Origin of the sequence: Kitasatospora sp. NPDC004669 (assembly GCF_040609455.1) — a bacterium.
Lineage (GTDB): Bacteria > Actinomycetota > Actinomycetes > Streptomycetales > Streptomycetaceae > Kitasatospora.
On record NZ_JBEXKB010000022.1, the window covers coordinates 1 to 57,671 of the forward strand.

General features: G+C 72.2%; 48 protein-coding genes, 2 tRNA genes, 1 pseudogene and 1 riboswitch (1 of these 52 running past the window's edge). Of the genes and pseudogenes, 20 read left to right on the forward strand and 31 right to left on the reverse strand.

Translation table 11 applies throughout. The features are described 5' to 3' along the window. Positions 1–97 precede the first annotated feature (97 nt). The 5 genes from ABZW30_RS19805 to ABZW30_RS19825 form a co-directional block, all read right to left on the reverse strand. The gene (locus tag ABZW30_RS19805; protein WP_355672426.1) at positions 98–1,156 is read right to left on the reverse strand and encodes an SIS domain-containing protein; all 1,059 of its coding nucleotides are present in this window, start codon (positions 1,154–1,156) and stop codon (positions 98–100) included. A gap of 329 nt (positions 1,157–1,485) precedes the next feature. Then, positions 1,486–3,039 (reverse strand): glycoside hydrolase family 3 protein, encoded by a 1,554-nt coding sequence (locus tag ABZW30_RS19810; RefSeq protein WP_355672427.1) that lies wholly within the window; start codon positions 3,037–3,039, stop codon positions 1,486–1,488. A gap of 6 nt (positions 3,040–3,045) precedes the next feature. Next, complete coding sequence (locus tag ABZW30_RS19815; RefSeq protein ID WP_355672428.1) at positions 3,046–3,873, reverse strand: carbohydrate ABC transporter permease; 828 nt, start codon at positions 3,871–3,873, stop codon at positions 3,046–3,048. Further along, the gene (locus ABZW30_RS19820) at positions 3,870–4,895 is read right to left on the reverse strand and encodes a sugar ABC transporter permease (RefSeq protein ID WP_355672429.1); all 1,026 of its coding nucleotides are present in this window, start codon (positions 4,893–4,895) and stop codon (positions 3,870–3,872) included. The genes ABZW30_RS19815 and ABZW30_RS19820 overlap by 4 nt, the downstream gene beginning before the upstream one ends. An 89-nt stretch (positions 4,896–4,984) precedes the next feature. Further along, positions 4,985–6,271 carry an extracellular solute-binding protein gene (locus ABZW30_RS19825; RefSeq protein WP_355672430.1) on the reverse strand — a complete coding sequence of 429 codons (1,287 nt, stop codon included), beginning with the start codon at positions 6,269–6,271 and terminating at the stop codon, positions 4,985–4,987. 336 nt (positions 6,272–6,607) lie between these two features. Here ABZW30_RS19825 and ABZW30_RS19830 point away from each other — a divergent pair, with 336 nt between their 5' ends. The 6 genes from ABZW30_RS19830 (at position 6,608) to ABZW30_RS19855 (ending at position 13,600) form a co-directional block, all read left to right on the forward strand. Beyond that, positions 6,608–7,399, forward strand: a complete 792-nt coding sequence (locus ABZW30_RS19830; protein ID WP_355672431.1) for a GntR family transcriptional regulator — start codon at positions 6,608–6,610, stop codon at positions 7,397–7,399. A gap of 348 nt (positions 7,400–7,747) precedes the next feature. Then, entirely contained in the window at positions 7,748–8,068 is a 321-nt protein-coding gene (locus ABZW30_RS19835; protein ID WP_355672432.1) for a DUF3311 domain-containing protein, read from the forward strand. Beyond that, positions 8,065–9,675 carry a monocarboxylate uptake permease MctP gene (mctP, locus tag ABZW30_RS19840; RefSeq protein ID WP_355672433.1) on the forward strand — a complete coding sequence of 537 codons (1,611 nt, stop codon included), beginning with the start codon at positions 8,065–8,067 and terminating at the stop codon, positions 9,673–9,675. The genes ABZW30_RS19835 and mctP overlap by 4 nt, the downstream gene beginning before the upstream one ends. A 155-nt stretch (positions 9,676–9,830) precedes the next feature. Beyond that, on the forward strand, positions 9,831–10,628 hold the full coding sequence (locus ABZW30_RS19845) for a histidine phosphatase family protein (RefSeq protein ID WP_355672434.1): 798 nt from the start codon (positions 9,831–9,833) through the stop codon (positions 10,626–10,628). 134 nt (positions 10,629–10,762) lie between these two features. Continuing rightward, positions 10,763–11,257 (forward strand): N-acetyltransferase, encoded by a 495-nt coding sequence (locus ABZW30_RS19850; RefSeq protein WP_355672435.1) that lies wholly within the window; start codon positions 10,763–10,765, stop codon positions 11,255–11,257. Positions 11,258–11,395: 138 nt separating this feature from the next. Beyond that, the gene (locus ABZW30_RS19855; protein WP_355672436.1) at positions 11,396–13,600 is read left to right on the forward strand and encodes an acyltransferase family protein; all 2,205 of its coding nucleotides are present in this window, start codon (positions 11,396–11,398) and stop codon (positions 13,598–13,600) included. Between the two features lie 73 nt (positions 13,601–13,673). Here ABZW30_RS19855 and ABZW30_RS19860 read toward each other — a convergent pair whose 3' ends face one another. From ABZW30_RS19860 to ABZW30_RS19880, 5 genes are all read right to left on the reverse strand, one after another. Beyond that, entirely contained in the window at positions 13,674–14,870 is a 1,197-nt protein-coding gene (locus ABZW30_RS19860; RefSeq protein WP_355672437.1) for a hypothetical protein, read from the reverse strand. A gap of 15 nt (positions 14,871–14,885) precedes the next feature. Next, positions 14,886–16,337, reverse strand: coding sequence for a glycosyltransferase family 2 protein (locus ABZW30_RS19865; RefSeq protein ID WP_355672438.1), 1,452 nt, complete (start codon positions 16,335–16,337; stop codon positions 14,886–14,888). 67 nt (positions 16,338–16,404) lie between these two features. Continuing rightward, a complete protein-coding gene (locus ABZW30_RS19870; RefSeq protein WP_355672439.1) occupies positions 16,405–17,331 on the reverse strand; it encodes a hypothetical protein in 927 nt (308 codons plus the stop codon). Positions 17,332–17,485: 154 nt separating this feature from the next. Continuing rightward, complete coding sequence (locus ABZW30_RS19875; RefSeq protein ID WP_355672440.1) at positions 17,486–18,940, reverse strand: glycosyl hydrolase; 1,455 nt, start codon at positions 18,938–18,940, stop codon at positions 17,486–17,488. A gap of 139 nt (positions 18,941–19,079) precedes the next feature. Next, complete coding sequence (locus ABZW30_RS19880; protein WP_355672441.1) at positions 19,080–20,180, reverse strand: hypothetical protein; 1,101 nt, start codon at positions 20,178–20,180, stop codon at positions 19,080–19,082. Between the two features lie 321 nt (positions 20,181–20,501). After that, a riboswitch (cobalamin riboswitch) is annotated at positions 20,502–20,635 on the forward strand. 192 nt (positions 20,636–20,827) lie between these two features. Here ABZW30_RS19880 and ABZW30_RS19885 point away from each other — a divergent pair. The 3 genes from ABZW30_RS19885 to ABZW30_RS19895 all read left to right on the forward strand — a co-directional run bounded on the left by ABZW30_RS19885 (position 20,828) and on the right by ABZW30_RS19895 (position 24,871). Beyond that, entirely contained in the window at positions 20,828–23,233 is a 2,406-nt protein-coding gene (locus ABZW30_RS19885) for a ribonucleoside-diphosphate reductase subunit alpha (RefSeq protein WP_355672523.1), read from the forward strand. A gap of 23 nt (positions 23,234–23,256) precedes the next feature. Continuing rightward, on the forward strand, positions 23,257–24,252 hold the full coding sequence (locus ABZW30_RS19890; protein ID WP_355672524.1) for a ribonucleotide-diphosphate reductase subunit beta: 996 nt from the start codon (positions 23,257–23,259) through the stop codon (positions 24,250–24,252). A 100-nt stretch (positions 24,253–24,352) separates the two neighbouring features. Next, a complete protein-coding gene (locus ABZW30_RS19895) occupies positions 24,353–24,871 on the forward strand; it encodes a hypothetical protein (protein ID WP_355672442.1) in 519 nt (172 codons plus the stop codon). A gap of 3 nt (positions 24,872–24,874) precedes the next feature. Here the strand turns inward: ABZW30_RS19895 and ABZW30_RS19900 are convergent, their stop codons facing one another. Further along, on the reverse strand, positions 24,875–25,975 hold the full coding sequence (locus ABZW30_RS19900) for a methyltransferase domain-containing protein (protein WP_355672443.1): 1,101 nt from the start codon (positions 25,973–25,975) through the stop codon (positions 24,875–24,877). Between the two features lie 41 nt (positions 25,976–26,016). Then, positions 26,017–26,766, reverse strand: coding sequence for a hypothetical protein (locus ABZW30_RS19905; protein ID WP_355672444.1), 750 nt, complete (start codon positions 26,764–26,766; stop codon positions 26,017–26,019). A gap of 213 nt (positions 26,767–26,979) precedes the next feature. Between ABZW30_RS19905 and ABZW30_RS19910 the strand changes: the two genes are divergently transcribed. After that, positions 26,980–28,023: a ferritin-like protein gene (locus ABZW30_RS19910; protein WP_355672445.1), complete on the forward strand. Its 1,044-nt coding sequence runs from the start codon at positions 26,980–26,982 to the stop codon at positions 28,021–28,023. A 64-nt stretch (positions 28,024–28,087) separates the two neighbouring features. Here the strand turns inward: ABZW30_RS19910 and def are convergent. The 8 genes and pseudogenes from def to ABZW30_RS19950 all read right to left on the reverse strand — a co-directional run. Beyond that, positions 28,088–28,630, reverse strand: a pseudogene (def, locus tag ABZW30_RS19915) (peptide deformylase); the annotation flags it as partial. Positions 28,631–28,768: 138 nt separating this feature from the next. Then, the gene (locus ABZW30_RS19920) at positions 28,769–29,755 is read right to left on the reverse strand and encodes a hypothetical protein (RefSeq protein WP_355672446.1); all 987 of its coding nucleotides are present in this window, start codon (positions 29,753–29,755) and stop codon (positions 28,769–28,771) included. 296 nt (positions 29,756–30,051) lie between these two features. Continuing rightward, a complete protein-coding gene (locus tag ABZW30_RS19925; RefSeq protein ID WP_355672447.1) occupies positions 30,052–31,350 on the reverse strand; it encodes an HD domain-containing protein in 1,299 nt (432 codons plus the stop codon). A gap of 101 nt (positions 31,351–31,451) precedes the next feature. Continuing rightward, entirely contained in the window at positions 31,452–32,885 is a 1,434-nt protein-coding gene (locus tag ABZW30_RS19930; RefSeq protein WP_355672448.1) for an HD-GYP domain-containing protein, read from the reverse strand. Positions 32,886–33,247: 362 nt separating this feature from the next. Then, positions 33,248–33,661: a mycothiol system anti-sigma-R factor gene (gene rsrA, locus ABZW30_RS19935; RefSeq protein WP_355672449.1), complete on the reverse strand. Its 414-nt coding sequence runs from the start codon at positions 33,659–33,661 to the stop codon at positions 33,248–33,250. Next, entirely contained in the window at positions 33,658–34,296 is a 639-nt protein-coding gene (locus tag ABZW30_RS19940) for a sigma-70 family RNA polymerase sigma factor (protein WP_030392891.1), read from the reverse strand. Before ABZW30_RS19940 ends, rsrA begins: the two co-directional genes overlap by 4 nt. A 412-nt stretch (positions 34,297–34,708) precedes the next feature. Beyond that, complete coding sequence (locus tag ABZW30_RS19945) at positions 34,709–35,347, reverse strand: alpha/beta family hydrolase (RefSeq protein WP_355672450.1); 639 nt, start codon at positions 35,345–35,347, stop codon at positions 34,709–34,711. Between the two features lie 55 nt (positions 35,348–35,402). Continuing rightward, positions 35,403–36,155, reverse strand: coding sequence for an SOS response-associated peptidase (locus ABZW30_RS19950; RefSeq protein ID WP_355672451.1), 753 nt, complete (start codon positions 36,153–36,155; stop codon positions 35,403–35,405). 138 nt (positions 36,156–36,293) lie between these two features. Here ABZW30_RS19950 and ABZW30_RS19955 point away from each other — a divergent pair, with 138 nt between their 5' ends. The 5 genes from ABZW30_RS19955 (at position 36,294) to hisN (ending at position 40,835) form a co-directional block, all read left to right on the forward strand. Beyond that, positions 36,294–37,016: a M50 family metallopeptidase gene (locus ABZW30_RS19955; protein ID WP_355672452.1), complete on the forward strand. Its 723-nt coding sequence runs from the start codon at positions 36,294–36,296 to the stop codon at positions 37,014–37,016. Positions 37,017–37,098: 82 nt separating this feature from the next. After that, positions 37,099–38,430 carry a 3-phosphoshikimate 1-carboxyvinyltransferase gene (gene aroA / locus ABZW30_RS19960; RefSeq protein WP_355672453.1) on the forward strand — a complete coding sequence of 444 codons (1,332 nt, stop codon included), beginning with the start codon at positions 37,099–37,101 and terminating at the stop codon, positions 38,428–38,430. Positions 38,431–38,445: 15 nt separating this feature from the next. Beyond that, on the forward strand, positions 38,446–39,501 hold the full coding sequence (gene rsgA, locus ABZW30_RS19965; protein WP_355672454.1) for a ribosome small subunit-dependent GTPase A: 1,056 nt from the start codon (positions 38,446–38,448) through the stop codon (positions 39,499–39,501). Positions 39,502–39,621: 120 nt separating this feature from the next. Then, positions 39,622–39,945, forward strand: a complete 324-nt coding sequence (locus ABZW30_RS19970) for a multidrug efflux SMR transporter (RefSeq protein ID WP_355672455.1) — start codon at positions 39,622–39,624, stop codon at positions 39,943–39,945. Positions 39,946–40,037: 92 nt separating this feature from the next. Then, positions 40,038–40,835, forward strand: coding sequence for a histidinol-phosphatase (gene hisN, locus ABZW30_RS19975; RefSeq protein WP_355672456.1), 798 nt, complete (start codon positions 40,038–40,040; stop codon positions 40,833–40,835). An 86-nt stretch (positions 40,836–40,921) separates the two neighbouring features. Here hisN and ABZW30_RS19980 read toward each other — a convergent pair whose 3' ends face one another. Next, a complete protein-coding gene (locus tag ABZW30_RS19980; protein ID WP_355672457.1) occupies positions 40,922–42,397 on the reverse strand; it encodes a catalase in 1,476 nt (491 codons plus the stop codon). Between the two features lie 104 nt (positions 42,398–42,501). Here ABZW30_RS19980 and ABZW30_RS19985 point away from each other — a divergent pair, with 104 nt between their 5' ends. Next, positions 42,502–42,933: a Fur family transcriptional regulator gene (locus ABZW30_RS19985; protein WP_355672458.1), complete on the forward strand. Its 432-nt coding sequence runs from the start codon at positions 42,502–42,504 to the stop codon at positions 42,931–42,933. Positions 42,934–42,984: 51 nt separating this feature from the next. Here ABZW30_RS19985 and ABZW30_RS19990 read toward each other — a convergent pair whose 3' ends face one another. The 4 genes from ABZW30_RS19990 to ABZW30_RS20005 form a co-directional block, all read right to left on the reverse strand. After that, on the reverse strand, positions 42,985–44,961 hold the full coding sequence (locus ABZW30_RS19990; protein WP_355672459.1) for a tetratricopeptide repeat protein: 1,977 nt from the start codon (positions 44,959–44,961) through the stop codon (positions 42,985–42,987). 374 nt (positions 44,962–45,335) lie between these two features. Beyond that, positions 45,336–45,409: transfer RNA gene (locus ABZW30_RS19995), tRNA-Met, on the reverse strand. Positions 45,410–45,492: 83 nt separating this feature from the next. Continuing rightward, positions 45,493–45,566 (reverse strand) — tRNA-Met (locus tag ABZW30_RS20000). 65 nt (positions 45,567–45,631) lie between these two features. Beyond that, positions 45,632–48,604: a UPF0182 family protein gene (locus ABZW30_RS20005; protein WP_355672460.1), complete on the reverse strand. Its 2,973-nt coding sequence runs from the start codon at positions 48,602–48,604 to the stop codon at positions 45,632–45,634. Between the two features lie 185 nt (positions 48,605–48,789). Between ABZW30_RS20005 and ABZW30_RS20010 the strand changes: the two genes are divergently transcribed. After that, positions 48,790–49,371 (forward strand): PPA1309 family protein, encoded by a 582-nt coding sequence (locus ABZW30_RS20010; protein ID WP_355672461.1) that lies wholly within the window; start codon positions 48,790–48,792, stop codon positions 49,369–49,371. A 17-nt stretch (positions 49,372–49,388) separates the two neighbouring features. Here the strand turns inward: ABZW30_RS20010 and ABZW30_RS20015 are convergent, their stop codons facing one another. The 4 genes from ABZW30_RS20015 to ABZW30_RS20030 all read right to left on the reverse strand — a co-directional run bounded on the left by ABZW30_RS20015 (position 49,389) and on the right by ABZW30_RS20030 (position 52,584). Next, positions 49,389–50,501: a PDZ domain-containing protein gene (locus ABZW30_RS20015; protein WP_355672462.1), complete on the reverse strand. Its 1,113-nt coding sequence runs from the start codon at positions 50,499–50,501 to the stop codon at positions 49,389–49,391. A 42-nt stretch (positions 50,502–50,543) separates the two neighbouring features. Continuing rightward, entirely contained in the window at positions 50,544–50,735 is a 192-nt protein-coding gene (locus tag ABZW30_RS20020) for a hypothetical protein (RefSeq protein WP_355672463.1), read from the reverse strand. A gap of 228 nt (positions 50,736–50,963) precedes the next feature. Then, positions 50,964–51,404 carry a molybdenum cofactor biosynthesis protein MoaE gene (locus ABZW30_RS20025; protein WP_355672464.1) on the reverse strand — a complete coding sequence of 147 codons (441 nt, stop codon included), beginning with the start codon at positions 51,402–51,404 and terminating at the stop codon, positions 50,964–50,966. A 136-nt stretch (positions 51,405–51,540) separates the two neighbouring features. Continuing rightward, on the reverse strand, positions 51,541–52,584 hold the full coding sequence (locus tag ABZW30_RS20030; protein WP_355672465.1) for an NAD-dependent epimerase/dehydratase family protein: 1,044 nt from the start codon (positions 52,582–52,584) through the stop codon (positions 51,541–51,543). Positions 52,585–52,889: 305 nt separating this feature from the next. Here ABZW30_RS20030 and ABZW30_RS20035 point away from each other — a divergent pair, with 305 nt between their 5' ends. Together ABZW30_RS20035 and ABZW30_RS20040 are read left to right on the forward strand one after the other, a co-directional pair. Next, entirely contained in the window at positions 52,890–54,431 is a 1,542-nt protein-coding gene (locus ABZW30_RS20035) for a zinc-dependent metalloprotease (protein ID WP_355672466.1), read from the forward strand. After that, positions 54,428–55,015, forward strand: coding sequence for an NUDIX hydrolase (locus ABZW30_RS20040; RefSeq protein WP_355672467.1), 588 nt, complete (start codon positions 54,428–54,430; stop codon positions 55,013–55,015). Before ABZW30_RS20035 ends, ABZW30_RS20040 begins: the two co-directional genes overlap by 4 nt. 60 nt (positions 55,016–55,075) lie before the next feature. Here the strand turns inward: ABZW30_RS20040 and ABZW30_RS20045 are convergent, their stop codons facing one another. After that, on the reverse strand, positions 55,076–55,651 hold the full coding sequence (locus tag ABZW30_RS20045) for a SprT-like domain-containing protein (RefSeq protein WP_355672468.1): 576 nt from the start codon (positions 55,649–55,651) through the stop codon (positions 55,076–55,078). 423 nt (positions 55,652–56,074) lie between these two features. On the opposite strand from ABZW30_RS20045, the gene ABZW30_RS20050 reads away from it, so the two are divergent. Further along, the gene (locus ABZW30_RS20050; RefSeq protein WP_355672469.1) at positions 56,075–57,163 is read left to right on the forward strand and encodes a TOMM precursor leader peptide-binding protein; all 1,089 of its coding nucleotides are present in this window, start codon (positions 56,075–56,077) and stop codon (positions 57,161–57,163) included. Between the two features lie 216 nt (positions 57,164–57,379). Here the strand turns inward: ABZW30_RS20050 and ABZW30_RS20055 are convergent, their stop codons facing one another. Beyond that, positions 57,380–57,671, reverse strand: the 3' end of a protein-coding gene (locus tag ABZW30_RS20055; RefSeq protein ID WP_355672470.1) for an MFS transporter. 1,241 nt of this gene lie beyond the right edge of the window; the window shows 292 of its 1,533 coding nt (coding positions 1,242–1,533); its start codon lies beyond the right edge, outside the window; its stop codon occupies positions 57,380–57,382.

Consider the following 57,671-nt stretch of genomic DNA (forward strand, 5'->3'; position numbering starts at 1 on the left):
CCGGGCTCCGCACCGACACCGTGGCCCGCGGGTCGCCCGGGCCCCCTGTCCACAGGCTGTGGACAGGGGGCCGGTTCGAGCGGGCGAGTCACCCCCCTCAGCGGGTCTCGGTGACCTTGGCCAGGGCGCGCGGGGCGTCCGGGTCCTGGCCGCGGGCGATGGTGACCTCGTAGGCCAGCTGCTGCAGCGGCAGGATCTCCAGGATCGGCTGGACCTCTTCGGGCACGCCGGCCGGCAGCCCGAATCCCGCCGAGGCGGCGTCCACCTGGGCCTGCTGGCCGATCACCACGAGGTCCGCGCCGCGCCCGCGCAGGCGGTCCAGCACCGGCTGCAGTGCCTCGCCGCCCCTGCCGTCCGGGACGATAGCGATCACCGGCGAGACGTTGTCCACCATGGCCAGCGGGCCGTGCAGCAGGTCGGCGCCGGAGAACGGGGTGGCCGGGATGTACGTGGTCTCCATCAGCTTGAGCGCCGCCTCGCGGGCGGTCGGGTAGCCGTACCCGCGCGAGGTGATGACCAGGCGCTGGGCGAAGCGGTAGCGCTCGGCCAGCGTCTTCACCTCGGACTGGCGGGCCAGCACGCCGGCGGCCAGGGCCGGCAGCTCCCTGGCTGCCGAGCCGTCCCCGCCGCGCAGGCCCTCGACCAGCAGGTAGAGCGCCAGCAGCTCGGCGGTGTAGGTCTTGGTGGCCGGCAGCGCCTTCTCCGGTCCGGCCAGCACGTCGATGTGGAACTCGGAGACCTCGGCCAGCGGGGAGTCGGGGTTGTTGGTGACGGCGAGGGTGATCGCCCCGGCCTCGCGGGCGGCCTTGGTGGAGGCCACCAGGTCGGGCGAGCCGCCGGACTGGCTGACGGTGACGACCAGGACGTCGGTGAGGTCCGGCTTGGCACCGTACGCGGTGGTGGTGGACATCGAGGTCAGGCCGGCCGGCTTGCCGAGCAGGATCTCGATCAGGTACTTGGCGTAGAGCGCGGCGTTGTCGGACGTGCCGCGCGCGGTCAGCAGGACGAAGCGGGGGCTGCGGGCGGCGATCTCGGCCGCGATCTCGCGGATCTTCGGGGCGCCCTCGTCGAGGATGCGCTGGAGGACGGCCGGCTGCTCGGCCATCTCCGCCGCCATGATCCGGCCGGGAACGGGATCGGTCTGCGGGTCGGACATCTGGATCTGCCTCCGATGAGATGGGTCCACCCCGCCCGGACGGCTGCCCGACGGGGACCTCTACGGCGGCGAGTCCGCACACTCGCTGCGGTTTTCCTGGATTCCTGGCGCAATCCTACGAGGGCGCCCACCGCCGGGCACCCCCGAACCGAACCGCCCGCACGCCCCTCCCGGCGGCGGGCGGTGGCGCGCGGGCGCGGGCGCTGGTTGAGGTTGTTCGGCAGGACGTCCTCGTCGGCCGGCGCCTGTTCGAACTTGGTGCCGATGAACATCCGGACCCAGTCGGTGGCCGCCTCCCGGACCGGGCCGGTGACGTCTCGTCGACCGTTTCAGCCGATCGCTCCCGGCTGCCCGGTGAGCACCTCCACGGCCGCCAGCCCGCAGACCCGGGCGGCGCCGTGGGTGGCGATGTGGAGCGCGCCGACCGGCTCGGACTGGGGCAGCCCCATCTCCACCACCGCGGCGTCCGGCCGGGCCGCCACCAGGCGGGTCAGCGCGGCGGACATCCACGCGTACCGGTGCGCGTCGCGGACCACCAGCACCAGGCGGCGGCCCTCGGCGCCGGCCACCAGCTCGGCGACCAGGGCGTCCAACAGCTCCGGGGCGGCCTCGGCGGCCGACACCTCCCGGGTGCGGGTACCGGGGAAGCGGTCGGCCAGCATGCCGGCCACGCCCCACGGGGTGACGTCGCCGACCGCGATGTTCGGCTCGTCCGAGAACGAGGCCACGTACGGGCGCTCGCTCACCGGCAGCGCCTCGCGGCCCGGTGCCCGGACCACCCTCAGCGCCCGGCGGGCGGCCCGCAGGCCGACCGCGAGGTCCGGCTCCGGCCGCTCGCCCTGGGCCGAGATCCGGCCCCAACTGCCCAGCGCCCGAACCCGGTCGGCGGCGTCCGCCAGCCGCTCCTCGGCGAGCCCGCCGGAGCGCACGCCCGCCACGATGGCGTCGCGCAGCATCAGCACGGTCTCCTCGTCGGCCAGCCCGCCGCCGACGCAGATCGCGTCCGCACCGGCCGCCAGCGCCAGCACGGTGCCCTCGCCCATGCCGAAGGTGTCGGCGATGGCGCCCATCTCGATCGCGTCGCTGACGATCAGGCCCTGGTAGCCGAGGCCGCCGTCGGCCGGGGCGGCGCGCAGCAGGTCGCGCAACACCGTCGGGCTCAGCGTGGCCGGCAGCTTCGGGTCCAGCGCCGGGATCATGATGTGGGCGGTCATCACGGCCTTGGTACCGGCCGCGATCGCGGCCTGGAACGGCACCAGGTCGCGGGCGCGCAGGACGTCCAGGTCGACGTCGATGACCGGCAGGCCGTGGTGCGAGTCCACCGCGGTGTCGCCGTGGCCGGGGAAGTGCTTGGAGCAGGCGGCCACGCCCGCCGACTGCAGGCCCTCGACCCAGGCGGCGGTGTGCCGGGCGCACAGCTCCGGGTCGGCGCCGAAGGAGCGGACGCCGATGACCGGGTTGCGCGGGTTGGAGTTGACGTCCGCGGTGGGCGCCCAGTTGTAGTTGACACCGGCTGCGGCCAGCGCCCGGCCCAGCTCGCGGGCGACGTCCCGGGTCAGCGCCGGGTCGTCGATCGCGCCGAGCGCCAGGTTGCCGGGCCAGGACGAGCCGGAGCCCGCCTCCAGCCGGGTGACGTCGCCGCTCTCCTCGTCGATGGCGATCAGGAGGTCGGGGTTCTCCGAGCGCAGTGCCCGGGTGAGCTCGGAGAGCTGGTCGAGGTCGACCACGTTGCGGTCGAACAGGGCGACCGAGCCGAGCCCGGCGGCCAGGTGGCGGCTCAGCCAGGCCGGCGGCTCGGTGCCGACGAAGCCGGGCTGCAGGACGGCCAGGGCGTCGCGGTGCAGCTGGTCGCTGTCCGGGGCGGTGGGAACGAGGATGCTCACGTTGGCTCAGCCCTTCACGGCGCCGTCGGTCAGACCGCCGACCGCCTTGCGCTGCAGGAAGATGAACAGGATCAGCACGGGGATGGCGAACATCGTGGAGGCCGCCATGGTGGCACCCCAGTCGTTGCCGAAGGCGGTCTTGAAGGAGGACAGCCACAGCGGGAGGGTCTTGCCGTCCTCCTTGTTCAGCCACAGGACCAGCGGGAACTCGTTCCACGCCGTGATGAAGCCGAACAGCGAGGTCGACATCAGGCCCGGGGCCAGCAGCGGGAAGATCACCTTCACGAAGGCCTGACTGCGGGTGCAGCCGTCCACCATGGCCGACTCCTCCAGTTCCTTCGGCACCGCGGCGATGAAGCCGCGCAGCGTCCAGATGGTGAAGGGCAGGATCATCATCATGTAGAAGAACGTCAGCGGCACCAGGCTGTTCAGCAGGTCGTTGTCGCGGGAGATCATGTAGACGCCGATGGTCATGACCTCCCAGGGCGCCATCTGCGCCGTCATGATGACCAGCACGAAGGTCTTGCGGCCGCGGAACCTCATCCGGGCGATCGCGAAGGACGCCAGGGTCGCGATCGCCAGCGAGATCAGCACCGCGCCGACCGTGACGGTGACGCTGTTGACCACGTACGTCCAGAAGTCGGGCGCGTCGACCGCCGTGGTGAAGTGGTGGAAGGTCCCGTCGAAGGGGATGAAGACCGGCGTCTTGCTGATGATGTCGCGGTCCTGCTTGAACGCGGTCGCGATCATCCAGTAGACGGGGAAGACGAAGAAGACGATGAGGACGACCGCGATCACGTTCGGCCAGGTACGTCCGAAGAGAGAGCGCCTCACAGCTCGTCCTCCTGCTTGATCATGATGCGGAAGTAGTAGGCCATCAGCACGCCCAGCATCAGGATGGTGAGCACCGCGATCGCGGCGCCGACGCCGTAGTGCTGGCTGCCCGAGCCCTCCAGGAAGGCGTGCACGGGCAGGGTCCGGGTGAGCTTCTCCGGGCCGCCGCCGTTGATCGCGTAGACCTGGGTGAAGGACTTGAAGACCCAGATGACCTCGAGGAAGGTCGTGGCCAGGAAGAACGGCTTCAGGTTGGGGAAGATCACCGAGCTGAAGATCTTCAGGGAGCCGGCGCCGTCCATCCGGGCGGCCTCGTAGAGCTCCTTCGGGATGGTGGTCAGCCCGGCGTACATGTTGAACGCCACGAACGGGATCGACATCCAGACGATCAGGAGGATGACGACGAAGAACGTCGAGTACTCGTCGCTCATCCAGTTGTAGTGCGCCATCGAGTGCCAACCCAGCTGGTCCAGGACCCAGTTGACGACGCCCCACTGCTCGTCGAACAGCCAGGTGTAGACGGTGGTCGCGGCGACCACCGGCATGGCCCAGGCCATCAGCAGCGCGATCGACAGCGCCAGCCGCATCCGCTTGCCGAGGTGGTCGAGCAGCAGGCCGATCAGGGTGCCGCCGACCATGATCAGCACCACGTTGACCAGGGTGAAGGCGACGGTGCGCCCGGTGACCGCCCAGAACTCCGGGTCGGTCAGCTGTTCCTTGTAGTTGTCGAAGCCGGTCCACTCGGTCAGATGCATGACCAGCTGGCGCCGGTTGAGGTTCTGGAACGACAGCAGGACGGTCTTCAGCAGCGGCCAGCCCAGCAGGGCGACGGTCGCCACGGTGGCCGGCAGCAGCAGCAGGTACGGGGCGAGGCGGGAGCCGAGGCCCGGTCCGCCCGCGGATCCGGTGCGCTTCGGCGTGGTGCCCTCGGCCCCGCCGGCGGCGCTGGTGTCGATACCGGCCACAGCAGCCTCCCCTGACTCCGGGGACTGCGTCTGCACCCGCTCCGAATGCACAGCCATCGCTCTCACTTCCTCACAACCCGGCCACGACGGACAGGCGCCGCCCACCGCTCCCCCGCCGGGAGCCGGTGAGCGACGCCGCTCATGCACTACTGCTTCTCGTTGAGCCGCTTGGCGATCTCGTCGTCGTACTTCTTGGCGGTGGCCGCGTAGTCGCCACCCTGCAGGACAGCGGTCAGGAAGTCCTTGATCGGGTTCGGCTTGTTCTCGACGCTGGCCCAGCTCGGGGTGTTCGGGGTGATCCCGCCGACCGCGGTGGCCGCCTGGGCGGCCTTCGCGAAGTCACCGCTGAGCCGGCTGTTCAGCGCCGGCTTGTTCGGGATGTTCCCGGCCGCGGCGACCATGCCCTCGTTCTTGTCGTTGAGGGCGATCTTCAGGAAGTCCTTCGCCATCTCGGTGTTCTTGCTCTGCGAGGCGATCGCGAGGTTCGAGCCACCGATGAAGACGCCGGCGGGCTTGTCGGCGGTCTTGCCCGGGATCGGGAAGAAGCCGATCTTGTCCTTGGCCATGGTCTTCTCGTCCGGGAGCTCCCAGCCGAGGGCGATCATGGTGCCGATGTCACCCTTGCCGAAGACGTCCTTCTGCTGCGGGGTGGCCTCGTCCTTGTCCTTCGGACCGGTCACGGAGTAGCCCTGCAGCTTCTTGTAGGTCTCGAAGGCCCTCTGCGCCTCGGGCGAGGACAGGCCGCCGACCCACTTGTCGCCGTCCTTCTTGGCGATCTTGCCGCCCTCGCCGGTGAGCAGACCGAAGTAGGTGTACCACTCCTGGCCCGGCAGGTAGATCGGGTCGGTGACGCCCGGGGTGGCCTTCAGCTTGTCCAGGTCGGCGTAGAACTCGTCCAGGGTCTTCGGCGCGTCGGTCAGGCCGGCCTTGGCCCACAGGTCCTTGTTGTAGGCGACCACGCGGTTGGAGACCCACCACGGGGCGGCGTACTGCTTGCCGTCCAGCATCGCCGCTTCGTTCTGGTTGGCGGCCCAGGCGTCGCCGCCCAGCGCGGACTTGTCCTTGGTGATGTCCAGCAGACCGCCCGAGGCGGCGTAGCCGGCGGTCTGGGTGTTGCCCAGCTCCAGGACGTCGGCCGAACCCTCGGACAGCGCGGCGGTGATCTTCGGGCCGATGTCGGTCCACTCCTGGGCCTGGAAGTCGACCTTCGAACCCGGGTAGGTGGTCTCGAACTCGGTCTTGACCGAATCGGTCCAGCCCTTGGGGGCGGAGCCGGTCATGATCCACACCTTGAGCGTCTTGCCCTTGTACTTGTCGGCGGCCGAGGCGGAGGACGACTTCGAGTCACCGTCCTTCTCGCCGCCCGAGCCGCAAGCCGCCAGACCGACGACCATTGCTGCGACGCCGACCGCCGCGATGAGCTGACGCTTCACGCCATCCTCCTGAGGGATGCCTGGGTTGCCCCCGTCGGGCGGCAGCGGCAGACCCACGCGAAGCGGGAGAACAGGTGCCGCGGACCCCTGCGAACGGGTGGGGGATTCATCGTTGCCGGCCTAGTGGTGTAGACCAGATGCCTGGAGCTTGGCCTAGACCAATGGGCCTGTCAACGGCTGCTCGACCGATCTCGACCACCCGTTATCAAGCCGACACCGCACATCGTTCATCGCGTGATGAGGTATTCGTTGCGCAGCCATACATGCAACGATGTGACCCGTTAACGATGTGGCGGGGCTGTAAAGGGCCCCGCGAGAAGCGGGAGAACAGGTCCGATGAGCAGCGACGGGGGAACCACCGCCCAGGCCGACGACCCCGAGGTGAAGAACGTCCCGACGCAGGCCGGCGCCGACCCGACCGCGCGCGTCCCCAAGTACTACGGCCTCAAGCGCCACCTCCTCCAGCTGACCGAGACCCAGCCCGCCGGCACCCCGGTCCCGCCCGAGCGGGCGCTCGCCGCCCAGTTCGACACCTCGCGCACCACCGTGCGCCAGGCCCTGCAGGAGCTGGTGGTCGAGGGCCGGCTGGAGCGCATCCAGGGCAAGGGCACCTTCGTGGCCAAGCCCAAGGTCGCCCAGGCCCTGCAACTGACCTCCTACACCGAGGACATGCGCGCCCAGGGCCTGGAGCCCACCTCCCGGCTGATCGAGATCGGCTACATCACCGCCGACGACCGGCTCGCCCCGCTGCTGGACATCAAGCCCGGCGGCCGGGTGCTGCGGATCGAGCGGCTGCGGCTGGCCAACGGCGACCCGATGGCCATCGAGGTCGCCCATCTGTCCGCCAAGCGCTTCCCCGCCCTGCGGCGCAACCTGGCCAAGCACAGCTCGCTGTACGCGGCGCTGCGCGAGGTGTACGGGGTCACCGTGGCCGAGGCCGAGGAGACCATCGAGACCACCCTGGCCAACCCGCGCGAGGCCGGACTGCTCGGCTCCGACCTCGGCCTGCCGATGCTCCAGCTGTCCCGGCACTCCTTCGACGCCGAGGGCAACCCGGTCGAGTGGGTCCGCTCGATCTACCGCGGCGACCGCTACAAGTTCATCACCCGGCTGAAGCGCCCGGAGTAACCGACCGGGGTACACCTCCGGGCACTCCTCGGGAGCACTCCTCCGGGGTACACCTCCGGGAGCGATCGCACTCCCTCTTTCGGGCCCCCTTCGCACCACGGGCACCGGCGCACGCGACCCGCGCGCCGGTGCCCGTTCGCGCCACGGCGGCGACGGACTTCGGTCGACTGCGTCCGGCTGGTGGGAAGTTCCGTCATTTCCGGTGACATGGATCACCCCATGCTCTAGATTGCGCAGCCGTACTGACTGCTGATCACCGATGGTGCTGCTCGGCGGGCTCACGGGGGTGCGCGGTGTCTCCAGGGGCTGCGGCGCCGACGGGGATAACCCTCCGGAGCGGAGCCGAAGATGCCGTCTGACCAAGCACCCACCGAAGCCCCTGATCCCGATCGCATCGCCGATGTGGTGCCCGAGCCCGCCGGAACGCCCGTCCCGGCGGTGACCCCCGAGCGGGTGCTGGCCGGGCTCGCCCTGCTCGTGCCGATCGTCGCGATGCTCTGGGTGTCCTCGTACGACAAGACCGCCCCGGCGGTGGCCGGGATGCCCTTCTTCTACTGGTACCAGCTGCTCTGGGTGCCGGTGTCGGCGGTCTTCACCGTCGCCGCCTACCTGCTGATCAACCGGGACGAGAAGGCCCGCAAGGCGGCCCGGACGGGCGGTGCGCGATGAAGGACGTCAACGTGCCGGCCCTCGTGGTCTTCGTCCTCTTCTTCGCCCTGGTCACCGTGATGGGCTTCCTCGCCTCGCGCTGGCGCCGCGCGGACAACGCGGCCCACCTGGACGAGTGGGGCCTGGGCGGTCGCAGCTTCGGGACCTGGGTGACCTGGTTCCTGCTCGGCGGCGACCTCTACACCGCGTACACCTTCGTGGCCGTCCCGGCGGCGGTGTACGCGACCGGCGCGGCGGGCTTCTTCGCGGTGCCGTACACGATCATCGCCTACCCGCTGGTCTTCCTGTTCCTGCCCCGGCTCTGGTCGGTCTCCCGGGTGCACGGCTACGTGACCCCGGCCGACTTCGTCCGCGGCCGGTACGGCTCGCGGCCGCTGTCCCTGGTCGTCGCGCTGACCGGCATCCTGGCCACCATGCCGTACATCGCCCTGCAGCTGGTCGGCATCCAGGCGGTGCTGGACGTGCTCGGCGTCGGCGGCGGGGAGAACGCCAACTGGTTCGTCAAGGACCTGCCGCTGTTCATCGCCTTCGGTGTGCTGGCCGCCTACACCTACTCCTCGGGCCTGCGCGCCCCGGCGCTGATCGCCTTCGTCAAGGACGCCCTGGTCTACATCGTGATCATCGTCGCGGTGATCTACATCCCGATCCGCCTCGGCGGCTACGGGCACATCTTCGACGTGGCCACGGAGCACTTCAAGCAGGTCAAGACCGGCTCGATGACCGTCCCGGGCGGCAAGCAGTGGACGTACGCGACGCTCGGCCTCGGCTCGGCGATGGCGCTGTTCATGTACCCCCACTCCGTGACCGGCGTGCTGGCCTCCAAGTCCCGCAACACCGTGCGCCGCAACATGGCGATCATGCCCGCGTACTCGCTGATGCTCGGCCTGCTGGCGCTGCTCGGCTTCATGGCCGTCGCGGCCGGCGTCGGCAGCGGCGTCAAGGGCTTCAACTCCCAGCTGTCGGTGCCGCAGCTGTTCGCGAACATGTTCCCGGACTGGTTCACCGGCGTGGCCTTCGCCGCGATCGGGATCGGCGCGCTGGTGCCGGCCGCCATCATGTCCATCGCGGCGGCCAACCTGTTCACCCGCAACGTCTACAAGGAGTGGCTCAAGCCGGCCGCCACCCCCGCCGACGAGACCCGCATCGCCAAGCTGGTCTCGCTGCTGGTCAAGGTCGGCGCGCTGGTCTTCGTGCTCGGCATGGACAAGCAGGCCGCGATCAACCTCCAGCTGCTGGGCGGCCTGTGGATCCTGCAGACCTTCGTGGCGATCGTCGGCGGCCTGTTCACCCGCTGGTTCCACCACTGGGCGCTGTTCGCCGGCTGGGCGGCCGGCATGGTCTACGGCACCTGGAAGGCGTACGGGATCGCCAGCCCGGCCACCAAGCACTTCGGCGGCAACGCGGCCGAGATCCCCGGCATCGGCGAGATCGGCTACATCGGCCTGACCGCCTTCGCGCTCAACCTGATCGTGGCGGTGGCGCTCACCCTGGTGCTGCGGGCGGTCAAGGCGCCGGACGGCCCGGACGAGACCAAGCCGTCCGACTACAGCGCCGAGGCCGGCGACGAAGAGCCGAAGAACGCGCCGGAGCCCGTAGCGGCGCACTGATTGCCGCTGTGCGCGCCCTGTGATCGCACCGCCTTCTCCGTGAACACTGGAGAAGGCGGCGCGATCATATGCATGAACAGGCGTGCACGCCGGGCACCACCAGACCGGACCGGCAACCGGCCGGAACCTGATCGACCCACGGGGAGCTCGCGGCCATGGCAGAACTCGGCACCACCCTCAACGGCCAGCACAAGTCCACCCAGCACCAGTCCGCCCTGCCCCTGGTCGGGGCGAACGGCTCGCCGGCCACCCGACTGCCGTCCGTGCTGGTCGCCACCCGGCACGGCGAGTCCACCGCCAACGTCGAGTTCCAGCTCGCCGAGGCCGTCGGCGCGCTCAGCGTCCCGATCAGCTGCCGCGACGCCGACATCCCGCTGTCGCTGCACGGCCAGCAGCAGGCCCAGGCGCTCGGCCGCTGGTGGGCCGCCCTGCCCAGCGCCGACCGCCCGCGCAGCGTCTGGTGCTCGCCGTACGCGCGCACCGCCGAGACCGCCCGGATAGCGCTCGCCCAGGCCGCCGGGCTCGGCGCCGTCCCCGTGACGCTGGCCGTCCGCTACGACGAGCGTCTGCGCGACCGCGAGCTCGGCGTCCTGGAGATGCTGCCGAAGGCCGCCATCGAGACCAAGTACCCGGAGGAGGCGGCCCGGCGGCGCAAGATGGGCGAGCTCTACTACCGCCCGCCCGGCGGCGAGTCCTGGGCCGACGTCGCGCTGCGGGTGCGCAGCCTGCTGCGGGACGTCTGCGAGGAGGAGGCCGGACGGCCCGTCCTGCTGGTCGCCCACGACTGCACGGTGCTGATGCTGCGCTACGCGCTGGACCGGCTCACCGAGCAGCAGCTCATCGCGCTCGGACCGGTGCACAACTGCTCCACCAGCCTCTGGCGGGCCCAGGAGGGGCGGCTGCGGCCGGACCGCTGGAACACCGTCGACCACCTGGCCGCCGACACCGACTGACGGCCGGCCGGCCGGGATCAGCAGGAGTCGGCGAAGCAGCCCATGGAACCCGGCACCCTCCCGGTACCCCTCACCCCGGAACCCCTGAGAACCCCCCGAACCAGTACCCCGCACGACTCCGGCACACTGGCCCGATGGACTTCCTCATCCGCCAGGCCCTCCCGCGCGACCTCGAAGACGCCGGCCGGATCACCGTCGAGGCCTTCGTCGGCGACGGCTACACCAAGCCCACGAGCACCTACGTCGAGCTGCTGCGGGACGCCGAACGCCGCTCCCGGGAGGCCGAACTCCTGGTCGCGGTCGACGCGGCCGACGAACGGGTCCTCGGCTGCGTGACCTTCGCCGTCGGCGGCACCGAGTGGGCCGACATCGCCACCCCCCGGGAGGGCGAGATCCGGATGCTCGCCACCACCGCCGCCTCCCGCGGCCGCGGCGTCGGCGAGGCCCTGGTGCGCGCCGGCATCGCGCGCAGCCGCGAACTCGGCCTGGCCGGCATGGCCTTCTCCACCCGCCCCGAGATGACCGCCGCCCACCGCGTCTACGAGCGCATCGGCTTCCTGCGCACCCCGGAGCGCGACTGGGCGCCCTACCCGGGGATGAACCTGATGGTCTACACCATGGCGTTCTGACGCCCCGTCGCACGTCACCGGCCGCCCCCCGCCCGGTGACCGGCAGACGATCAACAGACGTCTTTTGATATAAACCACAGATCAAGATGTGTCTTGGACACGTCGCGACAGTCGATCGACCCCGGGGGGACGCACCACATGGACGACGGGCCCGGCCTCGGCGCGCCCGGAAGCGGCCCCACGCTCCAGGACATGCGCGAATCCCGGGGCCTCGCGGCCCCGGCCACCAGCCGCTACGCGATCCCCGCGCCGCCCCCCAAGCCGCGCGGCCCTCTGCCGCCCTCGGTCCGCTTCAAGGCGGTCGACGGGCTGCGCGGCCTCGCGATCGCCTCCGTGCTGCTCTACCACACCGACTGGTTCCAGAACGGCCTGTTCGGCGTGGACGTCTTCTTCGTACTCTCCGGCTTCCTGGTCAGCCTGGTGCTGATCCGCGAGCTGGACCGCACCGACGGCATCCGGCTCGGCGTCTTCTACCGCCGCCGCGCCAAGCGGCTGCTGCCCGGCCTGCTCGCCACCATCATCCTGGTCGTCGGACTGTCCGCCCTGGTCAGCCCGCTCCGCGACGTCAAGGACCTGCGCCCGCAGGCACTCGCGGCGCTCGCCCAGGTCGCCAACTGGGCCCAGCTGTCCCGCGGCGACGCCTACTGGCAGCACTTCGCCTCGATCGACCCGCTCGCGGCCATGTGGTCGCTCAGCATCACCGAGCAGTTCTACGCGGTCTGGCCGGTGCTGCTGCTCATGGTCTTCGGCCTGTGCCGCCGCTCGCTGCGCGCCACCGGCATCGCCACCGCCGTCCTGTTCGCCGCGTCCGCCGTCGTCGCCCCGCTGCTGTGGAACGGCGACAACAGCGACCGCCTCTACCTCGGCACCGAGACCCGCGCGGTCGGCTTCGCGGCCGGCGCCACTGCCGCCTTCGGGGTCTACCTGTGGCAGCGCCGCCGGGCCCGCGCGGCCGCCGACGGAGCGGACGGCTCCGGCGCCGGGCGGAGGCTGCCGGGCGGCGCCGCCCTGCCCACCCTGGTCGGCACCGCGGCCCTCGGCGGCCTGGTCTGGGCCAGCCTGTCCGTCAGCTCGTACCACGAACCCCTGCTCTACCAGGGCGGACTGGCCGTGGTCGCGGCGCTCGCCGCCGTCCTGACCGCCTCGCTCTGCTACGACCGCGGCCCCCTGGTGTGGCTGCTGTCGCTGCCCCCGGTACGGCTCACCGGCACCATCTCGTACAGCCTCTACCTGCTCCACCTGCCGGTGTACTGGCTGCTCCAGCACTACGTCGACGACATCTCGCCGCAGAAGCTGCTGCTGATCGGCGGCCCGGTGTCCTGGGTGCTGGCCTGGCTGCTGCACACCGGCACCGAGAAGCTGCGGGTGCTGCGCTGGCGGGCCTTCCCGACCGTCCCGCTGCTGGCCGTCACGACCGCCGTCGCCACCACCGGTGCCTGGTACCTGCCGGCCTGGGTCACCCACGACATGAAGTCCGGGCCGGACAGCAAGCCCGTGGTCCTCGTCCTCGGCGACTCCTTCGCCCAGGACCTGGCCACCGGCCTGTACCGGCACGGCGACCGCTACCGGGTGGTCGACGGCGGCATCAGCGGCTGCGGCGTGTTCGACCCGGACAAGGTGCGCACCACCTCCCAGACCGAGTTCGACACCAGCGCGGACTGCCGGAACCGGACGGCCGAGTGGGACCAGCACCTCGCCTCCGCCGCGCCGAAGGCCGTCGTGCTCCACCTCGGCTGGGACGCCGCCGAGCAGTACCTGGACGGCACCTGGCTCAACCCCTGCGACGACGACTACCGCAGCCGGTACCGCACCCAGCTCATCCAGGCCGTGGAGCAGGTCAAGCGCCGCGCGCCCGGCGCCCGGGTGCTGTTGATGAACGAGCGCGTCGAGAACGGCGCCATCAACAAGACCTGGGGCAACTGCTACAACCAGCAGATCGGCGACTTCGTGAAGTCCGCCGGCGGCACCGTGCGGCTGGTCGACCTCGACACCTTCTACTGCCCGTACGACACCTGCGTGTGGAAGGACAAGGACGGCCACTGGGTCACCCCCGCCAACGACGGGGTGCACCTCACCCCCGCCGGCATGCGGTTCGTCACCCCGTGGCTGGAGAAGCAGATCGCGGACGCGCTGTCCGGGGCCCAGCCGGAGCCGGCCGGCCCGGCACCCACGCCGACGCCCACCGCGACCCCGACGCCGTCGGCCACCGCAACGCCCACGGCCACCCCGACGCCCACCGCGACCGGCAAGCCGACGGGCCGGCCGACGGCCAAGCCGACCAGGACGGCGACCGCCAGGGCGACGTCCGGCTCCGGCGAGCACTCGGCCGAGGCCCAGCCGTAACCGCGGCCGTAGCCGGACCGTGGCAGTAGCCGTGGCCCGGTCGTAGCCGGGGCCGGGGCTGGGACTGGGCCCGCTACTGCTGCGGGATCTCGTAGGTCTGCGCGAAGCAGTCGCGGATCGCCTTCTCGGAGCCCGGGCGCCCGGCGTAGTCCATCCGCGGGGTGTCCGGGGTGGTCGGCAGGTTCGGGTCGATGCCGAAGTACAGCGACCAGAAGTACACCCCGCGCAGCTTGCGCTCCTGCGCCACCTGGCAGACCGCGGTGAACCAGGTGGCCTGGACGGCCTCGTTCAGCTCTGTCTTCTTGTAGTACTCACCGGGCGTCTTGTACGCGCCCTTCTGTGCCGGGATGCCCACCTCGGTGAGCTTGGTGGTCGGCTGCGGGCCCTTGCCGCGCTTGTCGAGCCAGGCGTTCCAGCTGGCCTTCAGGTCGGCGATCGGCGCGTCGTCGTCGGAGTTCTTGGCCGGGGGGTAGGCGTCCGCACCCGTCCCGTCGACCGGTACCGCTATCGGGCCCTTGGACCAGTTGTCGAAGTTCGCGTCGTACAGCAGCTCGCCGTGGAAGGTCTTCCGGGCCTGGTCGATCAGGCCCTGCCAGTGCGGGTCGCCCTCCAGCGAGTTGAACTCGGTGCCGATGGTGAACTCGGCCGCCGAGTGCTCCTGGGCGGTCTTCAGGTACGGGTCCAGGAAGGCGGTGTAGCTGGCGAACCAGGCGTCCCGGTCGGTCGGCGCGATGTTGCCGCGCCACTTGAGGGTGTGGACGTAGTCGAACACGTCCTCGTCCATGATCGGACGCACGGTGGTGCGCAGGCCCGCCCGGTGGGCGGCGTCCAGCAGCAGGGCGAGGCGCTCCGGGCTGGGCGAGGTCGGCCGGGCGGCGACGGCGTTCGACTTGGTGCCCGTGGTGTAGTACGGGAACGTCACCGACAGGGAGTTGGCGTTCAGCCCGACCACGTACTTGACGATGCGGTCGACCTTGCCCTGGACGAAGTTGTCCGGGTCCGCCGGGTCGTCCAGCCAGTACACCTGCACGCCCCACTCGGGGCTGCCCTTGGTCCACGGGCGGGCCACCTTGGGGCCGGTGTCGGCGGTGGGCGGCGCGTCCTTGCCGAAGCCCCAGACCCGGCCCTGATCGGGCGCGGCGCCGGCCCAGTGCACCTCGGTGGGGCGCCGGTGGTCGAACCTGATCGGGTGGTCACCCCAGACCATCGGGACGACGACGGTTATGCCGAGGACCAGGGTCGGCAGGACGAAGATTGCGGGGCGCTTCACAGTCGTGGCTTCCGATCAGGCCGGCTTGGCGATGACGACGAACTTGTTCTCCTCGCGCTTGAGGAACTTGATCAGTCCCCGCAGGCCGCCCCAGCCCTCCAGGAAGGAGAACACCGGGATGCAGGCCACCACGACGATCGGCTCCCACCACTTGCGCCGGTGGTTGGCCGAGGAGACCACGTTCAGCCGCAGCCCCTCCCAGTAGGTCCAGATGACGTAGGCGAAGTTGATCGCCCAGAGCAGCACCACGGACTGGGTCACCGGCGAGGTGTTCCAGGTGCCGGTGAACCAGGCCACCATCAGCACCAGGCCGACGTGCTGCAGCGGGCCGAGCACCCAGCTGACCATGCCCATCCCGATGAACAGGCGGTACCGCAGCGGGATCGTCTTGTTGAAGCAGAGCGCGACCAGGCCCCAGGCCCAGCGCTCGCGCTGCTTGAGGAAGTCCTTGACCCCGGCCGGCGAGGCGCCGTAGCAGCGCCCGTTGAACCAGTCGCTGCGGCCCGGGTAGCGCTGGCAGAAGTTCAGCGCCATCTGGGCGTCCTCGACGATGGTCTTCGGCCCGAAGTCCCAGCCGATGGTGGCCTCCACCGAGGATCGCACGATCAGCAGCTCGCCGTGGACGCCGGCGATCGGGGTGCCGGTGCCGGTCATCGCGCGGAAGCGGGCGATGTCGTCGGCCGGGCGGATCGCGTCGGCGAGCCAGGTGAACATGTTGACGGCGTTCTCCCGCGGGTACGTCAGGATGCCCTGCGCCATGTGCTTGGCGTCGTCCCCGGCCCGGCGCTGCCGGTTGACGAACTGGGCGACCGCGGCGGCGGTGTCCGGCCCGACGCCGGTGTCGTCGTCCATGTGCAGCACCCAGACGTCGTCCTCGGCCTCGCCCTCCTCGATCCGCAGCTCGTGCGAGTAGTGGTTGGCGCGGGCCTTGAACTTGGTGCCGTTGGCCGTCTCGTACGCCTTCGGCACGGTCACCACCCGGATCAGCGGGTGGCGCTCGGCCAGCTCGTCGATCTTCTCCGCGGCCGCGCAGCCCTCCTCGGTGAGGATGTCCACCCGCATCCACGGGAAGTACGGCGGCAGGTGCTCGACGTACGAGAGCACCGAGCGCTCCAGCGCCGGGTAGGTGTCGTGCCGGCCGATGGTCGGCACCAGCACGATCAGGAAGTCGTCCTCGACCGGCGCCGGCGGGGTCATCCGGTCCACCTGGCGCAGCCGCCGACGGACCATCAGTACGCCCTGGAAGCCGATCAGCACGCCGAACACCGGCATGCCCCACAGGATGGTGATCGCCCAGCCGAGCGGGGTCGGGTTGGGCACGTACGACCAGATCGAGAAGGCGAAGATGATCAGGAAGGCGACGTAGAACGGCAGCACCCGGGGTTTCCACGACATCTGTCGCTCGGCGAGCCGGGCGGCCTCGCGGGACGTGGTGATCACCGTCCGCACAGGGGCTGTCGATGTCATGGTGAAAGTCGTTCCTCGTCTGGTGTGGGTCCGGCCCCTGGCGGGGCGCGGGTCGTTCGCGGGTCGGTCAGGTCTGCGGCGGACGGTCGGCGGGCGGCGGCACGACCGGTCCCGGCGCGACCGGTCCCGGGGTCACCGGGCCGGGGGCCGGCTGGCCGGGCGCGGGCGGGGCGGCGGGCCACTGCTGCTGGGCGACGGTCGGCTGGTACGACGGCGCCGTCTGGTTGGGCTGCTGGGCGTACGGAACCGGCTGCGGCGGCACCGGCTGGGCCTGGACCTGCTGCGGCTGAACGTGCTGCGGCTGGACCTGCTGCGGCTGAGGCTGCGCGGGCGGCCAGGCACCGGGCTGGGGCTGCTGGGGCGCGACCGGTTGCTGCCACACGGGCTGGACCGGCGGCTGCTGCGGCCACCCCGGCTGCGGCTGGAACTGCTGCGGCTGCGGCTGGGGCTGCGCGACCGGCTGGGGCTGGGGCTGGGCGTACGCCACGGGCGTCGGCGCGGACGGGACGGTCTGCATGATCGACCAGTGCGCCTCACCTCCCGGCACCCCCGCGCCCTCCTGCTGCTCCCGCCACTTCGAGCGGGCCAGCAGCAGGATCAACGTCGCGGTGACGACCACGCCGACCGCGAAGGTCGCGAGCTTGAGCCCGCCCTCGGTGGTCCCGGTGAACCACTCCCGCTGCGGCTTGTCCAGCAGCGCGCCGGCCAGGCTGCGCACCCGGTTGTAGCCCTCGACCAGCGCCACACCGGCCGCCACCCCGAGCGCCCAGTCGCGCCCGCGCAGCAGCAGGAGACCGGAAAGCAGGTACAGCAGGCCGTAGTTGAGGCTTCCGGTCTCGGCGTCCACCGAGGACCCGCCGTAGTAGAAGATCCCCTTGAAGTACGTGCCGAAGCCGACTTGGCCGAAGCAGTTGTACGCCGCCCAGCCGAGCAGCACCACGCCCCAGCCGACCGCCAGGCCACCCGCCCCGCGCATCGGACGTGTCTGTGTCATCCCCTACCCCCGCCCCTTCGGGCCTTCTCCCGACCGTTCGCCAGCCCCTCGGTTTCGCCGCCACAGGATGCCATACGGCGCAACGGACCCGGAATTCCACCCGTTCAAAGAATCCCGGCGGATCCCGGCCGGCCCTGGACCACCCCGGCGGATCTCACCGGACGTGCAGCCCACCCCAGTCGACGCTCCCGCCGAACGAGCCGGAGCCGCCGGTGATCGCCAGCGGGCTGTGGTAGGTCGCGTTAACGTCCGCACCGGCGTTGCGCGGCTGGTCGGGGGTCAGGTTGTCCGAGGTGAGCGACTGCCCCCAGACCGTCCAGATCGTCCAGGGCGTGCGCCGGAGGGTGTCCGGCTGGCGGGAGTTGACCGGCACCGCGAAGGACTCGGCCAGCATCCGCGGCTTGTTGTAGGCGGCGAGCCCGTCGTAGTAGCGCTTGGTCCACACCTCGCCGGTGCCGATCGGGTGCGCCGGGCTGCCGCTGTAGTCGTCCACCCCGACCACGTCGACGTACTGGGCGCCCGGGTAGTAGTCCCACGGGTCGACGCCCGGGGCACCGTCCCAGGACACCGGCGTCCAGACGAACAGCAGGTTGTGCAGGCCCCGGGTCTCCACCAGGTACTTGTAGGTGATCTTCCACAGCGCCTGGTAGTCGGCCGGCTTCTGGCCCGCCCACCAGAACCGGCGGGAGCAGTCCTGGACGTTCATCTCGTGGTACGGGCGCAGCAGCACCGGCACGTCGTGGGCGGCCAGGTACTCCAGGTGGTCGGCCAGGTACGACAGGTCGGTGATCAGCGCCCGGTACTCGGGGGTGTCGTGCGCGGCGTCCACGACCCGGCCGAACCAGCCCGGGTCCTTGGCCGCCGGGGAGTTCGAACAGAGCACCCGGTCGAAGGACTTGACGTCCGATCCGGGGTAGGGCTGGTGGAAGGACATGCCGACGATCCCGGCCGGGGCGCCGCCGTTGTCCGGCAGTTCGGTGCTGCTGCCGTCGCAGTTCTGCTGGACGCCGGAGCTGCCGTAGGTGCCGTCGTCGGCGCGCGGGTGGCCGGACCAGACGGCGGTCATCAGGTCCACGGCGTCGTCGGTGTACTGCCAGCCGGTGCGGCAGGTGGGCCAGCGGCCGGCCGAGTAGGAACGCGGGTTGCCGGCACCCCAGGCGTTCTGGCCGTAGCCGGGGCCGAGGTCGGTCTCCAGGAAGCCGGGCAGCTTGCCGGTGATGTCGGCGGCCTTCTTGTAGTAGTAGCCGACCTGCTTGGTGCCCCGGTAGTCGCCGTACTCCGGGTTGTTGCGCTCGTTGTGCGCCTCGACGTGCTGGCCGATCACCGTCCCGCCGCTCTGCCCGGTGCGGGCTTGGCTCTCCAGGTCGGCGAGGAACTGCTGGACGGCGCGGGCGTTCGGCGAGGCCTGCGGGTCCCTGGCGAGCAGGTCCCGGCCCACGTCCGGCGGCAGGGTGCGTCCGGGGAGGCCGACCGACACCGGCACCCGCGCGGGCTGCTCGCCGTCGGCCCGGTCGTCACGGCCCAGCAGGACGAAGGCGCCCGCGGCGACCACGATCCCGGCCACGGCCAGGACGGCCGGCTTGCCGCGCAGGGCACTGGGCAGGGCCACGACCGCTCCTCCGGTTGCTCGCCGGTACCGACCCCCACGGACGCAACCGGAACACGCGTACGAATGACTCCACTGAGAGCCTGCCACACTCCCCCGGTCCCGGCGAACGCATCCGCCGGCACCGGGGTGTCACGGCAGGTCAGCCGGCCGGGGTGGGCGCCGGCGTGCCCTGCGAACCGGGCGTGGCGGAGCCCGCCGCCTTGGCCCGCTGGAGCAGCTGGCCCTTCACGTGCTCCGCGAACCCGGAGGCCGCCGCGGTCGCGGTGGCGTCCGGGGCGTTGCCGCCCTTCGCCGAGCCCTCGACGGTGAAGTAGCCGTACCGGCCCAGGCTGCTGTGCGTGCTGGTGCAGCCGGGGTTGGCGCAGAACGCCGGGGCGCCGGGCGCGGGAAGGCCCTTGAGCTGGCCCGCGTAGTTCTTCACCGCGGTCTCGGCCTGGATCTTGTGGTCGAAGACCGCGACGCCGACGGTCACCGCGCTGTCGCCGGAGACGTACGTCGCCCGGAGCACCTTCTGACAGCCCTGGTCGCCGAGGATCTTGCCGAGCCCGCCGGTGGTGGAGTTGCCGTCCCAGCAGGGCTGGTCCAGCGAGACCACGGTCCGGTTCCAGGTCGCGCCGTTGATCGTCACCTGCGTCGCGGAGAACAGCGCCCCCGCGTCCTGCGGCGCCGGGTCGGTGGCGGCCTCCCAGATCGGCTTCGACGAGTCGTCGGACTGGCCGCCCGGGGTCCCGCTCGCGCTCGACGGGCCGGGGGTGGGCTTGGTGGAGGCGGACACGGTGGCGGTCGGACCGCCGCCGGCCTTGTTGGTGTCGCCCTTCTTGCCGAGGAGCAGCGCACCGCCCGCCGCCAGGCCGCCCACCAGGACGACCGCGGCCGCGATGCCGATGACCTTCATCCGGCGCTTGCGCTTGCCGTCGGCCTCGTTGCGGTTCGCCAGTGCCTCCCAGTCCGGCTCGACGCGCTGCGGCGGCGCCGGCTGCTGGGGCGGCACCGGCTGCTGGGGCGGCTGCTGCTGCCACTGCGGCTGAGGGGCCGTCGGCTGCACCGGCTGGGGCTGGGGCTGCGGGGCCGGCTGCGGCACCGGCTGCGGCTGGGGCACCGGCTGGGCCTGCGGCTGCGCGACCGGCTGGGGCTGCGGCCGCGGCACCGGCGGGACGGGCTGCGAGAGCGGCTGCGCGGACGGCACCACCGGCCCGTACGAGGCCGGCGGCGGGCCGAAACCGCCGCTCGGCGGCGGCACCGGACCCGGCACCGCCGGCTGCTGATTCTGTGCGCCCCCCGACCCGGCGGGAGGCGTCCCCTGCGGCCCCTGCCCAGGTACGCCAGTTCCGTCGCTCATGCGCCCAGATCGTAGGGCATCCCCCCGACCACCGATCCGCCCGGTGACCATTCCGTATCGAAACCAGGACGCCCACGCTGCGGATCACGGGCTCCGACCGCGCGGATCCAGGGCCTCCGACGGCCACGAACAGCCACGGACGGCCTCCCGCCCGGTACCGCCGGTCATCGCCCCAACACACCGCGCCGCACAACATGTGGTGCCGCATCAGTGAGACACCACTACATGTATGCTCACTCCTGCTGTCGATGCAGGGGAACCCGGTGGGAGTCCGGGACTGCCCCGCAGCGGTGTGCGGGCGGCTCCAGCAGCCGTACCCGCGAGTCCGAGTACCTGCCGAACAGCGTGCGCCACGGCCCTCCCGCAGAGGCCGCGCCGGCACGAGCAGTACCCCTCCGGGCCTCGCGGGCGGGCCGGGGAGACACCGTCGCGCGGCGCGTTTTGCGTTCGCGCCGTGCTCCCCTGCCCAGATCGGCCCGGCGCCACCCGATCACCGCCGCCGATCGCCGCCAGGAGAGAGCGCCTTGACCACCGCTGCCTCAGCCACCCTGCCCACCCAGGGCTCCGGTACCGCCTTCACCGACTCGACGGTCTCCGACCCCGGAGGCGCGCTGCTGCGGCTGCTCACCGACCGCAGCGCCGACCTCACCGAGGTCGACCCCGGCCATGTCGCCGCCGCCGCGCTGCGCGGCCGCCACGCCGGCTCGGACTTCGCCGAGCTGCGCGGGCTGGCCGTGGACGCCGCCGCGTCGATGATCGCCGAGGACCCCCAGTACTCGAAGCTGGCGGCCCGTCTGCTCGCCCTGGAGATCGTCGACGAGGCGAACAGTCAGGGCTCGGTCTCCTTCTCCGCCTCGATCGCCGTCGGCCACGCCGAGGGCCTGATCGGCGACACCACCGCGGCCTTCGTCGCCAAGCACGCCGCCGCCCTGGACGCGCTGATCGACGCCACCGGCGACGACCGCTTCGAGTACTTCGGCCTGCGCACCGTCCAGTCCCGCTACCTGCTGCGCCACCCGATCACCCGCAAGGTGATCGAGACCCCGCAGCACTTCCTGCTCCGCGTCGCCTGCGGCCTGGCGGTCGGCGACTCCGAGCAGTCGGTGCGCGAGGTGGCCGAGCTGTACGGCCTGATGAGCCGCCTGGAGTACCTGACCTCCTCGCCCACGCTCTTCAACTCCGGCACCCGGCACCCGCAGATGTCGAGCTGCTATCTGCTCGACTCCCCGCTGGACAACCTGGACTCGATCTACAACCGCTACGCGCAGATCGCCCGCCTGTCCAAGCACGCCGGCGGCATCGGCCTGTCCTACTCGCGCATCCGCTCGCGCGGCAGCCTGATCCGCGGCACCAACGGCAAGTCCAACGGCATCGTCCCGTTCCTGCGCACCCTCGACTCCTCGGTCGCCGCGGTCAACCAGGGCGGCCGCCGCAAGGGCGCGGCCTGCGTCTACCTGGAGACCTGGCACGCCGACATCGAGGAGTTCCTGGAGCTGCGCGACAACACCGGTGAGGAGGCGCGCCGCACCCACAACCTCAACCTGGCGCACTGGATCCCGGACGAGTTCATGCGCCGGGTCAACGCCAACCAGGACTGGTCGCTGTTCTCCCCGGCCGACGTGCCCGAGCTGGTCGACCTGTGGGGCACCGAGTTCGACGAGGCCTACCGCAAGGCCGAGCTGGCCGGCAAGGCCGTGCGCACCATCCCCGCGCAGACCCTGTACGCCCGCATGATGCGCACCCTGGCGCAGACCGGCAACGGCTGGATGACCTTCAAGGACGCCTCCAACCGCGCCGCCAACCAGACCGCGCTGCCGGGCCGCACGGTGCACTCCTCCAACCTGTGCACCGAGATCCTGGAGGTCACGGACGACTCCGAGACCGCCGTCTGCAACCTGGGGTCGGTCAACCTCGGCGCGCACGTGGCCGCCGGGGCCTCGGTCGAGGACCTGCTCGGTGCGATGGACTGGGAGCGGCTGGACGCCACCGTGCGCACCGCCGTCACCTTCCTCGACCGCGTGGTGGACATCAACTTCTACCCGACCACCGAGGCCGGCACCTCCAACTCCCGCTGGCGCCCGGTGGGCCTGGGCGTGATGGGCCTGCAGGACGTCTTCTTCAAGCTGCGGATCGACTTCGACTCGGCGGAGGCGAAGCAGCTCTCGACGCTGATCGCCGAGCGCATCATGCTCACCGCCTACGAGCGCTCCGCCGACCTGGCCGAGCAGCTCGGCCGCCACGAGGCGTACGGCGAGACCCGCGCCGCCCGCGGCGAGCTGCACATCGACCACTTCCCGAGCGCCGCCCCGCAGTGGGCCGACCGCTGGACCGCCCTGCGCGCCCGGATCGCCGAGACCGGCCTGCGCAACTCGCTGCTGCTGGCCATCGCCCCGACCGCGACCATCGCGTCCATCGCCGGCGTGTACGAGTGCATCGAGCCGCAGGTGTCCAACCTGTTCAAGCGCGAGACGCTGAGCGGTGAGTTCCTGCAGGTCAACCCGTACCTGGTGCGCGAGCTCAAGGAGCTCGGTGTCTGGGACCAGCAGACCCGCGACGCCCTGCGCGACGCCAACGGCTCCGTCCAGGAGTTCAACTGGTTGCCCGCCGAGGTGCGTTCGCTGTACCGCACGGCGTGGGAGCTGCCGCAGCGCGCGCTGATCGACCTGGCCGCGGCGCGCATGCCGTACCTGGACCAGAGCCAGTCGCTGAACCTGTTCATGGCGGCGCCGACCATCGGCAAGCTCAGCTCGATGTACGCCTACGCGTGGAAGGTCGGTCTGAAGACCACCTACTACCTGCGCTCGCGCCCGGCCACCCGGATCGCCCAGGCCGCCTCCGGTGCCGCGCGCGCCGCCGCGCCCGTGCCGGTGAACACCCCGACCCTCACCCCGGAGCAGGAAGCCGCCATCGCCTGCTCCCTGGAGAACCCCGAGTCCTGCGAGGCCTGCCAGTGAGCACCCCGAACGAAGACCGCAAGATGCTGCTCGACCCCGGCTTCGAGCTGACCCTGCGCCCGATGCGCTACCCGTCGTTCTACGACCGGTACCGGGACGCGATCAAGAACACCTGGACCGTCGAGGAGGTGGACCTGCACTCCGACGTCGCCGACCTGGCGAAGCTGAGTGAGGGCGAGCGCCACCTGATCGGGCGACTGGTCGCCTTCTTCGCGACGGGTGACTCGATCGTCGCCAACAACGTGGTGCTGAGCCTCTACAAGCACATCAACTCCCCGGAGGCGCGGCTGTACCTGAGCCGTCAGCTGTTCGAGGAGGCCGTGCACGTCCAGTTCTACCTGACGCTGCTGGACACCTACCTTCCGGACCCGGAGGACCGCAACGCGGCCTTCGCTGCGGTGGAGAACATCCCCTCCATCCACCAGAAGGCCCAGTTCTGCTTCAAGTACATGAACGCGGTCGACCACATCGAGTCGCTGCAGACCAAGGAGGATCGGCGGGCTTTCCTGCTGAACCTGATCTGCTTCGCGGCGTGTGTCGAGGGCCTGTTCTTCTACGGCGCCTTCGCCTACGTGTACTGGTTCCGGAGCCGGGGTCTGCTGCACGGTCTCGCGACCGGCACCAACTGGGTGTTCCGCGACGAGTCCATGCACATGGACTTCGCGATGTCGGTGGTCGACACCGTGCGCGAGGAGGAGCCCGACCTCTTCGACGACGAGATGGCCAAGCAGGTCACGGAGATGCTGGAGGAGGCTGTCGAGGCCGAGCTCCAGTTCGCCCAGGACCTGTGCGGCGACGGTCTCGCCGGCATGAACACCGACTCGATGCGCCAGTACCTGGAGGCCGTGGCCGACCAGCGCCTGGCCCGCCTCGGCATGCCGATCCGCTACGGCTCGACGAACCCGTTCGGCTTCATGGAGCTCCAGAACGTCCAGGAGCTGACCAACTTCTTCGAGCGCCGGGTCTCCGCGTACCAGGTCGCCGTCGAGGGCTCGGTCTCCTTCGACGACGACTTCTAAATCGACATCGTTCAGCACATCAGCGGAGCTGCCGTGGGAAGGACATCCTCCCCACGGCAGCTCCGCTGTCGGATTCCCGCTGTCCAGGAGTGACCCAGGCATGTCCCGCAAGGTTTTCCTGTCACAACAGCAAGTGGTCGATGGCCCGTTCGGGCCGATACAGATCAACTACGACCGCTGGCCGTCCGTCATTGCGCGCGTGCACGGGACGGGAATCCCGGCCGTCACCGTGGTACCCGACCGCGACCACGGCGCGATGAACATCAACGGGCAGAACGTGCCGACCAGACGGAACAGCAGCGGCTGGGACCCCCGCCGGAAGTCCCGCACCCGCACTGCGCTTGTGGCGGACCGCAGCTACGAGTTGAGGCCCACCGCCCTGCGCCGGGCCGAGCTGCGGCGCAACGGGGTGCTCATCGCCCACGCGCACGGCACCCTGCGCTCGTACTCCCCGGGCCGCACGATCCCCGGCCTCGACGCCCGGGTGACCTGGTCCCAGGGCGTCGATCCGACTGATGTCGCCATCGGCCAGGCCATGGTGGTCGGCTTCGGCGCCGGCGCTCCAGGCGCATTGCTGAGGAGCTTGCTCTTCTGGGCAGACAACCTCGGCCCCAACTGACACCTAGGATCTTTCGGTCCTTCCGGTGAGAGGCCAGCTCGGGCCGTCCGGATCGTTCAGCCACGCCCACTGGCGCTTCGGCGTGATGGTGATCCCGTAGTCGTACGGCGTCGGTCGGCCGTGCGCCTCCCATTGAGACCAGGCGGTCAGCAGCTCCTCCCCGATGCGGCGCGGGCCGCCCTGGTGCAGTGCGGCGCTACCGTCGCCACGCGCCGACAGTGCCGCCCAGGAGGCGTTGCCGTCGTGGATCCAGGCGTTGACGCCGTCCTCGTCCCGGCCGGTGGTGATCACGGCGTCCGGTACGGCGACGCGCACCGCGAAGCGCAGGTCCCAGTTGTCGCCGAGCGGCGCGAGGTCGCGTTCGATGGTCTGCTCGGTGTCAGGGTCGCCGGTGCCGCGCACTTGCGCGTAGCCGACCGATCCCGGGGCCGGTCCGGACCGGTCGGCCATGAACTGCGCGAGGCCCTGCACCCAACCGCTCGCGCTGCGCCCGTCGGCGGCCACCGTGAGCGCCACGTGCCCGAGCCGTCCCCACGGGTAGACGATCCGGCCGCCCGGTCTGGCGGCCTCGATCCACTCGTACGGGACGGTCTCGACGGCGTAGGTCGCGTGGATCCGGTCGAACGGGCCTCCGCGCGGCACGCTGCTCGTGCCGTTGCCAGCGAGTATCTCGGCGTCGACCCCGGCAGCAGCAAGCCGCTTGCGAGCAAGAACAACAAGGTCTTCGTCAATCTCAGTGGAGACGACCGAGCCGGGCCCAGCGCGCCACGCGGCGAGTGCACAACTCCAGCCCTGCCCGGTACCGATGTCCCACACGGTGTGACCGGGCTCCAGCATCAGGCTGTCCAGCATGTCCGCCACCACGGCAGGTGCCGAGAGGCTCGACGACGGGAGTCCATCGGTGACCTGGGTGACCGCCGCCGCATCCGGGTCGACGTACAACTCGCCCGCCCACACGGCCGGATCAGCCGCACGGTCGAGAGGCACGTAGGAGTGGCCGTCCCAACGCCACAGCCGATCCGGCGCGAACGCGTCGCGAGGCAGCGCGGCCATCGCTTGGCGCAACCACGGCGAGTCAACCGGCCATGCGCCCCGCTGCTCCATGACCGCGTCCATCCGCTCGCGGCGGCCCACCAGGTCACCGCTCACTTCTTGTGCTTCCCGTCGCCCGGCGGCGGAGGCGGCACCTGCCCATCGGCGTTGCCCGGCGGCGGATTTCCCTGGCCGGGGTCCGGCGGCGGCTTCTCGTGATCACCCATGCTGCGCTCCCTTCGGGTACGGACACCATCGGGTGCCGATCCTCGCGCAGCACCGCTGCTCAACGGCAGACGCGCAGAGGCGCACCCGGGGTGTGCACATCCGAGGCGCGCGCTGGTACAGCCGACGATGCCCCGCACGGCCAGCTCGGGGCCGACCAGCAGAGCACTGGTGATCGCCCCGTCCCTCCGCTCCACGTACCCCTCGGCCGCCAGCCCCCACTCCTGCGCGGCCTCCATGGACACCCCCCATGCGGCCACCTCCGGGTCACCGCTCCAGTTCACCCGGACCGAAGCCCCCTCCCGGCGGGCGAGTTCGTGGATGTCCGCACGGACCTCGGACGGCGCCCGGGCGATCAGCTCGACGTCCCGCAGCCGCACCAACGGGCCGGACATCGCATCGACCGCCACCGCGACCAGGCGTGGCCCCTCCCCGTAGATCGCGGTCACACCGGTGTCGTGGTACCGCTGCCAGGACAGACAGTCTCCCGAGCCCCGCGAGACGACGGCGATCGCCCCGTCCAGGGCGGCCTTGACCTGATCGGGGCTCATCCCGAACCGCAACGGCCCGACCCCCACCAGCGGTTCGAGCACCCACCGCGCCCGTTCCTCCCCGGGCTTCCTGTTCCACCAGCCCACCGGCACACCCCTTTGATCGCCCCGGACGACCCCGGCCCAACCGGCCGATGATCTTGTCGGCCACCCTAGGCGGGCCGTCTGACGAACCGGCCGGCTCCCCGCCCCCGCGCGCCGCCCGTCCGGATGAACTCCCGGGCCACACCGGCTTCCCACGCATGCGCACGACCGGCCCACGGCTACGGTCCGGCGGACAGCCGAACGAAAGGGACACCCATGGCCACGGTTCTGGACTACGCGGGCGACGGCATCGTCCAGCTCATGAGCATGGCGGAGGCGGACTGGACCGAACAGGAGCTCAAGGACGCCCTCCAGCACGCGATCCTGCTGGAGCTGGCCACCATCCCGCCGTACGCCACCGCCCTCTGGTCGATCACCGACCCGGACAACTCCAAGCCCGTCCGCCAGACCATCCACGACATCATCCTCGACGAGATGGCGCACTTCGGACTGGTCTGCAACATGCTCACCAGCATCGGCGGCACCGTCGTCGTCACCGACCCCGCCGCCGTCCCCAAGTACCCGGGCGACCTTCCCGGTGGCGTCAACCCCGGGCTGGAGGTCTACCTCAGCGGGTTGACCCGCGACTCGGCCAAGCTCTTCTCCGACATCGAGAAGCCCGAGAACCCGCTCGCCTTCGCCGTCGACGGCAACACGATCGGCGCCTTCTACCAGCGCATCGCCAACGTCTTCCCCCAGTACGCCCACCTCCTCACCGGTCAGAAGCAGGTGACCACCTCGATCGGGAGCCGCGACATCTACCCGATGAACACCATCGACGACGTGCTGAAGGCGATCCACGTCATCCAGACCCAGGGCGAGGGGACCACGGCCTCCCCGGAGGACCCCTTCCCCAACATCCCGGGCGAACTCGCCCACTACTACGCCTTCAAGGAAGTCGCCGTCGGCAAGAAGCTCGTCTTCAACGACGGGTCGCAGAAGTGGGAGTTCACCGGCCCCGACGTTCCGCTGCCGGACACCTTCCCGGTCGCCCGGGTGCCCCAGGGCGGCTGGCCCCGCACGGGCGGCCCCAACTCACCCGACCAGAACACCGCCGGGCACCTCAACACCTTCAACCAGCAGTACAGCGACATGCTGCGCGCCCTCGAACACGCCTGGAACGTCGACGCGTCCGCGATCGGCACCGCGATCGGCCTGATGTTCCAGATGCGCGGCACAGCCCAGCAGATCGTGAGCGTCAAGCTCAGCGACGAACCCCGCTTCACCTACGGCCCCGAGTGGCTCCTCGTCCAGCAGTAGCCCCCGGACAACGCGAAGGCCGGTGCGGATCGGTCCGCACCGGCCTCCAACTGGCAATCGGGCCTTACTCGTTCGGCACGGTCGCGTAGCGCGCGGTGCCCTCGGCCATCTGACGCAGCGCGTCCTTGCGGTCGCGCTTGGACAGCTTGTCGATGTAGAGGAACCCGTACAGGTGGTCGGTCTCGTGCTGCAGGCAGCGGGCGAAGAAGCCGGTGCCCTCGACCCGGATCGGGTTGCCGTTCTTGTCCACACCGGTCACGGCCGCGTAGTCCGGGCGCGGCAGCTCGGCGTACGCGGTCGGCACCGACAGGCAGCCCTCGTTGCCGTCGTCGAGCACGCGGCGGCGGTCGGCCGGGTACTCCTCCAGCTTCGGGTTGATCACGTGGCCGATGTGGCGCACGCCCTCGTCGTCCGGGCAGTCGTAGACGAAGACCTTGAGGTCCACGCCGATCTGGTTGGCGGCGAGGCCGACGCCCTCGGCGGCGTACATCGACTGGAACATGTCGTCGATCAGCGCGGACAGTTCGCCGTCGAAGGCGGTGACGTCCTCGACCTCGCGGTGCAGCACCGGGTTGCCCACGACGGTGATCGGACGCGCGGTGCCCTTGGTGAGGTCGGGCTCCTCACCGATCACCTTGACGGGCGCCTCGGGCGCCGCCCCCTCCACGTCGTGCTCGTGCTCGTGGTCGTGCTGCTCCGCCATGTCTTCCGCTTCCATAGGTCTACGCGTACCTCACCAGGGTACTCAGCAGACTTCTTCGAGATCCCGGTAAGCCCGGCTCCCGGGGGCGGCCGCGACCCAGCGGTCCAGCAGGGTGCGGACGAGGTGAGCGGGGGCGGCGATCCCGCACTCGCGCTCGACCAGCCAGGACATCCCGGCGGCGCCGCCCTGGCTGAGGTGGCTGAGGTGCCCGGGGTGGGCGGCGTCGCCGTCGTCGTGCGGGTCGTGGTGGGCGACGACGCCGTCGTCGGAGGCCATTCGGCTCTCCGAGCAGGCCCGGCACAGCAGCCGCACCGAGGAGGTCCAGTCCTCGGCGGCGTAGCCGGCGTCGGCGACCAGCCGCTCCAGGGCGTCCCGGTCACCGGCCGTGGCGGCCTGCAGCAGCACCACGTAGGTGGGCACCGGGGAGGGCGCCCACAGTTCGATCTCGTCGAAGACGGGGTAGGCGACGCCGTCGGTGACCCGCTCGCCGTGCGGGGCGCCGTCGTGCAGCACCACCTCGCCCCAGCGGCGGCCGGAGGAGGGCAGCGGGATGGACAACACCTCGATCCGGGCCGGGTCCAGGCGCCGGCCCCACACCACCTCGGACTCGCCGTCCGGGGACAGCCGCACCGGGGTGGTGCCGAGGTCGAGGCTGACCGGGCCGTCCACGCCGGGGCCGCCGGGCAGCCTGAGCCCGTACGCCTGCCAGGCGCGGCGGGCCAGCGGCCAGTCCTGCAGGGCGGTGGCGGTGATGCCGAGGTTCCACCAGTCGGGGGCGCCGTGCTCGCGGTCCAGCAGGGCGACGGCGCGCAGGCCGGCCGAGCGGGCCTGTTCCCAGTCCCGGCGGAACTTGTGCAGCAGGGCGAGGTTGAACCAGGAGTCGGACAGCCAGGGCTCCAGGTCGGCGGCCATCACCAGCAGGGCGCCGGCGTCCTCGTAGCGGCCGTCGCCGATCAGCGTGAAGGCCCGGTCGGTCGTCTGCCGCCAGGTGGCGGACGGCCGGTGCCGTGCCCGGTGGAAGATCCTCACGTTCGTCCCTGCCGTCGTCATCCGCTCAAGTCCCGTACCGCCGGGCCCGTCCCGTCCTCGACGGGGTCCCGGGTCCCGGTGCTCCGGGTCGGTGTTCCACGCTACGACCGCATCCAACCACGCCCGCCCCCGCCCGCGCTCCCCACCGCCGAGGTTGGGGCCCGCCCCTCCCCAGCCTGCCCGCCGGAGCGCGCCTCCTCAACCCCTGGCCGCGCGGGCCCGATCCGAGGCCGAGTGGGCCTCCACCCCGACCCGGCCGCCGCTGTGCCCGCGCCCGGGGCGCACCCGGGGCGCGCTCAGCCGTGCCTCTGCCCGCCGACCCGGGCCAGGGCGTCCACCACCCGGGCGTCGTAGACCCGGCCGCGGCCCAGCCGCAGCACCTCCAACGCCTCCAGCCGCCCCACCGCCTCGCCGACGCCCCGGCCGCGGGCCGCGGTCAGCAGGTCGTCGTGGGCGTTGGCGACCCGGATGATCCGGGCCGCGAGCGGCACCGGGCGCTCGCCGCCGACCGGCCCGGAGCAGGGGTCGGCCAGTCGGGCGACCTGCTCGGCGACCCGCCGCGGCACCCCGGTGCGACTGATCACCTCACTGCCGAGGCGGGCGATCCGCTGCTGCTCGTCGCAGGGCAGCAGCGCGGTGGCGCCGTTCGGCACCGGCTCGACCAGGGACAGCTGGCCGACGTCGTGCATCAGCGCCGCGTACTCCAGCAGGGCGAGCTCCCGGGTGCCCAGCCCCAGCTCGCGGCCCAGCGCACACGCCGTGTCCGCGACCCGGCGCGCGTGCCCGTGCGGGGTGTAGCCGGCCACCTCGGTGGCCCGGGCCAGGGTCGCGATGGTCTGCCCGGTGGTGGCCCGCACGGCGGCGGCCCGCCGGAAGGACACCTGGGCGAGCAGCAGCGGGGTGCAGAACAGCGGCAGCGCCCACAGCCCGACCTCGCCGGCCGCGAGGCTGACCAGCATCCCGGTGGCGACGATCGCCGAGCCGATCCCGAACAGCGAGCGCAGCTCGTCCTCCAGCGCCGCCGGGAACCGCGGCCCGCTCTCGGGGCCTGTCTCAGAGCCTGCCGACAAGCGCAGCAGCGCCGCCAGGGTGGCGTCGCAGAGTGCGGCCAGCGCGGCGACGGCGGTCAGGAACGCCCCGTAGGCCGGGCCCTCGGGCGAGAAGCGGTCGACCAGGCCGCCGTTGTAGAGCGGCTGGAAGACGGCGGCGGCGAAGCCGACCGCGAGCAGTCGGCGGGCGGCGCTGTCCCGGCGGGCCGGGTCGGCCCAGGGCGGGCGCCGGTGCGGGCGCTCGGGGCGGTGCGGCAGGGCGAGGCCGGGCAGCCAGGCCAGCAGCAGGCCGGCCCCGGTCACCGCGATCACCTGGAGGGTGCCGTGCGCGGTGGGCACCCCGCGCAGCGGTCCGAGCAGGGCGTACGCCAGTGCACCGGCCGCGCCGATGGGCGCCTGTTCGCGGTCGCCCGGAAGGGTGATCCGGACGCACTCGCCGAGCGCGATCAGCGCGGTGAACGCCAGCGCGACCCGCGGCTCCGCGACCCCGCGCAGCGCGACCGCGCCGAGCGCGACCGCCAGCAGTACGGCGGCGGCGGTGTGCACGGCGCGGGTGGTGCGCCCGCGGGCCGCCCGACCGGACGCCGTACGGGCGGACCCGGCACGGGCGGACGCGGCACGGGCGGAGCCGACGCGCCCGGGGCCCGTCACAGCTGCCCGGCCGCGGGGACGGTCCTGCCCTGGGCGGGCACCCGGACGGGCGCGGCCCGCACCGGCTCGGGCACCCCGAGCGGGATGTCGGGGACGGCCCGCACGTAGTCCTCGGAGTGCACCACCGGCTGCCAGTCGTGCACGGCCAGCGCGTCGATCAGCGCCCGCACCATGACCGGGTCGAACTGGCTGCCCGAGCAGCGCTCCAGCTCGGCCACCGCCTCGGTGACCGGGCGGCCGCGCCGGTAGGAGCGGGTGGAGGTCATCGAGTCGAAGGCGTCGGCGACCGAGATGATCCGGGCGAACTCGGGGATCTGCTCGCCGGCCAGCCCGCTGGGGTAGCCGCGCCCGTCCATCCGCTCGTGGTGGTGCAGGATCCCTGCGTGCGCCTCGCCGAGGAAGTCGATCCCGCGCACCAGCTCGTACCCGTACACCGGGTGGATCTCCACGGCCCGGCGCTCGTCCTCGCTGAGGGGACCGTTTCTGCGCAGCAGCTCGGTGGCCACCCCCAGCTTGCCGACGTCGTGCAGGATCCCGGCGAAGCGCAGGGTGCGCAGCCGCTCGGCCTCCATGCCGAGCTGAGTGGCGATCAGCACCGAGGCCCGGCCGACCCGTTCGCTGTGCCCGCGGGTGTACGCGTCCTTGATCTCCACGGCCTGCACCAGCGCCTGCACGGTGGCCTGGTGGGCGTCCCGCTCGCGCTGGCCCTGGGCGAACACCCAGGCGGAGATGGACAGCGGCAGCAGCGCCAGCAGCGCGGCGAACGCCCCGTACGGGCCCCGCCAGAGCACCGCGACCATCAGCCCGCCGGCCGCGTGCACCAGCACCGGCAGCCCGCACACCGAGCAGGCCCCGCGCAGCACGACCCCGGCCCCGCGGCCCTCGCTGAGCATCAGCATCACGCCCACCACCGCGCCGTTGACCAGGCAGAACGCGGCGACGGCGGCGAAGCCGGGCAGCAGCGCGGCCGGGAAGCGGGAGCCGAGCAGCAGTTGCGGGCCGTGCAACAGGTGGAAGGCAACGGAGGAGCCGAAGGCACACAGCGCGAGCTGGGAGCCGTTGAACAGCTGGCGCCGGCGGCAATCGGGGCCGGTCGGGCCGCCGAGCAGCGCGGCGGGGGCGGCGACCAGGGCGGCGGCGGCCGGCGGGAGCATCAGCACCCCGGCGAACAGCACCGGGAAGAAGGCGTTCACCCCGGGCCGGGCCGGCGCCCGCTTCGCCGGCGCGGGGCGGCGCAGCAGCCGGCGCACGAGGAGTCGGCAGGGGGTGGGCAGGCCCTGGGCGAGCGACTCCCAGCAGCCGTGCAGGAAGGCCAGCAACCCGACCTCGGGCCAGTCCACCGGGTGGCCGAGCCAGCGCGGCACCCCGGGCGCCGCGGCGGCGGGCAGCAGCGGCAGCAGGCAGCACAGCGCCGCCACCGGGACGGCCACCAGGTAGCGCGCCGCCCCCTGCGGCAGGGTCGCGCCTCCACTGTCGGTAGCGATCTCGACCTCCCCGCCGTCCGGGCCCGTGTTGCCTCAGCGCGCCGGGGGTACCGACGGTGAGCGTCCGTCAGGAGGATAGGCCGCCGTCCGGGCGCGGGGACGCATGATCGCGCAATGGCGCAGTTGGCGCACCGCCAACTCACTCGAACGAGTGACGGCGCATGCGAGCAGAACGGGAGCGGCCCCGGGAGCGCACACTCCCGGGGCCGCTGAACTCCTTGCCCGAACCGTTCGGCCCGCCCTCGTCGACGGGCCGACGGACTACTCCGCCCGGCCGGTGGCCGTCCCGCCGCGCGCCGACCGGCCGGTCACTCCGCCTGGGCGGCGGCCTCGACCGGCGCACCGGGGCGCGCGGCCGGCTCCTCGGCCACGCCCTCCTGTGCCAGGGGCGGCGCCGGACGCGCGGACTCGACGTGCACCTCGACCGAGCTCTCCACGGCGACCACCACCTGCTCGCCCGAACGCTGCCCCGACCGGATCGAGTCGATCCTGGCCAGGACCTTGCCGCGCAGGTCAGCCGGCGTGTCGTCGCAGCCGCAGGAACGCTTGATCAGCGCCTTGATCGCCTGCTCCAGCCCGTACTGCTTCAGGCAGGGCGAGCACTCCTCGAAGTGCACGCGCAGCTTGGCGCAGTCGCCCTCGGGCATCTCGTTGTCGAGGAATTCATAGAGGTGGTCGAGGACCTCGCCACACTCCGTCTCGTGCGGATCGCCGCAGCTCATGAGCCCGAGCCCTTCGCTTCCTGCCCTGCCCCGCTGCCGGCCGGGACCAGCCCGCGCTCACGGGCGTAATCCTCCAGCATGCCGCGCAGCTGACGGCGGCCGCGGTGCAGCCGAGACATCACCGTACCGATGGGAGTACCCATGATGTCCGCGATCTCCTTGTACGCAAAGCCTTCTACGTCCGCGAGATAGACGGCGATCCGGAATTCCTCCGGAATGGCCTGGAGCGCGTCCTTCACATCGCTGTCGGGGAGGTGGTCGAGCGCCTGGGTCTCGGCCGAACGCAGACCCGTCGACATGTGCGACTCGGCCCTGGCCAACTGCCAGTCCTCGATCTCCTCCGCCGCGGTGCGCTGGGGCTCCCGCTGCTTCTTGCGGTACGAGTTGATGAACGTGTTGGTGAGGATGCGGTACAGCCAGGCCTTGAGGTTCGTGCCCTCACGGAACTGGTGGAAGGACGCGTACGCCTTGGCGAACGCCTCCTGGAGCAGGTCCTCCGCATCCGCGGGGTTGCGCGTCATGCGCAGCGCCGCCGAGTACATCGGATCCAGGTAGCCCAAGGCGTCGCGCTCGAAGCGCTCCCGCCGGGCCTCCTCGGTCTCCTCCGCCGACACCCGGAAGGTGTCCTCGCCGATCGCCTCGGCCAGCTCCTCCCCGGTGAGCGCCTCGTCCGCAGGCAGGACCTCGTCCGGGCCACGGCCCGGCTCGGCCTCGTGCTCGGTCCCGACGACCGGACCCACCTCCTCGGCATGACGGGCACGGCCCACGGCGGGCCGCCCAGAAATGGAGGATATCGGGCTGACGGGCTTCTCGCCCGCGTCAAGCCACTCCGACCACGAGGGGGCGAACGCCGCTGCGGCCTCGCGCTCCTCAGGCCGTTCCGGGCACGCGATCGAACCCATCTGCCCTGCCTCTCACCGGTGCCTCGTGCTGACGGAGACGACAACCACCGACACCCCGCCCGCATTCCCGCCCCCGCGCCCCGTTCACTCGCACGAGTGAGCGACGGCGAACTCCCTGGTCACAGCCGTCCCGGCGGCGAAGCGCTCACACCAGCCGCAGCACCCAGTCCCCCACCGCCGAGCAGACCAGCCCCAGCACCTCGTCCTCCCCCATCGGCGCCCGCTTGGGCACCGCGAACCCGTGACTGCCGTACGGCACCCCCACCAGCTCGTGCCCCTGCGGCAGCTCGGGGAACTCCTCCGGCCCGCCGAACGGGTCCGCCGCGCTCTGCACCACCAGCGTCGGCAGCCCCGACTCCAGCAGCTCCTCCGCCCGGCTCTTCTCCGGCTTGCCCGGCGGGTGCAGCGGGAACGCCAGCGCCACCACCCCCACCGCCCCGGTCGCCGCCCCCGTACGGCAGGCCACCCGCGCCCCGGCGCTGCGCCCGCCGACCACCAGCGGCAGCCCCTGCCCGGCCAGGTGCTCGGCCACCGGCCGCCAGCCCAGGTCCAGGGTCTTCGGCGCCGGGCCCAGCTTGCGGCCCTCCACCCGCCAGGGCTGCTCGACCAACGCCACGGTGATCCCGCGCGGTGGTAGCCGCTCGGCCAACGCCACCAGGTCCCGGGCCTCGATCCCGCCGCCCGCGCCGTGCCCGAGCGCCAGCACGGCCTTCGGGGCGGCCGCCCGGTGGAAGGTGATCCGGGCCTCGCCGGCCTCGGTGGCAACGAGTTCGGAGGTGGTCATCTCGGCGGCTCCAAGGAAAGGTCGGACTCCGTCAATTCTCAGGCTGCAGCAATTCTCAGAACAGGGTGGTCTCGTACTCGACCTCGGCCCACGGCTCCTTGAGCTCCGGGCCGTTGTTGCGGATGTTGCCGACCGCCGGGGACACCGGCGTGGCCAGCAGCGCGCCGGGCGGCGGGGGTATCAGCAGCCGGCGCAGCCCCTCCGGGTCGACCGGCCGCGGATCCAGCCACTCGCCCCACGACTCGCGGTCCAGGAACAGCGGCATCCGTTCGTGGATCGGCGCCAGCGCCTCCTCGGCGTCCGTGGTGACGATCGTGAACGTCACCAGCCACGCCTCGGGATGCTGCGGCGGCACCGCCCGGTTGCGCCAGAACTCGTACAGCCCGGCCAGCGCCAGCGGGGCACCGTCCGCCCGGGAGACGAAGAACGGCTTCTTGCGCGCCCTGCCCCGCTCGCCCGGCACCGTCTGCCACTCGTAGTAGCCGTCCACCGGCAGGATGCACCGCCGCGAGGCGAAGGCCTGCCGGTACGCGGGCTTCTCGTGCACCGTGTCCGACCGGGCGTTGATCATCTTGACCGCCGTCTCGGCGGAGTCCGACCACTGCGGCACCAGCCCCCAGCGCAGCCGCCTCAGCTGCCGCACCGGCCGCGCCCGCTCCTTGGACAGCCGCTCCAGCACCACGAACGCGCTGTTGGTCGGCGCCACGTTCCAGTTCGGGTCCAGGGCCTCCTCGGGGTCCCAGAACTCCACGTCGAACAGGTCGACGATGTCCTCGGGCTTGCTGCTGGCTGCGAAGCGACCGCACATGCGGGCCAGCTTGCCATGCCGCCCGTCCTCACCACTTCCTCATCCACCGGCCGGAACCGCCCGCTCCCGCCCACCCGTCCCCGCATGGGAGGCTGCCCCGAACGGCCCAACGCAGCGAACGGAGGCGCAGGCCCCCCGATGAACCCGAACGACCAGAACCTCGGCGCCCTGTGGAACCAGGTCACCGGCACCCAGACCGCCCCGCCCGGCTGGCTCGTCCTGACCACCGCCGCCGCCGCGCTGCTCACCGTCCTCGCCCGCCCGCTCTGGCACGTCGCCCGCAACGCCGTCACCATCGCCCACGAGGGCGGCCACGGCCTCGCCGCGCTCGCCACCGGCCGCAAACTCGCCGGCATCCGGCTGCACTCCGACACCTCCGGCCTCACCCTCTCCTACGGCCGCCCCACCGGCCCCGGCATGGTCCTCACCGCCGCCGCCGGCTACACCGCCCCCGCCCTGCTCGGCCTCGGCTGCGCCGCCCTGCTCGCCGCCGACCGGATCACCCTGCTGCTGTGGCTCGCCATCGCCCTGCTGCTGGCCCTGCTCATCCGCGTCCGCAACGCCTTCGGCCTGTTCACCGTCCTGGTCGCCGGCGGCGCCTTCTTCCTGGTCTCCTGGTTCGGCAGCGCCCAGGTCCAGGCCGGTTTCGCCTACCTCGGCTGCTGGTTCCTGCTGTTCGGCGCCGTACGCCCCGTCCTGGAACTCCAGCACCAGCGCCGGATCGGCTGGGCCCGCGACTCCGACGCCGACCAGCTCGCCCGGCTCACCCACGTCCCCGCCCTCGCCTGGGTCACCGTCTTCCTGCTCGTCGCCCTCGCCTGCCTGGCCCTCGGCGCCAGCTGGCTCCTCCAACCCCTGTGACCCCACCGCGGGGGCGGGCGGGCCGTCCCGGCATGCGGCCGCCGCAGGGGACCGTTCCGGTACGGCCCCTAGACTGGCCCACATGACCGAGACCCTGTGGCCCGCCCCCGTCGCCACCGCCCCCGTCGACGCCACCGTCACCATCCCCGGCTCCAAGTCGGTCACCAACCGGGCGCTGGTGCTGGCGGCGCTCGCCGACGGGCCCGGCTGGGTGCGCCGCCCGCTGCGCAGCCGCGACTCCCAGCTGATGGCCGACGGCCTGCGCGCCCTCGGGGTCACCATCGAGGAGAAGGTCAACAACGACTCCGGCGGCACCGGCGGCGGCGAGGCCTGGCGGGTCATCCCCGCGCCCGTCCTGCGCGGCCCCGCCAACGTCGACGTCGGCAACGCCGGCACCGTGATGCGCTTCCTGCCCCCGCTCGCCGCCCTCGCCGACGGCCCGGTCCACTTCGACGGCGACCCGCGCAGCCACGAGCGCCCCCAGCACGGCGTGATCAACGCCCTGCGCGCGCTCGGCGCCCGCATCGAGGACGGCGGCCGCGGCACCTTCCCGCTCACCGTCCACGGCACCGGCGGCCTCGACGGCGGCCCGGTCGAACTGGACGCCTCCTCCTCGTCCCAGTTCGTCTCCGCCCTGCTGCTCTCCGGCGCCCGCTACAACCAGGGCGTCGAGGTCCGGCACGTCGGCGGCCCCGTCCCCTCCCTGCCGCACATCCGGATGACGGTCGAGATGCTGCGCCTGGCCGGCGCCCAGGTCGACGCCCCCGAGGACGGCGGCGAGAAGGACGTCTGGCGGGTCACCCCCGGCGCCCTGATCGGCCGCGACCTGGTGGTCGAGCCCGACCTGTCCAACGCCGCGCCGTTCTTCGCCGCCGCGCTGGTCACCGGCGGCCGGGTCACCGTCCGCGACTGGCCCAAGCACACCACCCAGCCCGGCGACCAGCTGCGCGACCTCTACACCCGGATGGGCGGCGCCTGCGAGTTCACCGACGAGGGCCTGCAGTTCACCGGCAGCGGCCGGATCCACGGCATCGAGGCCGACCTGCACGACGTCGGCGAGCTCACCCCGGTGATCGCCGCCGTCGCCGCCCTCGCCGACTCCGAGTCCCACCTGTACGGCATCGCCCACCTGCGCCTGCACGAGACCGACCGGCTCGCGGCCCTCGCCAAGGAGATCAACGACCTCGGCGGCGACGTCAGCGAGACCGAGGACGGCCTGCGGATCCGCCCGCGCCCGCTGCACGGCGGCGTCTTCCACACCTACGAGGACCACCGCCTGGCCACCGCCGCCGCCGTGCTCGGCCTCGCCGTGCCCGGCGTCGAGGTGGAGAACGTCGCCACCACCGCCAAGACCCTGCCGGACTTCCCCAGGATGTGGGCGGAACTGCTCGGCGAAGCGGCGGCGGACGCCTGAGCGGAGACTTGAGCCATGCGCCGCTACGGCAAGGACGCCGACGAGGACGACATCCGCAACCGCCCCGCCCGCCGGGGCTCCCGGCCGCGAACCCGGATCCGGCCCAAGCACGAGGACGCCGCCGAGGCGATGGTGCTGACCGTCGACCGCGGCCGGCTCACCTGTCTGGTCGACCCGGGGACCAAACAGGAGCGCCAGGTCGTCGCCATGAAGGCCCGTGAGCTGGGCCGCAAGGGCGTCGTCGTCGGCGACGTCGTCAGCATCGTCGGCGACCTCACCGGGGACACCGACACCCTCGCCCGGATCGTCCGGGTCGAGGAGCGCAGCTCCGTGCTGCGGCGCACCGCGGACGACGACGACCCGTACGAGCGGATCGTCGTCGCCAACGCCGAACAGCTGGCCATCGTCACCGCGCTGGCCGACCCCGAACCGCGCCCCCGGCTGATCGACCGCTGTCTGGTCGCCGCCTACGACGCGGGCATGGAACCGCTGCTGGTGCTCACCAAGTCCGACCTCGCCCCGGCCGCCCCGCTGCTGGAGTCCTACGCCCCGCTCGGCATCAACTACGTGGTCACCCGCCGGGACGAACTGGAGACCACCGGCGCCGAGGCCGTCCGCGAGCACCTGCGCGGGCGCTCCACGGTGTTCATCGGCCACTCCGGCGTCGGCAAGACCACCCTGGTCAACGCCCTCGTCCCGGACCGCCAGCGGCAGACCGGCGACGTCAACGCGGTCACCGGCCGCGGCCGGCACACCACCGTCTCCGCCCTCGCACTGCGGCTGCCCCCGCCGCCCGGCGCCAAGGCGGGCTCCAAGAAGGCGCTCAACTCCGGCTGGGTGATCGACACCCCCGGCTTCCGCTCCTTCGGCCTCTCGCACATCGACCCGTCCCGGGTCATCCACGCCTTCCCCGACCTGGAGCCCGGCACCGTCGACTGTCCGCGCGCCTGCAGCCACGACGAGCCGGACTGCGCCCTGGACGCCTGGGTCGCCGACGGCCACGCCGAGGCCGCCCGGCTCTACTCGCTGCGCCGCCTGCTGGCCAGCAAGGAGTCCCGCGAGGGCGACTGACCGCGCTGCCTTTCCTTGAGGCCCGTGGGCCGTTCGAGGTGTCGGAGCGGGCCCGCCTGGCGATCATAGGAAAGTCGGGCCGGGCACGGTCCGTCCGTCGATCGACAGGGAGGGCACGCGATGGCATGGGCCCTGGTGGTCCTGGCCGGCCTGCTGGAGACCGGCTTCGCGATCAACCTCAAGCTCAGCGAGGGTTTCACCAAGCTCTGGCCCACCATCAGCTTCTGCGTGTTCGCCCTCGGCAGCTTCGGCCTGCTCACCCTGTCCCTGAAGAGCCTGCCGGTCGGCCCCGCCTACGCGGTGTGGACGGGCATCGGCGCGGCCGGCACCGCCGTCTACGGCATGGTCTTCCTGGACGAGACCACCTCGGTGCTCAAGCTGGTCTCCATCTCCCTGGTGATCGCCGGCGTCATCGGCCTGCAGCTCAGCGGCTCCGCCCACTAGGGCTGCGACTCGCCCGTTCGCCTCCGGGCGGCTTCATCCCGCTCCGCGAGCCCGGCTGTGCCGATCGGGGCGGGCTCGCTAGGGTTTCGGACATGGCCGACTACCACGACGATCTCCGACTCGCCCATGTCCTCGCCGACTCGGCCGACTCGGTCACGCTGGAGCGTTTCCGCGCCCTCGACCTGAAGATCGAGACCAAGCCCGACCTCACCCCGGTCAGCGACGCCGACAAGGCCGCCGAGGAGCTCGTGCGCAGCGTGCTCCAGCGGGCCCGTCCGCGCGACGCGGTCCTCGGCGAGGAGTTCGGCCTGCAGGGCTCGGGCCCGCGCCGCTGGGTGATCGACCCGATCGACGGCACCAAGAACTACATCCGCGGCGTCCCGGTCTGGGCCACCCTGATCGCGCTGCTGGAGGACGGCCCGGACGGCGTCGAGCGCCCGGTGGTCGGCATCGTCTCCGCGCCCGCGCTGCAGCGCCGCTGGTGGGCCGCCAAGGGCCTGGGTGCCTTCGCCGGCCGCAGTCTGGCCAAGGCCTCCCGGATCCACGTCTCCGGCGTGTCCCGGATCGAGGACGCCTCCTTCTCGTACTCCTCCCTCACCGGCTGGGAGGACCGCGGCCGCCTCGACCCGTTCCTGGACCTCACCCGGGCCTGCTGGCGCACCCGCGCCTACGGCGACTTCTGGTCCTACATGATGGTCGCCGAGGGTGCGGTGGACATCGCCGCCGAGCCCGAGCTGTCGCTGTGGGACATGGCCGCGCCGTGCATCGTGGTCGAGGAGGCCGGCGGCAGCTTCACCGGCCTGGACGGCATCCCCGGTCCGGGCGGCGCCGACGCGGTCGCCTCCAACGGCCTGCTGCACGAGGAGACCCTGCGGCGTCTGAGCGTGTGACGGTCACTCGCCCCCGTATTGATGCGGGCCCCTTGACCAGTTCGTGCTGGTCAAGGGGCCCGCCGCTTGCTCGGTCCCGGTCGCCGCTACTGCTTGCGCAGCTCCCGGACCGCCGCCTCCAGCCGCTGTCCGTAGTCGGCGTCGGCCTTGCGGAAGTTGTCGACCGCCCGCTCCACGATGTCCTCGCGGTCGGCGGAGACCTTGGCGATGAAGCCGGCCAGGTTGGCGATCAGCCGCTGCTTCTCGCCCTCGGAGTAGAGCCGGTAGAGGTTGCCGGCCTGGGTGAAGTCGTCGTCCTCGGCGTGCGAGGGCGCCGCGTGGTTGCCGGTGAGGCCGTCGACGGCGGTGGCGGCCCACAGCGGGCGGCCGGTCTGCACCGGGCCGCCGAAGCTGTTCGGCTCGTAGTTCTTCTGTCGCCCGTGGCGGCCGTCGTACAGGTGGCCGTCGCGGCTGTTGGTGCGGGCCTCGGTGGCGTGCGGGCGGTTCACCGGCAGGTGGTCGGCGTTGATGCCGACCCGGTAGCGGTGGGCGTCGGCGTAGGCGAACAGGCGGCCCTGGAGCATCTTGTCCGGGGACGGGCCGATGCCGGGCACGAAGTGCGCCGGGGAGAAGATCGACTGCTCGACCTCGGCGAAGACGTTCTCCGGGTTGCGGTTGAGTTCCAGCCGGCCGATCTCGATCGGCGGGTAGTCGGCGTGCGGCCAGACCTTGGTCAGGTCGAAGGGGTTGAAGCGGTAGGCCGCCGCGTCGGCCGCCGGCATGATCTGGACCTGCACCGTCCAGGTGGGGAACTCGCCGCGCTCGATGGACTCGCGCAGGTCGCGCTGGTGGCTGTCCGGGTCCTCGCCGGCGAGCGTGTTGGCCTCGGCCTGGGTGAGGTTGCGGATGCCCTGGTCGGTCTTGAAGTGGTACTTGACCCAGAAGTACTCACCGGCCTCGTTCTGCCACTGGAAGGTGTGCGAGCCGTAGCCGTTCATGTGCCGGTAGGTGGCCGGGATGCCGCGGTCGCCGAACAGCCAGGTCACCTGGTGGGTCGCCTCGGGCGACAGGCCCCAGAAGTCCCAGACGTTGTCGGCCTCCTGCGAGCCGGTGTACGGGTCGCGCTTCTGGGTGTGGATGAAGTCCGGGAACTTGACCGCGTCCTTGATGAAGAACACCGGGGTGTTGTTGCCGACGAGGTCGTAGTTGCCCTCCTCGGTGTAGAACTTCACCGCGAAACCGCGCGGGTCGCGCACCGCGTCGGCCGAGCCGAGGTTGCCGGCCACGGTGGAGAAGCGCAGGAAGACCTCGGTCTGCTTGCCGACCTCGGACAGGAACGCGGCCCGGGTGTACCGCGAGACGTCGGCGGTCACCGTGAAGGTGCCGTACGCCGCGGCGCCGCGGGCGTGCACCACGCGCTCCGGGATCCGCTCGCGGTTGAAGTGCGCGAGCTTCTCGAACAGCAGCTGGTCCTGGATCAGGGCCGGGCCGCCGACGCCCGCGGTCTCGGTGTTCTGGTTGTCGGCGACGGGGGCACCCGCCTCCGTGGTGAGGGTCGGGCGCAGCTCGTCCTGCGTGGTCATAGCGGGTGCCTCCGAGGGATCCGATCGTGATGACACGATCCTAACTTGGACTTTGTCCAAGTCAATACTGGAGCCAAACTCAGAGCGTGACTTACTCTGGTGTCATGAGTGACCTGCTGGAAAGACTGCGCGGACGCGGCTGGCGGCTCACCTCGCAGCGCCGGGTGGTGGCCGAGGTCCTCGACGGCGAGCACGTCCACCTCACCGCGGACGAGGTGCACGCCCGCGCCGCCGCCCACCTGCCCGAGATCAGCCGCGCCACCGTCTACAACACGCTCGGCGAACTCGTCGCCCTCGGCGAGGTGCTGGAGGTGGCCACCGACGGCCGCGCCAAGCGCTACGACCCCAACGCGCACCGCGCCCACCAGCACCTGGTCTGCTCCGGCTGCGGCGCGATCCGCGACGTCCACCCGCACGGCGACCCGCTGACCGCCCTGCCCGCCGCCGAGCGCTTCGGCTTCGCCGTCACCGCCGCCGAGGTCACCTACCGCGGCCTGTGCCCCGACTGCCGCCCCCGACCCGCAGACCGACCCTGACCCGACGACCAGCCCTGCCCCCCGGCGGGCCCTGCCCCTGCTGACGGGGCGCTACGCGCTGAGCTCCGCGTGCAGCGCGCCCAGCAGCCGCCCGGCCCGCTCGGCCACCTCGGCCGGCCCGTAGTCGATCGCCCGTCGGCACCAGTTCTCGGCCTGCACCGGCTCGCCCCGGCGCAGCGCCAGCAACGCCAGGCGCAGCGCGGCGCGCCCGTGCCCGGCGTCGGCGGCCCGGGTGTACCAGAGCATCGCCTCCGCCTCGCTGTCCTGCCGGGCCAGCAGCAGCCCCAGGTTGAACGCGGCGCTGCGGCTGCCCGCCTCGGCGGCCCGCCGGTACCAGCTCTCGGCGATCTCCAGCGCCCCGCGCTCGGCCGCCCGCACGCCCATCCGCACCTGCGCCCGCCGGTGCCCGGCGTCGGCCGCCACCGCGTACCAGTGCTCGGCCTCGGCGTCGGCGTCCCCGCGCCGGTCCAGCACCGAGGCCAGCCGGAACGCGCCCTCGGCGGAGCCGCCGGCCGCCGCCTGCCGGTAGCGCTCCAGCGCGCCGGCCAGGTTGCCCCGCTGCTCCTGGGCGACGGCCAGCTGCAGCGCCGCCTCGCCGTGGCCCTCGGCGGCGGCCCGCGCGTACCACTCCTGGGCCTGGCGGTGCTCGCCGCGCCCGGCGTGCAGCACGCCGAGGTTGAAGGCTCCGTCGACGCTGCCGGCCTCGGCGGCCTTGGAGAACCAGGGCTGGGCGCCGGACTCGTCGCCGCGCTGCAGCAGCACCACGGCCAGCGCGTTGCAGGCCTCCCGGTGCCCGGCGTACGCGGCCCGGCGGTACCACTGCTCGGCCTGCTGCTCGCGGCCGGTGCCGGCGCAGAGCAGGCCGAGGTTGAAGGCGCCGTTCTGGTCGCCCGCGTCGAGAGCGGTGCGGTACCAGTGCTCGGCCTCCTTGGCCTCGCCGCGGCTCGCGTGCAGGGCGCCGAGCGCGTTGGCGGCGTTGCCGTCGCCGGCCTCGGCGGCCTCCTGCCACCACTCGGCGGCGGCGGCGACCTCCCCGGAGTCGCGCAGCAGGAAGCCGAGCGCGCAGGCGGCGCGCGGCTCGCCGTTCTGGGCGGACTGCCGGTACCAGCGGGCGGCCTCGTCCAGCAGCGACTGGTCGGTGCGGGAGCGCTCCTCCAGCAGCACGCCCAGGCGCAGCGCGGCGCGGGCGTGGCTGCGGGCGGCGGCGGTGCGGTACCAGGCCTCGGCGGTCTCCTTGTCCCCGGCGGCCTCGCGCATCCGGGCCAGCCGGTAGGCGGCCTCGCGGTGCCCGGCGTCGGCGGAGACCTTGAACCAGCGCTCGGCCCGCACGTCGCGCCGGTGCTCCATCAGGTCGCCCAGCGCGTAGGCGCCGAGCGGGTGGCCGTGGTCGGCGGCGAAGTGCAGCCAGTACTCGGCGGCCTCCTCCTCGCCCTGATCGCGCAGCTGGAGCCCGAGCGCGTGCGCGGCCGGGGCGCTGCCGGCCACGGCGGCCTGACGCCACCACTGGCCGGCCTCGGCGCGGTGGCCCTGCTGGTGCAGCAGCACGCCGAGGTTGTTGGCGGCGGCGCGCACCCCGGCGGCCGCGGCGGCGCGCAGGTAGGACTCGGCGTCCTCCAGGTCGCCGCGGCGCAGCAGCAGGGTGCCGAGCCGGGAGGCCGCGTCCGGGTCACCGTCGTCGGCGGCCTGCCGGTGGCGGGCCTCCAGGGCGGCGGACTCGCGGGCGGCCAGCGCGGTCTCGAAGCTGGTCGGGTCCAGGCCGGCCGGGTCCAGGGCGGCGCCCGAGGGCGCGTCCTCGCCCGCCGCGGCGCCGTACGGGCCGACGGCCGCGGAGAACTGGCGGGTGGGCACGTGGACGAGGCTGTCCGGCCCGAAGCCGCCGGCCTGGGGTCGCTCCGACAGTCCGCTGGTGCGCTGGGCGGGCAGGGCTCCGGGGCGGCTGTCGGGGCTCTCGGCGCTCTCCGCCCAGGCGTCGGTGTCCGCCTCGACGGCCGCACCGGACTTGGTGCCTGACTTGCCGATCAGCCTCATGCCGACTCCCGCTCCCCCAGAGTGTCGCGGCATCGTGCCCCGGCCCGCGGCCGGAGGGACTCGCGGGAGAGGCGCCGGACCAGACGGCCGGTCAGCAGCCGTGCACCGTCCCCCATGTGTCCCATCGTCGCATCACCCGCTACCCGCGTACACCTACCCCGGCCGAATTCGGGCGGGGCCGACCCGAAGCCGACGAAATTGCTTCGGCGCTTTGTCGATTTCCCGACACTTCCACCCCACAAACCCCAGTGCCGTCCCCGTTGGCGACGGTCGATAGTACCGGAGCGGTTCCCACCGCTTCCGGACGGAAACGCCCGCACCCGCAAACGCGAAGGGCCCGGAGGAAGAATCCTCCGGGCCCTTCGGCTACTGAGTAGCGGGGACAGGATTTGAACCTGCGACCTCTGGGTTATGAGCCCAGCGAGCTACCGAGCTGCTCCACCCCGCGTCGGTGGTTAAACCTTAGCACGGGAATGACAACGGAAATGACAGAGGCCCGGAGGAGTGATCCTCCGGGCCTCTGTCACTGAGTAGCGGGGACAGGATTTGAACCTGCGACCTCTGGGTTATGAGCCCAGCGAGCTACCGAGCTGCTCCACCCCGCGTCGGTGATTGAACCTTAGCACGGGCGCGGGGTGGAGCGGAAAACGGTTACCGCAGCTCAGCGGGACTACGGGTGCGGGCTCGGCGATCCACTCGCCGAGGCCGCGCCCGTGGGCGTCGCCGTCGGGGTCGGCGCCGGGCCGGCGCCGCGGGCCGCCTCGGCCGCCTTCAGGGCGTCGCCGAGCGCCTTCTGGGCGTTGCCGTAGGCCACCCAGTCGCCGTTCTTGAACGCGGTCTGGCTGTCGTTGTACGCCTTCCCCGCGTCCGTGAGCGCCTTCTGCAGCTCCGGCGAGATCGTCCCGCCCGGCGCCGGGGTGGCCGGCCCGGTGGGCGTGGGCGTCGCCGGCGAGGTCGGCGTCGTCCCGTTGCCGGCGGTGGACGGCGCGGTCGGGGTGGTCGCCGGGGCCGCCCCCGAGAACACCTTCTTCAGCGCGTCCTCCAGGGTGTTCTCGAACGCCACGTTGTCGTCCCCGTACACCGCCAGGACCTTCTGCAGCGTCGGGTACTTGGCACCGCGTCCGCGCACGTACACCGGCTCGACGTTCAGCAGCCCGTTGCCGACCGGCAGGGTCAGCAGGTTGCCGTACTCCAGCTCCGAGTCGCCGCCGCTCTTCAGCAGCGTGATCTGGGAGGCCACCTCCTGACGGGAGTTGAACTTCGACTGCACCAGGCCCGGGCCGGGGGCGCCGCTCTCACCCGTCATCTTCAGGATGCGGATCTTCCCGTAGTCGTCGCCCGGATCCGCGTTCACCGCCATGAACGCCGCCAGGTTCGGCCGCTGGTTCGGCACGAAGGTACTGGTGAGCGAGAAGCTCGCGGCGTTCGTGTCCGGCATCCGCACCGTCACGTAGTACGGCGGCTGGACCTGCTTGGTGTCACTGGTCGGGTCCACCGGGACCTGCCAGATGTCGCTGCCGTTGAAGAAGGAGTTGGCGTCGGTCACGTGGTACTGGCCGAGCAGGTCGCGCTGCACCTTGAACATGTCCTGCGGGTAGCGCAGGTGCGGCAGCAGCGACTGCGGGATGTCCGCCTTCGGCTCGACCGTGCCCGGGAAGGCCTTCATCCAGGTCTTCAGCACCGGGTCCTTCTCGTCCCACTGGTAGAGCTTCACCTCACCGGTGTAGGCGTCCACCGTGGCCTTGACCGAGTTGCGGATGTAGTTGACCTGGTTGGCGACGGCCAGCAGCTCACCGCGCTGGTTGGTCAGCGAGTCCTTGGTCGCGGCGCCCAGCGTCGTCTTCGACGAGAACGGGAAGCCGTCCGAGGTGGTGTAGCCGTCCAGCACCCACACCACCCGGCCGTCCTGGACCACCGGGTACGGGTCGGCGTCGATCGACAGCCACGGCGCGACCTTCTCCACCCGCTCCTTCGGCGTCCGGTTGTAGATCACCTTGGCGCCGTCGGTGATCGCCCCCGCGTACAGGATCTGCGGCTCGGCGAAACGCACCGCGTACGCGGCCCGGGTGATCGGGTTGCTCAGCGACACCCCGCTGTCGCCGGAGTAGGTGTACTCGGCGTTCTGGCCGGTCTTGGGATCGGTGTAGTCGATCTCCTTGTTCGAGCCGCCGACGATCGAGTACGTCGTCGTCTTCTCGCCGTAGTAGACCCGCTGCTCGTAGTCGCCCAGCGAACCGGTGGCCGGCAGGCCCGACTCGGTGAACACCGGCTGGCCCCGGTCGTCGACCTGGTTGCCCTTGGCGACCACCGCACCGTAGCCGTGGGTGTACTTGAAGTGGTCGTTGATCCAGTTGCGCTGCACCCCGTTGAGGTCCAGCTCGCGCAGGCCGATCACGGTGTCCTGCTTGCCCGTGCCGGTGCCGTAGCGGTCGACGTCCAGCGTGCTCGGGAAGGCGTAGTAGTTGCGCTGCTGCTCCAGCGACTGGAACGTCGGCGAGACGATGTTCGGATCCAGCAGCCGGATGTCCGCGATGGTCTGCGCGTCCGGCTTCAACGCGTCCGCGGTGGTCGAACCCTGCGGGCTGTACGGGACGGTCTGCGCGTCCGCGATCCCGTACGCCTGCCGCGTGGCGTCGATGTTCTTCTGGATGTACGGCGTCTCCTTGGCCTGCTCGTTCGGCTTGACCTGGAACTGCTGCACGATCGCCGGGTACAGCCCGCCGATCAGCACCGCCGACAGCACCATCAGCCCCAGCCCGATCAGGGCCGGCGCCCAGGTCCGGCGGATCGGCGTCAGGAAGAACAGCACCGCGCAGATGATCGCGACGAAGAACAGGATCGTCTTGGCCGGCAGGAACGCGTTGGCGTCCACGTAGCGCAGGCCCGTCCAGCCCGACACACCCTTGTACGAGCCGGTCTTCACCGCCAGCGCGTACCGGTCCAGCCAGTACGCCACCGCCTTCAGCAGCACGAACACGCCCAGCAGCACCGCCAGGTGCCCCTGCGCGCCCGCGCTCGCCCGCCGACCCGGACCCTGCAGCCGCAGCCCCCCGTACAGGTAGTGCACCAGCGCCGAGGTCAGCAGCGAGACGATCACCGCGCTGAACGCGAAGCCCAGCACGAACTCGTAGAACGGCAGGTCGAAGGCGTAGAACGAGACGTCCATGCCGAACTGGGCGTCCTTCTCACCGAAGGACGTCGCGTTCGTCCACATCAGCCAGGTCCGCCACTGGCCCGACGCCGCCGCGCCCGCCACCAGACCGATCACCAGCGAGATCCCGATCAGCGCCCAGCGCTTGAACGGCGCCAGCCCCGCCCGGTAGCGGTCCAGGCTCTGCTGCTCGACCGACATCGCCGACAGCGGCGGCCGCAGCCGGTGCGCCAGCCAGATGTTGAAGCCGACGATCACCGCCATCAGCAGGCCGAACACCGCGAACAGCCCGATCTTCGTCCACAGCTGAGTGGTGAACACCGAGGAGTAGTGGACCGACCTGAACCACAACCAGTCCGTCCAGAACCCGGCGAACATGACGAACAGCAGGAACAGCACCGCGAGCACGCCCAGGGTCAGCAGGGCCACCCGCGCCCGCCGGGAGGGCGGGCCTACCCTGCGCCGGAAACCCGGCCCTGAGCGTTCCGGCATCTGGAATACCACGGTGGCACCTCAGCTGTGTCGTCTGGAAGGTCGGTCGTCAGAGCAACTAAACCAGGCTTCGGCCGAGTTCCCACCGTTAGCAGACGGTTACGACGCCGTTCCCCCGCACCCCCGTCACCGGCGCCCCGGCCCGCCCGGCGGGCGCCACCCGCCCGGCGTGTGAGGATTGAGTCATGTCCGACGCGTCTGCATTCACCAACCCCCCCGGCTCCGCCGACGATGTATCCAAGCTCCCCGCCGCCACCCCGCTCACCCGGGCCGCGCTGGAGATCGACGAGTACGCCGCCACCCTCGGCTGGGACCTCCCGGCCCGGCTGTTCGCCCTGGTGGACAGCACCGCCCTGCGCAAGGCCGACCCGAAGATCGCCAAGCAGCTCGGCCTCACCGAGGGCGACGAGCCCGGCCTCACCCCGATCGAGCAGGACGAGATCCCTGCCGGCACCCCGCTCGACAAGTTCCTCGGCACCATCGCCTGGCCCGACGCGGTGGCCGGCTGCGCCCTGGTCGTCGAGCGCCAGATGCTGCCGCCGGGCGCCGAGCAGTCCCGCCCGCGCAACGCCAGCGACGCCCAGCTCGCCGAGTGGGTGGCCAACCACCCCAAGCGCGAGGAGGTGCGGATCACCGCCGCGGTGCTGCGCGACGGCAAGAAGGAGATCGCCCTGCGGCTGCGCTCCAAGGACACCGCCCGCGAGGTACTGACCGGCCCGGACCTGGTGCCCGGCCTGACCGAAGCGCTGCTGGCGACCTTCGCGTAACCGCCGCTACACCTGGGCTACTTGGCGCAGGACGGCAGCGCGGAGGTCTGCCCGGAGCGGATCTGCTCCAGCGACTTCAGCGCGCCGTCCAGCGTGTCCGTCTTGATCAGGGTCAGCCCGGACGGGACGTTCTTGGTGGCCTCGGTGCAGTTCGAGGACGGGGTGAAGAAGTACTCGGCCCCGGCGTCGCGGGCGGCGATCAGCTTCATCGATATCCCGCCGATCGGGCCGACCTTGCCGTCGTCGTCGATGGTGCCGGTGCCGGCGACGAACTTGCCGCCGGTGAGGTCGCCGCCGGGGGTGAGCTTGTCGATGATGCCGAGCGAGAACATCAGCCCGGCGCTGGGGCCGCCGACGTCCTGCAGGCCGATGTCGATCTGGAACGGGTAGGTGTGCCGGATCCCGGTGCCGATGCCGACCACCGCGAGGTCGGCCCGCTCGGCCGGGGCCTTCGGGTCGAGGTCCCTGGCCCGCACGGTCGGGACGGTGACGTCGGTCCTGGTCCCCGGGGTGGCGGCGTCGTTGCCGGAGGTGTCCTTGGTGCGCGGCACCACGGTGAAGACCACCGACTCGCCGGGCTTGTGCTTGGTGACGGCGGCGACCACCTGGTCGACCGAGGAGACCGCGGTGCCGTCCACGGCGACGATCTGGTCGCCCGCGTGCAGCCGTCCCTCGGCGGGGGCGCCCGCGGTGACCGACTTGACGATCAGATCACTGCCGACCGGGATGCTCAACTGCTTGAGCGCGGCGGTGCGGGCGCTGTCCTCGGAGGAGGCGAACTCCTCGGCGTTCTGCTTCTTGGCGTCGGCGTCCGACTGCCCCTTGGGGTAGACGTTGTCGTGCGGCACCACCAGCACGTCGTCGCGCAGCCAGCCGACCACCGCGTTGACCAGGCTGGGCTCGTACTTGGCCCCGGTGACCTGGACAGTGGTCATGTTGAGGTGCCCGCTCGTCCGGTACGAGTCGTGCCCGGTGATGGTGATCACCGACTTGCCACCCTGGTCGCCGAGCGTGTTGTACGTCGGCCCCGGGCTCATCTCCGTGTACGGCACCTTCATCAGCACCGAGACGCAGAGCAGCGCTATGAGCAGCAGGGTGGCAGCGAGCATCGTCGCGGAGCGGCGTGGCATGCCTCGACACTACGGGACGCGGGTGACGCGGCGCCCGCCGGGCTACCGGGCGGAGTGCTCACCGGGCGCCGCGGTGCCGGAGGTGGTGCGTTCCATCGCGGCCATGAAGCGCCGGTGCTCGGCGAGTGAGGCCGGATCGCCCGTGGCCTTCGGGGCCCGCTGGGCCCAACCCGCCCACGCGGCGGCGGCCAGGACGGCGACAACCGGAATGATCAACCAGGCGAGCGCACCCATACCAGTACTCCCCAGCTCGTCGTGTCTATGAGCAGATTAACCACTCTGGCGGACAACGCAGCCGGCGCCGTCCGGGTAACGGGACGGCCGATCGGCTCACTTCCAGGGAGTATTCGGCGTACCGGTCCAGACCCGTTCGGGTGAGGCGACGGCGCGCCTGACCCAGGGGACGCGCTCCGTGTGCAACCGGTTCCTCCGCGCACCGGTTCCGCCCACACCGGCGAGGGGTCAGCAGCCGCCGGCGCCGACCCACTCCTCCTCGCCGTCGGCGAAGACCTGGTGCTTCCAGATCGGCACCTCGTGCTTGAGGTCGTCGATCAGCCGGCGGGCGGCCGCGAAGGCCTCGCCGCGGTGGGCGCAGGAGACGGCGACGATCACGGCCTTGTCGGTGATCGCCAGCCGGCCCACCCGGTGGACCGCGGCGAGCGCCTTGACCGGGAAGTCGGCGACGACCTTCTCGGCGATCCGGCGCATCTCCTGCTCGGCGGTGGGGTGGCAGCTGTACTCCAGCGCGGCGACCGACTTGCCGCCGTCGTGGTCACGGACCGTCCCGACGAAGACGGTGGTGCCGCCGGCCGCGTCGTCGCCGACCGCCTCGTACACCTCGTCCAGCGAGAGCGGGGTGTCGCGGACGGCGAGAAGGCGGATGGGGTCGTGGTTCTCGGACATGACCCCATGATTCCCCATCCCCACCCGATCGGGGCAAGGGGTTTCCGCATCACGATGTGGAAATTTCGCATCGTGATAATTACCGCCGCCCGGTCGACTCCCCGACCGATCGGACCGGTCGACTCCCGCCCCCCGATCAGAACCGGCGCCGCTTGCGGGCCCGGCGCACCAGCGCCGCCGTACCCACCAGCGCCACCGTCGCCCCGGCCGCCCCCAGACTGGTCGCGGCCTCCTTGCCGCCCAGCCGGCGCCCCGCCACCGCGTGCTTGCCGGACACCTGCGCCAGCAGCTCCGCCAGCACCTGCTCGTTCGTGGACGCCGGACGCCACCCCGCCTCGTGCAGCCGGCTGCCCGACACCACCCACGGGTACATCGTGTACGCCAGATCCCCCGCCGGGGCCGGCGTCAGACCCAACCGGTGCAGCCGCGCCGCCGTCCCGAGCGCCAGCGCCGCCGGCAGCTCCATCCGCCGGATCCCCGACAGCCGCTCCACGTCCTCCTGCTCCAGCCAGCCGTCGCAGCCGACCGTCACCTCGCCCTCGACCAGGCCCAACGCTGCGTACTCCAGCGCCGCCGCCAGGTCGTCCACGTGGCAGAACTGCCAGCACGGGCGCGAGCCGGCCACCACCAGCAGCCGCGGCGCCTCGAAGTGCCGGGTCAGCACGGTGTCCACACCCGGACCCACCACCACGGCCGGTCGCAGCACCGTCACCTGCAGCCCCGGGTGGGCGCGCGGCGCCCGGCGGGCCAGGCGCTCGATCTCCAGCAGGTCCCCGACCAGCGAGGCCTCCTCGGTCGCGCGCAGCTCGGAGTCCTCGGCCAGCGGCACCTCGTTGTCGGCCAGCGCCCCGTAGACCATCGCGGAGGTGCACAGCACCACCCGGTGCACCCCGGCGGCCGCGGCCGCGGTCAGCACCGTCTGGGCGCCACGCACGTTGTAGGCGCTGCGGGCCCGCGGGTCGGACTCCATCCCGAAGTCCATCGCCAGGTGCACCACCACGTCCACGCCGGCCAGCCGCTCGGCCACCGCCGGGTCCCGCACGTCCAGCACCCGCCAGTGCACGCCCGGCACGTCGCCGCGCCGGTCGTCCACCGCCAGCACCCTGCGCACGTGCGGGGAGGCCACGAGCCGGGCCGCGACCCGCTCGCCCAGCACCCCTGCGGCACCGGTGACGGCCACGGTCAGCGGCCGCCCGCCGTAGGCTGGAGGCGGCGACGCCGTGGCGTCCGAAGCGTCCTCCCCTCCGGTCAGCCCAGAGCGAACGTCCGAAGGCGGGGAACTCACCGGCCATCCTCCACGGTTAGCTTATGTGCGTACGGACGTGTGTCACGTACGTCCATCCTGCCCGAGGCGAAGGCCCCGCGGTGCACCCGGCGCGGGCCTGCCGCGCGGGAGCCGCCCACGAGTCCCCCGCTTCAGCGGAGCCCCGGGCCGGTAGCACTTCCCGCCACACCCGTATGACGGCCGACCGGATCGAGGACCCCGTGAGCGACCTTCCCTTCGGATTCGGCGTTCCGCCAGAGGAGCCCGAGGACGGCAAGGCCAAGCCCGACGACGCGCAGAAGAAGAAGGACCAGGGCCCGGCCGGCTCCGGCGACAGCGGCCCGCAGCCCTTCGGTTTCGGGGCCGGCAACCCCTTCGGCGCCATCTTCGGCATGCCCGGCGCCCCGGGCGGCACCGGCGGCACCGGTGCCGACAACCCCTTCGCCGCGATGTTCGGCGGCGTCAACCCAGGCGACCTCGGCGCCGCGTTCCAGCAGCTCGGCCAGATGCTCTCCTTCGAGGGCGGCCCGGTGAACTGGGACCTCGCCACCAACATCGCCCGGCAGACCGTCGTCGCCGAGCCCGCCGAGGGCAAGAGCAAGGACCGCTCGGTCAGCGCCGCCGAGCGCGCCGCCGTGGCCGAGTCCGTCCGGCTCGCCGACCTGTGGCTCGACGGCGTCACCGAGTTCCCCTCCGGCGCAGGCACGGCCGTCGCCTGGAGCCGCGCCGAGTGGATCGAGGCCACCCTCCCGGTCTGGAAGGACCTCGTCGACCCGGTCGCCGAGCGCGTCGGCAACGCCATGGGCGGCGTCCTGCCCGAGGAGATGCAGGCCATGGCCGGCCCGCTGATGGGCATGATGCGCTCCATGGGCGGCGCCATGTTCGGCACCCAGATCGGCCAGGCCCTCGGCGCCCTCGCCGGCGAGGTCGTCGGATCCACCGACGTCGGCCTGCCGCTCGCCCCGGCCGGCAAGGCCGCCCTGCTGCCGCAGAACGTCGCCGAGTTCGGCGAGGGCCTGAACGTGCCCGCCGAGGAGGTCCGGCTCTACCTCGCCCTGCGCGAAGCCGCCCACCAGCGGCTCTTCGCCCACGTGCCGTGGCTGCGGGCCCACCTGCTGGGCGCCGTCGAGGCCTATGCGCGCGGCATCAAGGTCGACACCTCCCGAATGGAGGAGCTCGTCGGCCAGCTCGACCCGACCAACCCCGAGGCGCTCCAGGAGGCGTTGGCCGGCGGCCTGCTCCAGCCTGAGGACACCCCCGAGCAGAAGGCCGCGCTCGCCCGCCTGGAGACCGCCCTCGCGCTGGTCGAGGGCTGGGTCGACGCCGTCGTGCACGCCGCCGCCGAACCCCACCTGCCGCAGGCCGGCGCCCTGCGCGAGACTGTCCGCCGCCGCCGCGCGGCCGGCGGGCCCGCCGAGCAGACCTTCGCCACCCTGGTCGGCCTTGAGCTGCGCCCGCGCCGCCTGCGCGACGCCGCCCGGCTGTGGGCGCTGCTCGCCGACGCCCGCGGCGTCGAGGGCCGCGACGCGCTGTGGGAGCACCCCGACATGCTGCCCACCGCCGCCGACCTGGACGACCCGGACGCCTTCGTGCACCGCGGCGGCGGCGACCTGGAGGGCGGGATCGACTTCGACGCCCTCGACAAGCTGCTCGGCGAGGCCGCGGCCGGCAAGCCCGACCTGACCAAGAACGACCAGCCGAAGACCGACGAGCCGAAGGCCGACGAGGGCGGCACCGACGGAAAGGGCGAGCCCACCGCATGACGGCCACCGACACGGGCGCGTCCACCCTGCACGCGGACGCGGTCCGCACCCTGACCGACTGGCGGCCCGCCGACGACGACCAGGAACAGCTGCGGCGCGACTACCTCGCGCACCTGGCCGAGCAGCCCGAAGGCCTGTACCGGTCCTGCCTGCCCGCCCACATCACCGCCAGCGCGGCGGTCGTCGACCCGGCCGCCGGACGGGTGCTGCTCACCCTGCACCCCAAGGTCGGCATGTGGCTGCAGATGGGCGGGCACTGCGAGCCCGGCGACGCCGACCTCGCCTCGGCCGCGCTGCGCGAGGCCGTCGAGGAGTCCGGCATCCCCGACCTGACCCTGCTGCGGGACAACGGCGCCCCGGTCCCGGCCAAGCTGGACCGGCACCTGGTCCGCTGCACGGGCAAGGACCGACCGGAGAACACCCACCTGGACGTCCAGTACATCGCCCTGGCCCCGGCCGGAGCGGAGGCGCTGATCAGCGAGGAGTCGCTGGACCTGCGCTGGTTCGACTACGACCGCCTGCCGGAGCTCACCGACCACTCGGTGCGCGACCTGGTCGCCCGCGCACGGCGGCTGACCGGCTGAGGTGTGACGTGACAAGGGGGCGCGGGCCTATCGGCCCGCGCCCCCTTGCATGCCCCGTGCTCAACCGCAGGAAGCCGCCGGATCCTGACCCGGCGAGCCGTGCCTGGCACCCGGGATGTGCGGCAGACGGGCCGCGGAGACCACACCCTCCAAGTAGCCGCGGGCCCGCTCCGTCCGCGGGTAGGCCTCCAACAGCGCCCAGAACGAAGGGCCGTGGTCCGGCACCAGCAGATGCGCCAGCTCGTGCAGCAGCACGTAGTCCAGCACGTACTCCGGCATGCCCTGCAGCCGGTGGGACAGCCTGATCGTCCCCTCACTGGGGGTGCAGGAGCCCCAACGCGAATTCTGGTTGGTCACCCAGCGGACCTGGGCGGGCTGAGCGCGATCGCCCAGGTAAGCAGCCGACAGCTCCCGGGCCCGGACCATCAGGGCGTCGTCCCCGAGGACCCTCCGGCGCTCCTGGGCGGCGAGCTTCTCCAGCATCTGCGCGACCCAGCGCTGCTCCTCGGCGTGCGACATCCGGGCCGGGATCAGCACCACGGTGCGGTCGCCCTCGCGATAGGCGGAGACGGTACGGCTGCGGCGGGCGCTGCGCCGCACCTCGACCCGGCCGCGGTCGTGCGCGTCCGGGGACACGGCCCCGGTGGACGGATGCTGCGGCCTGGCCTGCGGCTTCTCGTGCTGCTTGTCGTGCTGCTTCTCGTCCGGGCGAGCGCGTGTGCTCGGCGCCGCCGTCTGGGATCCGGACGCTGCACGGGCACGCCGACGCGACGCCGGTGGATGGGAGTCCCGCTCGGCTGCCATGGCACACGACGTTACCCGGTACCACTGGCAGAAGTCCGCTGCCATGGCCGAAATCTTTCGTGGAGTGATCGAGAACGAAAGGCCGACGAAGGGTGTCCGGAAACCGACATCCGGGGGGATGGCCAGTTATCCACAGGGCCTGCGGACAGATGGTGTGATCATGCACCCGGACCTGTGGATAACTTTCCGCACACGGTCGGCGTGATGGGGCATGCTGCGGTCAGCCGTCCGGAAACGATCGGAAGGGAGATCGTCGTGCGCCTCGCTCTGAAGCCCGCTCTGTCCCGCAGCTGGCGGGACTCCGAGACCCTGCAGTTCGGCACCGTCACCCGGTACGCAGGGGTGCTCGGCAACGCCGACAAGACCCTCTGCGACTTCCTCGGGTTGGTCGACGGAACGCGCGACCGACCCGAACTCCTGGAGGCCGGCGAGCGGATCGGCCTCGGCCGCGAGCCCGCCGACACCCTGCTGACCGAACTGGAGGAGACCGGGCTGCTGGACGACGCCGAGGCGACCGACCAGGCGTTGTCCCGCTTCCCCCAGCCCCACCGGGACCTGCTCGGGCCCGACCTCGCCTCACTGTCCCTGGTCCACTCCGGCCCGGGCGCCGCACCGGCGGTCCTGACCCACCGGGCCGAGACCCGGATCGAGGTGCGCGGCGCGGGCCGGGTCGGCGCCGCCCTGGCGGCGGTACTCGCCGCAGCCGGCACGGGCACCGTCACGGTGTCCGACGGCGGGCGGGTCAAGCCCGGCGACTGCTCCCCGGCCGGGCTGCCGCCCGCGGACATCGGGCGGCTGCGCTCGACGGCCGCGCGGGAGGCGGTGCAACGGGCCGCCGGCCGGCCGCCGGTGCCTCTGCCCCGACGGAAGCCCGACGACCCGCCGCCCGCCTTCGTGGTCCTCGCACCCAGGGACGGCAGCGCCGCCTTCGCGGGTGGGACGTACGAGGCCCGGCTGCTGCTCCGGGCCGGGGTGCCCCATCTGTACGTGGGCGTGGTCGAGGAGTTCGGCATCATCGGGCCGCTGGTGATCCCGGGGCGATCGGCCTGCGGGCACTGCCTGGTGCTGCGGCGGGAGGACGAGGACGCCGCGTGGCCACGGGTCCTGGCCCAGCTGGCGAACAACGGCCCGGGCCGGGCCCGCACCCCGGCCTGCGACACCGCGCTGGCGACGGCCGTCGCCGGACTGGCGGCCTTGCATGTGCAGGTGTTTCTGGACGGCGGCCGGCCGCCGAGCGTCGACGGCTGGTGCGAGGTGTCGGCGAGCGACGGGATGCCCCGACGACTGCGGCTGCGAGGACACCCGGACTGCGGCTGCCTGTGGCAGCCGCTGCCACCGGGCTGAGGCCATCGAGGGAGGACGGACGAGAAGCGTGCCGGGCACGGGTCTGGCGGCTGCGGGGCCACCTACCGCCGCCCCGCCACCGCCACCGCCTAGCCCCCGCACCCCCGCGCAGGAAGTCGGCCCCGCCGACTTCCTGCGCAGCCCCTGAGAGAACGCCGAAGGCCGGCACCCTCCATGGGCACCGGCCTTCTCAGCGAACTCCCGGCCGAACCGGCCTCAGGCGGCGATCCCGATCTCCTTCGCGGGCTCCGCGACCTCCTCGGCCGCGCTCTCCCCCGCCTTCCGGTCCCGCATCACCAGCACGGCCACCAGCGCCGCCGCCAGCACCCCGATCGCGCTGACCGTGAAGGTCGTCGACATCGCCCCGGCGAACGCCTCCCGGGCGGTCCGCACCAGCCCGGCGTCCCCGTTCGCGGCCGCCAGCGCCCCGGCGATGGAGCGCTTGGCCTGCTCCGGTGTCCCGGCCGGCATCCCGCTCGCGAAGCCGCTCGACAGCAGCGAGCCCAGG

Coding starts and splice junctions, on each gene's coding strand:
- ABZW30_RS19805 (WP_355672426.1), bottom strand. CDS start 1,156: ATGTCCGACCCGCAGACCGATCCCGTTCCCGGCCGGATCATGGCGGCG.
- ABZW30_RS19820 (WP_355672429.1), bottom strand. CDS start 4,895: ATGGCTGTGCATTCGGAGCGGGTGCAGACGCAGTCCCCGGAGTCAGGG.
- ABZW30_RS19830 (WP_355672431.1), top strand. CDS start 6,608: ATGAGCAGCGACGGGGGAACCACCGCCCAGGCCGACGACCCCGAGGTG.
- ABZW30_RS19835 (WP_355672432.1), top strand. CDS start 7,748: ATGCCGTCTGACCAAGCACCCACCGAAGCCCCTGATCCCGATCGCATC.
- mctP (WP_355672433.1), top strand. CDS start 8,065: ATGAAGGACGTCAACGTGCCGGCCCTCGTGGTCTTCGTCCTCTTCTTC.
- ABZW30_RS19845 (WP_355672434.1), top strand. CDS start 9,831: ATGGCAGAACTCGGCACCACCCTCAACGGCCAGCACAAGTCCACCCAG.
- ABZW30_RS19850 (WP_355672435.1), top strand. CDS start 10,763: ATGGACTTCCTCATCCGCCAGGCCCTCCCGCGCGACCTCGAAGACGCC.
- ABZW30_RS19855 (WP_355672436.1), top strand. CDS start 11,396: ATGGACGACGGGCCCGGCCTCGGCGCGCCCGGAAGCGGCCCCACGCTC.
- ABZW30_RS19865 (WP_355672438.1), bottom strand. CDS start 16,337: ATGACATCGACAGCCCCTGTGCGGACGGTGATCACCACGTCCCGCGAG.
- ABZW30_RS19870 (WP_355672439.1), bottom strand. CDS start 17,331: ATGACACAGACACGTCCGATGCGCGGGGCGGGTGGCCTGGCGGTCGGC.
- ABZW30_RS19890 (WP_355672524.1), top strand. CDS start 23,257: ATGCTGCTCGACCCCGGCTTCGAGCTGACCCTGCGCCCGATGCGCTAC.
- ABZW30_RS19895 (WP_355672442.1), top strand. CDS start 24,353: ATGTCCCGCAAGGTTTTCCTGTCACAACAGCAAGTGGTCGATGGCCCG.
- ABZW30_RS19900 (WP_355672443.1), bottom strand. CDS start 25,975: ATGGAGCAGCGGGGCGCATGGCCGGTTGACTCGCCGTGGTTGCGCCAA.
- ABZW30_RS19910 (WP_355672445.1), top strand. CDS start 26,980: ATGGCCACGGTTCTGGACTACGCGGGCGACGGCATCGTCCAGCTCATG.
- rsrA (WP_355672449.1), bottom strand. CDS start 33,661: ATGAGCTGCGGCGATCCGCACGAGACGGAGTGTGGCGAGGTCCTCGAC.
- ABZW30_RS19945 (WP_355672450.1), bottom strand. CDS start 35,347: ATGACCACCTCCGAACTCGTTGCCACCGAGGCCGGCGAGGCCCGGATC.
- ABZW30_RS19950 (WP_355672451.1), bottom strand. CDS start 36,155: ATGTGCGGTCGCTTCGCAGCCAGCAGCAAGCCCGAGGACATCGTCGAC.
- ABZW30_RS19955 (WP_355672452.1), top strand. CDS start 36,294: ATGAACCCGAACGACCAGAACCTCGGCGCCCTGTGGAACCAGGTCACC.
- aroA (WP_355672453.1), top strand. CDS start 37,099: ATGACCGAGACCCTGTGGCCCGCCCCCGTCGCCACCGCCCCCGTCGAC.
- rsgA (WP_355672454.1), top strand. CDS start 38,446: ATGCGCCGCTACGGCAAGGACGCCGACGAGGACGACATCCGCAACCGC.
- ABZW30_RS19970 (WP_355672455.1), top strand. CDS start 39,622: ATGGCATGGGCCCTGGTGGTCCTGGCCGGCCTGCTGGAGACCGGCTTC.
- hisN (WP_355672456.1), top strand. CDS start 40,038: ATGGCCGACTACCACGACGATCTCCGACTCGCCCATGTCCTCGCCGAC.
- ABZW30_RS19980 (WP_355672457.1), bottom strand. CDS start 42,397: ATGACCACGCAGGACGAGCTGCGCCCGACCCTCACCACGGAGGCGGGT.
- ABZW30_RS19985 (WP_355672458.1), top strand. CDS start 42,502: ATGAGTGACCTGCTGGAAAGACTGCGCGGACGCGGCTGGCGGCTCACC.
- ABZW30_RS19990 (WP_355672459.1), bottom strand. CDS start 44,961: ATGAGGCTGATCGGCAAGTCAGGCACCAAGTCCGGTGCGGCCGTCGAG.
- ABZW30_RS20005 (WP_355672460.1), bottom strand. CDS start 48,604: ATGCCGGAACGCTCAGGGCCGGGTTTCCGGCGCAGGGTAGGCCCGCCC.
- ABZW30_RS20010 (WP_355672461.1), top strand. CDS start 48,790: ATGTCCGACGCGTCTGCATTCACCAACCCCCCCGGCTCCGCCGACGAT.
- ABZW30_RS20015 (WP_355672462.1), bottom strand. CDS start 50,501: ATGCCACGCCGCTCCGCGACGATGCTCGCTGCCACCCTGCTGCTCATA.
- ABZW30_RS20020 (WP_355672463.1), bottom strand. CDS start 50,735: ATGGGTGCGCTCGCCTGGTTGATCATTCCGGTTGTCGCCGTCCTGGCC.
- ABZW30_RS20025 (WP_355672464.1), bottom strand. CDS start 51,404: ATGTCCGAGAACCACGACCCCATCCGCCTTCTCGCCGTCCGCGACACC.
- ABZW30_RS20040 (WP_355672467.1), top strand. CDS start 54,428: ATGACGGCCACCGACACGGGCGCGTCCACCCTGCACGCGGACGCGGTC.